General features: G+C 62.4%; 55 protein-coding genes, 3 tRNA genes and 2 riboswitches. Of the genes, 35 read left to right on the top strand and 23 right to left on the bottom strand.

Annotated elements, in window-relative coordinates:
* Window positions 1-312 precede the first annotated feature (312 nt).
* Window positions 313-1,746 (top strand): MATE family efflux transporter, encoded by a 1,434-nt coding sequence (locus tag F1542_RS11230; RefSeq protein WP_193733107.1) that lies wholly within the window; start codon window positions 313-315, stop codon window positions 1,744-1,746.
* Window positions 1,747-1,866: 120 nt separating this feature from the next.
* Here F1542_RS11230 and F1542_RS11225 read toward each other — a convergent pair whose 3' ends face one another.
* From F1542_RS11225 to F1542_RS11215, 3 genes are all read right to left on the bottom strand, one after another.
* A complete protein-coding gene (locus F1542_RS11225) occupies window positions 1,867-2,484 on the bottom strand; it encodes a dTDP-4-dehydrorhamnose 3,5-epimerase family protein (RefSeq protein WP_227672679.1) in 618 nt (205 codons plus the stop codon).
* 344 nt (window positions 2,485-2,828) lie between these two features.
* A tRNA-Ala gene (locus F1542_RS11220) sits at window positions 2,829-2,904 on the bottom strand.
* 98 nt (window positions 2,905-3,002) lie between these two features.
* Window positions 3,003-3,647 carry a nucleoside triphosphate pyrophosphatase gene (locus F1542_RS11215; protein WP_193733106.1) on the bottom strand — a complete coding sequence of 215 codons (645 nt, stop codon included), beginning with the start codon at window positions 3,645-3,647 and terminating at the stop codon, window positions 3,003-3,005.
* 406 nt (window positions 3,648-4,053) lie between these two features.
* On the opposite strand from F1542_RS11215, the gene hemE reads away from it, so the two are divergent.
* The 3 genes from hemE to hemJ are packed head-to-tail and all read left to right on the top strand — an operon-like array spanning window position 4,054 to window position 6,274.
* Window positions 4,054-5,115, top strand: a complete 1,062-nt coding sequence (gene hemE, locus F1542_RS11210) for a uroporphyrinogen decarboxylase (protein WP_193733105.1) — start codon at window positions 4,054-4,056, stop codon at window positions 5,113-5,115.
* 3 nt (window positions 5,116-5,118) lie between these two features.
* Entirely contained in the window at window positions 5,119-5,832 is a 714-nt protein-coding gene (locus F1542_RS11205) for an HAD family phosphatase (RefSeq protein ID WP_193733160.1), read from the top strand.
* Entirely contained in the window at window positions 5,825-6,274 is a 450-nt protein-coding gene (hemJ, locus tag F1542_RS11200) for a protoporphyrinogen oxidase HemJ (protein WP_193733104.1), read from the top strand. The genes F1542_RS11205 and hemJ overlap by 8 nt, the downstream gene beginning before the upstream one ends.
* A 25-nt stretch (window positions 6,275-6,299) precedes the next feature.
* On the opposite strand, the gene F1542_RS11195 is transcribed toward hemJ, so the two are convergent.
* Window positions 6,300-6,746: a YjjA family protein gene (locus tag F1542_RS11195; RefSeq protein ID WP_193733103.1), complete on the bottom strand. Its 447-nt coding sequence runs from the start codon at window positions 6,744-6,746 to the stop codon at window positions 6,300-6,302.
* A 102-nt stretch (window positions 6,747-6,848) separates the two neighbouring features.
* Complete coding sequence (locus F1542_RS11190) at window positions 6,849-7,256, bottom strand: YggT family protein (protein ID WP_193733102.1); 408 nt, start codon at window positions 7,254-7,256, stop codon at window positions 6,849-6,851.
* A gap of 57 nt (window positions 7,257-7,313) precedes the next feature.
* Between F1542_RS11190 and F1542_RS11185 the strand changes: the two genes are divergently transcribed.
* Window positions 7,314-7,389 (top strand) — tRNA-Ala (locus tag F1542_RS11185).
* 68 nt (window positions 7,390-7,457) lie between these two features.
* On the opposite strand, the gene F1542_RS11180 is transcribed toward F1542_RS11185, so the two are convergent.
* Window positions 7,458-7,793: a RidA family protein gene (locus tag F1542_RS11180; protein ID WP_227672678.1), complete on the bottom strand. Its 336-nt coding sequence runs from the start codon at window positions 7,791-7,793 to the stop codon at window positions 7,458-7,460.
* Window positions 7,794-7,892: 99 nt separating this feature from the next.
* Here F1542_RS11180 and F1542_RS11175 point away from each other — a divergent pair, with 99 nt between their 5' ends.
* The 16 genes from F1542_RS11175 to F1542_RS11100 all read left to right on the top strand — a co-directional run bounded on the left by F1542_RS11175 (window position 7,893) and on the right by F1542_RS11100 (window position 21,888).
* A complete protein-coding gene (locus F1542_RS11175; protein ID WP_193733100.1) occupies window positions 7,893-8,336 on the top strand; it encodes an HPr kinase/phosphorylase in 444 nt (147 codons plus the stop codon).
* A gap of 134 nt (window positions 8,337-8,470) precedes the next feature.
* Window positions 8,471-9,442, top strand: a complete 972-nt coding sequence (gene rapZ / locus F1542_RS11170; RefSeq protein ID WP_193733159.1) for an RNase adapter RapZ — start codon at window positions 8,471-8,473, stop codon at window positions 9,440-9,442.
* The gene (locus F1542_RS11165) at window positions 9,439-9,897 is read left to right on the top strand and encodes a PTS sugar transporter subunit IIA (protein ID WP_193733099.1); all 459 of its coding nucleotides are present in this window, start codon (window positions 9,439-9,441) and stop codon (window positions 9,895-9,897) included. The genes rapZ and F1542_RS11165 overlap by 4 nt, the downstream gene beginning before the upstream one ends.
* A complete protein-coding gene (locus F1542_RS11160; protein WP_408886253.1) occupies window positions 9,890-10,186 on the top strand; it encodes an HPr family phosphocarrier protein in 297 nt (98 codons plus the stop codon). The genes F1542_RS11165 and F1542_RS11160 overlap by 8 nt, the downstream gene beginning before the upstream one ends.
* Window positions 10,173-12,014 (top strand): phosphoenolpyruvate--protein phosphotransferase, encoded by a 1,842-nt coding sequence (gene ptsP, locus F1542_RS11155; RefSeq protein WP_193733098.1) that lies wholly within the window; start codon window positions 10,173-10,175, stop codon window positions 12,012-12,014. Before F1542_RS11160 ends, ptsP begins: the two co-directional genes overlap by 14 nt.
* Complete coding sequence (locus F1542_RS11150; RefSeq protein WP_193733097.1) at window positions 12,007-13,389, top strand: anthranilate synthase component I family protein; 1,383 nt, start codon at window positions 12,007-12,009, stop codon at window positions 13,387-13,389. Before ptsP ends, F1542_RS11150 begins: the two co-directional genes overlap by 8 nt.
* Complete coding sequence (locus tag F1542_RS11145; protein WP_193733096.1) at window positions 13,386-14,198, top strand: aminotransferase class IV; 813 nt, start codon at window positions 13,386-13,388, stop codon at window positions 14,196-14,198. The genes F1542_RS11150 and F1542_RS11145 overlap by 4 nt, the downstream gene beginning before the upstream one ends.
* A 113-nt stretch (window positions 14,199-14,311) precedes the next feature.
* A complete protein-coding gene (purH, locus tag F1542_RS11140; protein ID WP_193733095.1) occupies window positions 14,312-15,892 on the top strand; it encodes a bifunctional phosphoribosylaminoimidazolecarboxamide formyltransferase/IMP cyclohydrolase in 1,581 nt (526 codons plus the stop codon).
* A gap of 98 nt (window positions 15,893-15,990) precedes the next feature.
* Complete coding sequence (locus F1542_RS11135; RefSeq protein WP_193733094.1) at window positions 15,991-16,767, top strand: hypothetical protein; 777 nt, start codon at window positions 15,991-15,993, stop codon at window positions 16,765-16,767.
* A gap of 123 nt (window positions 16,768-16,890) precedes the next feature.
* Window positions 16,891-17,232: an AtpZ/AtpI family protein gene (locus F1542_RS11130; RefSeq protein ID WP_193733093.1), complete on the top strand. Its 342-nt coding sequence runs from the start codon at window positions 16,891-16,893 to the stop codon at window positions 17,230-17,232.
* Window positions 17,233-17,244: 12 nt separating this feature from the next.
* Window positions 17,245-17,994, top strand: coding sequence for a F0F1 ATP synthase subunit A (locus F1542_RS11125; protein WP_019090713.1), 750 nt, complete (start codon window positions 17,245-17,247; stop codon window positions 17,992-17,994).
* Window positions 17,995-18,055: 61 nt separating this feature from the next.
* On the top strand, window positions 18,056-18,280 hold the full coding sequence (locus tag F1542_RS11120; RefSeq protein ID WP_003616715.1) for an ATP synthase subunit C family protein: 225 nt from the start codon (window positions 18,056-18,058) through the stop codon (window positions 18,278-18,280).
* A 16-nt stretch (window positions 18,281-18,296) separates the two neighbouring features.
* Entirely contained in the window at window positions 18,297-18,911 is a 615-nt protein-coding gene (locus F1542_RS11115; RefSeq protein WP_193733092.1) for a hypothetical protein, read from the top strand.
* Window positions 18,912-18,941: 30 nt separating this feature from the next.
* Window positions 18,942-19,436, top strand: coding sequence for a F0F1 ATP synthase subunit B (locus F1542_RS11110; RefSeq protein ID WP_193733091.1), 495 nt, complete (start codon window positions 18,942-18,944; stop codon window positions 19,434-19,436).
* A gap of 21 nt (window positions 19,437-19,457) precedes the next feature.
* On the top strand, window positions 19,458-20,207 hold the full coding sequence (locus tag F1542_RS11105; protein WP_193733090.1) for a glycosyltransferase family 2 protein: 750 nt from the start codon (window positions 19,458-19,460) through the stop codon (window positions 20,205-20,207).
* Between the two features lie 13 nt (window positions 20,208-20,220).
* Window positions 20,221-21,888, top strand: a complete 1,668-nt coding sequence (locus tag F1542_RS11100) for a glycosyltransferase family 39 protein (RefSeq protein WP_193733089.1) — start codon at window positions 20,221-20,223, stop codon at window positions 21,886-21,888.
* Between the two features lie 326 nt (window positions 21,889-22,214).
* Here the strand turns inward: F1542_RS11100 and F1542_RS11095 are convergent, their stop codons facing one another.
* The 7 genes from F1542_RS11095 to gmk all read right to left on the bottom strand — a co-directional run bounded on the left by F1542_RS11095 (window position 22,215) and on the right by gmk (window position 28,444).
* Complete coding sequence (locus tag F1542_RS11095) at window positions 22,215-22,451, bottom strand: DUF3297 family protein (RefSeq protein WP_010509497.1); 237 nt, start codon at window positions 22,449-22,451, stop codon at window positions 22,215-22,217.
* Window positions 22,452-22,510: 59 nt separating this feature from the next.
* Window positions 22,511-23,137 (bottom strand): YigZ family protein, encoded by a 627-nt coding sequence (locus F1542_RS11090; RefSeq protein WP_193733088.1) that lies wholly within the window; start codon window positions 23,135-23,137, stop codon window positions 22,511-22,513.
* Window positions 23,134-24,540: a DNA repair protein RadA gene (gene radA / locus F1542_RS11085; RefSeq protein ID WP_193733087.1), complete on the bottom strand. Its 1,407-nt coding sequence runs from the start codon at window positions 24,538-24,540 to the stop codon at window positions 23,134-23,136. The genes F1542_RS11090 and radA overlap by 4 nt, the downstream gene beginning before the upstream one ends.
* Before the next feature lie 160 nt (window positions 24,541-24,700).
* Complete coding sequence (locus F1542_RS11080) at window positions 24,701-25,495, bottom strand: ABC transporter ATP-binding protein (RefSeq protein ID WP_193733086.1); 795 nt, start codon at window positions 25,493-25,495, stop codon at window positions 24,701-24,703.
* On the bottom strand, window positions 25,492-26,277 hold the full coding sequence (locus F1542_RS11075; protein WP_193733085.1) for an ABC transporter permease: 786 nt from the start codon (window positions 26,275-26,277) through the stop codon (window positions 25,492-25,494). The genes F1542_RS11080 and F1542_RS11075 overlap by 4 nt, the downstream gene beginning before the upstream one ends.
* A 129-nt stretch (window positions 26,278-26,406) precedes the next feature.
* Window positions 26,407-27,645 carry a multidrug effflux MFS transporter gene (locus F1542_RS11070; RefSeq protein ID WP_193733084.1) on the bottom strand — a complete coding sequence of 413 codons (1,239 nt, stop codon included), beginning with the start codon at window positions 27,643-27,645 and terminating at the stop codon, window positions 26,407-26,409.
* Between the two features lie 136 nt (window positions 27,646-27,781).
* Entirely contained in the window at window positions 27,782-28,444 is a 663-nt protein-coding gene (gene gmk, locus F1542_RS11065) for a guanylate kinase (RefSeq protein ID WP_193733083.1), read from the bottom strand.
* 84 nt (window positions 28,445-28,528) lie between these two features.
* Here gmk and F1542_RS11060 point away from each other — a divergent pair, with 84 nt between their 5' ends.
* From F1542_RS11060 to F1542_RS11040, 5 genes are all read left to right on the top strand, one after another.
* Window positions 28,529-29,371 carry an SDR family oxidoreductase gene (locus F1542_RS11060; RefSeq protein WP_193733082.1) on the top strand — a complete coding sequence of 281 codons (843 nt, stop codon included), beginning with the start codon at window positions 28,529-28,531 and terminating at the stop codon, window positions 29,369-29,371.
* Window positions 29,372-29,398: 27 nt separating this feature from the next.
* A complete protein-coding gene (locus F1542_RS11055) occupies window positions 29,399-32,692 on the top strand; it encodes an efflux RND transporter permease subunit (RefSeq protein ID WP_193733081.1) in 3,294 nt (1,097 codons plus the stop codon).
* A gap of 70 nt (window positions 32,693-32,762) precedes the next feature.
* Window positions 32,763-32,839, top strand: a tRNA-Arg gene (locus F1542_RS11050).
* A 208-nt stretch (window positions 32,840-33,047) separates the two neighbouring features.
* Window positions 33,048-34,262 (top strand): cytochrome b N-terminal domain-containing protein, encoded by a 1,215-nt coding sequence (locus F1542_RS11045; RefSeq protein ID WP_193733080.1) that lies wholly within the window; start codon window positions 33,048-33,050, stop codon window positions 34,260-34,262.
* 62 nt (window positions 34,263-34,324) lie between these two features.
* Window positions 34,325-34,421: riboswitch (TPP riboswitch) on the top strand.
* A gap of 75 nt (window positions 34,422-34,496) precedes the next feature.
* A complete protein-coding gene (locus tag F1542_RS11040; protein WP_193733157.1) occupies window positions 34,497-35,450 on the top strand; it encodes an ABC transporter substrate-binding protein in 954 nt (317 codons plus the stop codon).
* An 8-nt stretch (window positions 35,451-35,458) separates the two neighbouring features.
* On the opposite strand, the gene F1542_RS11035 is transcribed toward F1542_RS11040, so the two are convergent.
* Complete coding sequence (locus tag F1542_RS11035; protein WP_193733079.1) at window positions 35,459-35,974, bottom strand: DUF2721 domain-containing protein; 516 nt, start codon at window positions 35,972-35,974, stop codon at window positions 35,459-35,461.
* Between the two features lie 92 nt (window positions 35,975-36,066).
* Between F1542_RS11035 and F1542_RS11030 the strand changes: the two genes are divergently transcribed.
* From F1542_RS11030 to F1542_RS11020, 3 genes are all read left to right on the top strand, one after another.
* A complete protein-coding gene (locus tag F1542_RS11030; RefSeq protein WP_193733078.1) occupies window positions 36,067-36,312 on the top strand; it encodes a hypothetical protein in 246 nt (81 codons plus the stop codon).
* A 472-nt stretch (window positions 36,313-36,784) separates the two neighbouring features.
* Window positions 36,785-38,557 (top strand): porin, encoded by a 1,773-nt coding sequence (locus tag F1542_RS11025; RefSeq protein WP_193733077.1) that lies wholly within the window; start codon window positions 36,785-36,787, stop codon window positions 38,555-38,557.
* 212 nt (window positions 38,558-38,769) lie between these two features.
* Entirely contained in the window at window positions 38,770-39,855 is a 1,086-nt protein-coding gene (locus F1542_RS11020; protein WP_193733076.1) for an oxidoreductase, read from the top strand.
* 122 nt (window positions 39,856-39,977) lie between these two features.
* Here the strand turns inward: F1542_RS11020 and F1542_RS11015 are convergent, their stop codons facing one another.
* The 7 genes from F1542_RS11015 to F1542_RS10985 form a co-directional block, all read right to left on the bottom strand.
* Entirely contained in the window at window positions 39,978-42,572 is a 2,595-nt protein-coding gene (locus F1542_RS11015) for an MMPL family transporter (RefSeq protein ID WP_193733075.1), read from the bottom strand.
* A 140-nt stretch (window positions 42,573-42,712) separates the two neighbouring features.
* Window positions 42,713-43,723 carry a lysylphosphatidylglycerol synthase domain-containing protein gene (locus F1542_RS11010; RefSeq protein ID WP_193733074.1) on the bottom strand — a complete coding sequence of 337 codons (1,011 nt, stop codon included), beginning with the start codon at window positions 43,721-43,723 and terminating at the stop codon, window positions 42,713-42,715.
* Window positions 43,724-43,802: 79 nt separating this feature from the next.
* On the bottom strand, window positions 43,803-44,288 hold the full coding sequence (gene ribH / locus F1542_RS11005) for a 6,7-dimethyl-8-ribityllumazine synthase (protein WP_193733073.1): 486 nt from the start codon (window positions 44,286-44,288) through the stop codon (window positions 43,803-43,805).
* Between the two features lie 148 nt (window positions 44,289-44,436).
* Complete coding sequence (gene ribB / locus F1542_RS11000) at window positions 44,437-45,687, bottom strand: 3,4-dihydroxy-2-butanone-4-phosphate synthase (RefSeq protein ID WP_193733156.1); 1,251 nt, start codon at window positions 45,685-45,687, stop codon at window positions 44,437-44,439.
* Window positions 45,687-46,304: a riboflavin synthase gene (locus F1542_RS10995; protein WP_193733072.1), complete on the bottom strand. Its 618-nt coding sequence runs from the start codon at window positions 46,302-46,304 to the stop codon at window positions 45,687-45,689. The genes ribB and F1542_RS10995 overlap by 1 nt, the downstream gene beginning before the upstream one ends.
* A gap of 2 nt (window positions 46,305-46,306) precedes the next feature.
* Window positions 46,307-47,311, bottom strand: a complete 1,005-nt coding sequence (ribD, locus tag F1542_RS10990) for a bifunctional diaminohydroxyphosphoribosylaminopyrimidine deaminase/5-amino-6-(5-phosphoribosylamino)uracil reductase RibD (RefSeq protein WP_193733071.1) — start codon at window positions 47,309-47,311, stop codon at window positions 46,307-46,309.
* A gap of 129 nt (window positions 47,312-47,440) precedes the next feature.
* Window positions 47,441-47,605: riboswitch (FMN riboswitch) on the bottom strand.
* A gap of 107 nt (window positions 47,606-47,712) precedes the next feature.
* Complete coding sequence (locus F1542_RS10985) at window positions 47,713-48,603, bottom strand: aquaporin (RefSeq protein WP_193733070.1); 891 nt, start codon at window positions 48,601-48,603, stop codon at window positions 47,713-47,715.
* Window positions 48,604-48,946: 343 nt separating this feature from the next.
* Here F1542_RS10985 and F1542_RS10980 point away from each other — a divergent pair, with 343 nt between their 5' ends.
* Window positions 48,947-50,740 (top strand): hypothetical protein, encoded by a 1,794-nt coding sequence (locus F1542_RS10980; RefSeq protein ID WP_193733155.1) that lies wholly within the window; start codon window positions 48,947-48,949, stop codon window positions 50,738-50,740.
* Here the strand turns inward: F1542_RS10980 and F1542_RS10975 are convergent.
* Window positions 50,712-51,245, bottom strand: coding sequence for a hypothetical protein (locus tag F1542_RS10975; RefSeq protein ID WP_193733154.1), 534 nt, complete (start codon window positions 51,243-51,245; stop codon window positions 50,712-50,714). The two genes, F1542_RS10980 and F1542_RS10975, sit on opposite strands and share 29 nt — an antisense overlap.
* Before the next feature lie 292 nt (window positions 51,246-51,537).
* Between F1542_RS10975 and F1542_RS10970 the strand changes: the two genes are divergently transcribed.
* The gene (locus F1542_RS10970; RefSeq protein ID WP_010513711.1) at window positions 51,538-51,765 is read left to right on the top strand and encodes a DUF3126 family protein; all 228 of its coding nucleotides are present in this window, start codon (window positions 51,538-51,540) and stop codon (window positions 51,763-51,765) included.
* 51 nt (window positions 51,766-51,816) lie between these two features.
* On the opposite strand, the gene F1542_RS10965 is transcribed toward F1542_RS10970, so the two are convergent.
* Window positions 51,817-52,440, bottom strand: coding sequence for a DUF2939 domain-containing protein (locus F1542_RS10965; protein ID WP_193733069.1), 624 nt, complete (start codon window positions 52,438-52,440; stop codon window positions 51,817-51,819).
* 197 nt (window positions 52,441-52,637) lie between these two features.
* Here F1542_RS10965 and F1542_RS10960 point away from each other — a divergent pair, with 197 nt between their 5' ends.
* The 4 genes from F1542_RS10960 to pyk all read left to right on the top strand — a co-directional run.
* Window positions 52,638-53,462 (top strand): molybdopterin-synthase adenylyltransferase MoeB, encoded by an 825-nt coding sequence (locus F1542_RS10960; RefSeq protein ID WP_193733068.1) that lies wholly within the window; start codon window positions 52,638-52,640, stop codon window positions 53,460-53,462.
* Window positions 53,459-53,845, top strand: coding sequence for a DsrE family protein (locus tag F1542_RS10955; RefSeq protein ID WP_193733067.1), 387 nt, complete (start codon window positions 53,459-53,461; stop codon window positions 53,843-53,845). The genes F1542_RS10960 and F1542_RS10955 overlap by 4 nt, the downstream gene beginning before the upstream one ends.
* 15 nt (window positions 53,846-53,860) lie before the next feature.
* Complete coding sequence (locus F1542_RS10950; protein WP_193733066.1) at window positions 53,861-54,823, top strand: SH3 domain-containing protein; 963 nt, start codon at window positions 53,861-53,863, stop codon at window positions 54,821-54,823.
* 30 nt (window positions 54,824-54,853) lie between these two features.
* Window positions 54,854-56,226, top strand: a 1,373-nt coding sequence (gene pyk / locus F1542_RS10945; protein WP_193733065.1) for a pyruvate kinase, incomplete at its 3' end; no start/stop codon positions are given.

Genomic DNA, 56,226 nt, shown 5'->3' with positions numbered 1-56,226 from the left:
AGTGTTCTTTGTATTTATGGAAGCCTGATCGCTTCGTGTGATTCTGTATGCCATGCTTATTTTAACTGGTCAACATAAATATAAATAAAAATGAAATTTTACTTTTTTTTGCACTGCACAATCACTCTGTTTATTTTGCACCGCACAATGCGCTGACAATATAGACACGACATCACAAGATTTTTTCAGGCTACATGGAAAAGGCAGGCATGACATGGCTCTTGTGCCAGATTTCATTGGCCCGCATCATGCACCCAGAGATCGCGGCAGCTCTGGCCTGACCGTATGAACGCCAGCAGACAGGACACCCGAATGGGGGGACATACCGCAACCCGACCAAAAGCCGCCTTCTGCACGGGGCACATTGTCCGCCACGTCGTTGTCATGGCGGGGACCGGGGCCATCGGGCTCATGGCTGTCTTCATTGTTGACCTGCTGAACCTTTTCTACATCTCCTGGCTGGGGGATCCCGCACTGACCGCGGCCATCGGGTTTTCGGGCGTAATCAGCTATGTGCAGATTGCCGTGTCCATTGGCCTGTCCATCGGCATCGGGGCCATTACCGGGCGGCTGATCGGCGCGGGCAGGATGGAGCAGGCGCAGCGGGTCGCGTCCTCCTTCGGGATTTTCATGATCGGCGTGTGTCTGGTGATCGGTATGTTCACTGCATGGCTGGCGGCACCGCTGCTTGCGCTGCTGGGGGCAAAGGGGGAAGCAGCCCGTCAGGCCACCCTTTTCCTTGAAATCATCTCACCCGGCCTGCCGCTGATCGCGGCAGGCATGGGGTGTTCGGGCCTGCTGCGCGCCATCGGGGCGGCACGCATTTCCATGAACGTGACCCTGATGGGGGCCATGATCTCGGCCATTACCGATCCGCTGCTGATCGTGGTGATGGGGCTTGGACTGAAGGGGGCGGCGATCAGCACCATCCTGTCGCGCCTGGCTGTAGCGGTTGCGGGTTTCCTGTGCGCGCGCCGTCACGGATTGCTGGCGCTGCCGGTGCGCACCCATGTCATCACGGACACCCGGCTGGTGGCGCAGGTGGCCATGCCCGCCATCCTGACCAATCTGGCAACCCCCGTCGGCGGTGTGTTCGTCACCCATGCCATGGCCAGCTTTGGCCTGGCCGCCGTGGCGGGACAGGCGACGATTGACCGGATCGTGCCGGTGGCGTTCGCCTTCGTCTTTGCCCTGACGGGATCGGTGGGACCGATCATGTCGCAGAACCTGGGGGCCGGAAAGCTGGACCGGGTGCGCGCCACGCTGGTGGCGTCCCTGTGGCTGGTGGCGTTATGCGTGGCGATTACATGGATTGTCCTGTTCCTGACCCAGAACATGGTTGTGCGGGTCTTTTCGGCGCAGGGTACGGCAGCGATGCTGATCCACCTGTTCTGTAACTGGACCATTGCCGGTTATGTCTTTATCGGCATGCTGTTTGTCGCCAATTCCGCGTTCAACAATCTGGGCTTCCCACTTTATTCCACCCTGTTCAACTGGGGTCGGGCGACACTGGGCACCATTCCGTTTGTCTGGTTCGGAATGAAATTCGGTCCCGCGGGGGTGCAGGTGGGACAGGTGCTGGGGTGTGTCCTGTTCGGATCCTGCGCGGTCATGACCGCCTTTGGCGTGGTCCGTAGGCTGCATCCGGGTGACAGGGCAACGGAACAGGCCATGCCGGTTATCCCGCCCGCCCAGACGGGGGAAGCTGGCATGATCGAACTCGACGAACTTGATCATTCCACCTGACAAGCCGACATCCCCGGAACGATAAAGAAAAGAAGTTCTGGTGGAACTTTGTTCAAAAAGCTTCAGGGAACGCCGCCTTCCTGAAAAAAGGCGGTGCCCAAAAACTTTCATTTTTTATAATCAGGCATACTCAAACCAGTTGATCACACTGAAAAAAGGCGCTGCCAACAGGTCCCGCTGGGACAGGACAGCCTGCATGTCCGCCACGGGCCACCCGATCCCCAGTGCTTCATCATTCCAGCGCACGGTCCGTTCATACTGCCGTTGTGGAGGAATGGTGCAGTGGTAACGGATCGCCGTCCGGTCATCCAGCGTGCATGACCCGTGCAGGAATCCCGGCGGAATCCATAACTGTCGGCCATCTCCGGCACTCAGGGTTTCCGCGACCCATTGCCCGAAGGTAGGGGAGCCAGTGCGCACATCCACCACCACGCTCCACACCGCGCCACGTTCACACTGCAGGAGTCTGCCCTGCGGGGCGGGTTCTATCTGACAGGACAGACCCCTGACGTGATTCCTGTGATGCGACAGGAGGCAGGTCTTGTATGAGAAATCCCCTTCCATACCGATCCGGTGCAAAAGGGCGGCATCCGGATCGGCATGGTGACCTGATCGGGATGTCAGTACATACACTCCGCTAAGCGACAGTGCCGCCAGTTCAGCGTCCTGCCCCCCATACCCGGCGGACGCGACAGGCAGGACGGGATTCCTGTCCATCATCCACGGCGTGCCCGACATATGGACAGGCGGTCATGCCCCGATGCGGGCATGGATGGGTCATCATTTAAAATCTGCATCCGGATCTGCTTTTCATTCGGTCGGACGCATGCCGGACCGGTCACGCGTTTCATTCGTATGAAATGCAGTTTTAACGCAGCACGTGTTACGAACCGATTAAGGCAGATCGGAAACAGATTTTATGCATTGGTGCAAAAGCCGTTGATAAAAAAGTAATAAAATTTTTTGCGTGCCGCTTTTTTGAAAAAAGCTTCTTCAGGACATTTCAGTTCATAGACCTTTTATCAGCCTACTAGGTGACCTGTCGGATTTTATATTCAAGGGGGGTTACCAGATAAGGAATCTGGTGGAGCCAAGGGGAGTCGAACCCCTGACCTCCTGAATGCCATTCAGGCGCTCTCCCAACTGAGCTATGGCCCCACTGTCCTGACTGACCGGCCATTTTTCATGGCCCGCCGTGGTCTGGTTCGCGGGGTATAACCGTAAGATCCTGGCAATGCAACCCCCCGCAAACCAATTTATTGCATGATGATACGCTGTGCCCGCAACGCCTGCAGCAACGCCAGCAGGGGCAATCCCATGATGGCGGAATGTTCGCCTTTTATATGGGAAAACAGGTGAATGCCCATACCTTCCAGCCGGTAACACCCGACACAGGACAGAATCGCATTGCCCTCCATCGCCAGGTAACGCTCCAGAAAGGAATCGCTGAAGGCACGCATGTGCAGCACGGGGCAGGCAACGTGCCGCCAGACCTCGGCCCCGTCACGCAGCATCACCACCGCCGTATGCAGCATATGGGGCCTGCCGCGCAGCGTGCGTAACTGCTGTCGGGCGGCGTCCATGCTTTCCGGCTTGTCAAACCATGCCCCATCGCATGACAGCATCTGGTCCGCGCCAATCACGGCCGCGCCATTGTCCACGCTGATGGCGCGCGCCTTGGCCCGGGCCAGTTCGAGGGCTGTCTGGCCTGCTTCCATCCCGCAGGCGCGGGCACGGTCGCGAATGACATGTTCGTCCACATCCGCCGCACGGTAATCCGCCCGAATCCCCGCTGATTCCAGCAGACTCCGCCGCGCGGCAGAGCGGCTGGCCAGTACTATCGGCGGCGACTCCGCCTGTAATGGCGGCGGCTTTAGTACTAAATTCGAGTCGTCTGGCATCACCCTCTCCGTACTGTCGAAGTGAAACACGAAATTCGGTGCGTTCGAGTACTGGGGTACATGGGGACAGTACTCCAAACAATTCTGCGCCGTACCGAGTACCGTGGACAACGGGTACACCTCCGTTCGCGGTGGGTTGTACACAGGCCCATGTCGGTACAATCTGGATAACTCCCCACGGCCACGGGAATCCTTGGAGTCGGAAACTGTACACTCTGTGGGAAAAGTGGGGTACATTTTCGGAAACGTGGGTACCCCGTCATCCACAGCACTTAAAGCACATCAAAAAATTTCTTTCTCTTTTCTTTTATTGTTTTGAAAGAGGCGCGCGCGTCTCACCTGCCCGCTATCCGTCACGACGAAAGTACGAGATAGTCCGGCCACAACGAAACAGAACGACGGATCGATGACTGAAACACGCAAACCCCTGCTCGCCACCCTGTTGGGAGAGGCGACATGGCCACCTCCGGTATGGCTGATGCGGCAGGCGGGCCGGTTCCTGCCAGAATTCCGGGCACTGCGTGAAAAGGCGGATTTCATAACCCGTTGCATGACACCGGACATGGCGGTGGATATCACGCTGCAGCCCATCCGCCGTTTTGGCATGGATGGCGCGATCCTGTTTTCCGATATCCTCATCCTGCCATGGGCAATGGGGCAATCACTGGAATTCGTGCCGGGTCGTGGCCCCGTCCTCGGGGCGGTCCGTTCGATGGCCGACCTGGAGCGTCTGGACCCCACGCGGGTGAAAGAGGCAACGCAGCCGGTCATGGAAACGCTGTCCCGGCTGCGCAAAGCTGTTGACGGGCCGGAGGCGATCGGCCCCGCAAAACCGGGACAGGTCACGCTGATCGGCTTTGCCGGCGCCCCGTTCACGGTGGCGTGCTACATGGTGGAAGGCCATGGCTCGCGTGAGTTCGAGGAAACGCGCAGGCTGGCCTATACCGACCCGGCATTCTTTGACCGGCTGATCGACCTGCTGACCACATCCACGGCGGACATGCTGTGCGACCAGATCACGGCCGGGGCGGAAGCGGTCATGCTGTTCGACAGCTGGTCGGGGCTTCTGCCGCCGTCGCAGTTCCGCAAGCATGTCATCGAACCCGCGCGCCGGATTACCGAAATCATCAATGCACGCCACCCCGATGTGCCGGTAATCGGCTTTCCGCGCCTGGCCGGGCTTATGGCGATTGAATACGGCCACGTGACGGGCGTGAACGCGATGGCGCTCGATACCGGGGCCGACATGAAGGCCGTGGCGGAAAAGGTGCCGGATACGCTGGTGCTGCAGGGCAACCTGGACCCGATCCGCGTGCTGGCCGGGGGGGAAGGCATGCGCACCGAAGCCCGCGCCATCCGTGATGCGATGAAGGGACGCCCCCACGTGTTCAACCTTGGCCACGGGGTCATTCCGACAACACCCCCCGAACATGTGGGCGATCTGATCAAGACCATACGGGATGTATGAATGATGCTGCCTGCCGCCCTGCGTCCTGATGGCGCGCTCAAGCTGGTCATTTTTGACTGTGATGGTGTCCTGATCGACAGCGAAGGGCCGTCATGCCGCATGATTGCCCGCAACCTGCGCGAATATGGCCTTGCCATAAGCGATGAGGACGCGGTCCACCGTTTTGCGGGCCATGCCCTGACGGCGCTGAAGCATGAAATCGAGCAGGCGGAGGGCATTGCCCTACCCGATGACTGGCCTGCGCAGATGCAGCGCAATCTTGTCATTCTCATGCGGAGTGAGGCGGAAACCATAGACGGTGCTCCCGCCATGCTGCGTGGCGTGGCGGGCCTTGGGCTACCCTACCGTATCGGTTCCAATTCCTCGGTCATGGAAATGGAAGCGAAATTCGGCCGTACCGGTCTGGATGCCCTGATCGCGCCCGCGCATATCCATTCCGCGCGCGACATGGGCCAGCCCAAGCCGGACCCGGCAGTCTATCTGGCGGCGGCGAAGGCGCAGGGTGTTTCGCCTGAAAACTGCATCGTGCTGGAAGATACCGATACCGGTGCGCGCGCGGCGCAGGCGGCGGGCATGGGATGTGTGCTGCTGCGGCCGGCCGAACTGCCCGCGCCATCATGGCCGGGACTGCTGCGGATCACGCATCTGAATGAATTCGTGCCGCTGCTGCGGCGTATACTGGATAGCCAGAAACAGCAGGGTGTCGCGCATGATTGACGCGCTGGCTTCCATCATGCTGTGGCTGAAGGCATTCCACATCATGTCGTTCATCGCATGGATGGCGGGGCTGTTCTATCTGCCGCGGCTGTTTGTCTACCACTGCCAGGTGGCGGCGGGCACGGCTGAATCCGAACGCTTCAAGGTGATGGAATACAAGCTGCTGCGTTTCATCATGATGCCGGCCATGATCAGCACATTCCTGTTCGGGGGCCTGCTGTCGGCCATTCCCGGGCTGATCGACTGGCATTCGGGCTGGTGGATCACCAAGCTTGCCTGTGTGCTGGCAATGGCGGGATTTAACGGCGCATGCGGGCGCTGGCGGCGGGATTTTGCCAATGACCGCAATACGCGGCCCGAACGGTTCTATCGCATGGCGAATGAAGTGCCGACCGTTCTCATGATGATCATCGTGATCATGGTGGTTGTCCGCCCGTTCTGAACCGGGCGGACATCCGTTTGCCGGATCAGAGCAGGGACTTGCCCTGCTTCAGCACGGCGTTGCAGACCTTGGTCGTGACCTTCTGCTTCAGGTTGCCGCTGAGCGATGACAGAGAGAACGTATTGCCGTTGCCGGTATCAAGAATACCGTTCTGGCCGTTGGAATACTGGCTGCTGGAGGTATCAAGACCCGCCTTCTGCTTCAGTGATGACAGCAGGGTGGTGGGGCTGTTACCCTGCAGGTAGTTGTTCTGCACGCAGTAGCTCAGCAGGCCCGTGACGTTGGAAGGGGCCAGCGATGAGACAGACGGCACGTTCAGGCCGCTGCCCGAAAGCAGGCTGCTCGCCTTGCCCAGCCCACCCGAACCACCGGTCAGGTCACCGAAACCCTGTGCATGCGCGGGCGCGCCGGACAGTGCGGCAGCAAGTGGCAGGGCCGCGGCGAGAGCCAGGAAACGGTTCATTTTTTTCATGTGATGATAAACTCCTGAAATCCGGGCCGAAGGAAAACCAAGGCCTGTATGACCTGTTATATCCGTCTACGGCGCACAGGGGATAGCCCGTAGCCACGGCTTTTATGCAATACCGACCATGAGCATTCCGTAAATCTTGCCCATGACCGGCATCACCACGTACTGCAGCAGCAGCAGCAGGACGAGCGGGCTGAGGTCGATGTTGCCGATATTGGGCATGATGTTCCGGATGGGACGCAGGACCGGTTCGGTCATGCGGAACAGGAAGTTCGAGATATTCCAGACAATCTGGTTGCGCGGATCCAGGATGCCGAACCCAAGCAGGAAGCTGAACAGACAGGCCAGCATCACCACATAGTAATAAAGCTGTATGAGTTCAGCCAGCAGGTTAAAGATAATGGTGATCAACGGGCCAACCTTCATGGATGATGGGAACTGGAATTTAGTGTCCGTCACGCCCGCATACAACTGCCATGAACGCGGCGGGCAGGGAAAGAAAGCGATTGGCATACCAAAAATGGGCCTTGACTTGCGGCCTGCGCACGGTATGTATCGCGCGAGGATTGTGGGGCTGTAGCTCAGATGGGAGAGCGCCTCGTTCGCAATGAGGAGGTCAGGGGTTCGATTCCCCTCAGCTCCACCACCATCCTTCTTCCGATAAAAACCTGATCCGGTTGAACGCCAGTCCATGACTGGCGGCGTTTACGTTTCTCAATCGTCGGCAGGGGGCATGGCCACCAGTTCGATTTCAGCCAGTTGCCCCATATGTTCGAACTGTCTGACCAGTCGCAGCGTCGTTGCAGGACAGGTCCGGCCGAACAGGTCATTCAGCAGGGGAAAGCAGGCGCTGAAGCCATCGGTCTCACGCAGGGTAAAGGTGACGCGGGTCACGTTTTCCGCAGTCATGCCATGCTGGCCCAGCCGGGTCATGCCCGTGGCCAGTGCCTGCCTGATCTGGGGAAACAGCTCGGTCGGGAATTGCCCGGTCGTGGCATCGACGCCGGTCAGGCACCGGATATGTACTTCCGGCGAAGGGTGGAACGGCATGTTTTCTTCCATTGAGGCCAGAATCACAAAATGGTCATGTTTTGTCCATAAAAAATTTTCCATCCCCGAAATGACGACTTTCGGATAAACCTCCTTTCCATGAATGATCCGGTCCAGATCCATGCGTCCTGTGCGGCGCGGGGGGCGCAGGGTATCGTGCTGACCGGCCCGTCGGGGGCGGGAAAGTCCGACCTGCTGCTGCGCCTGATTGACGCAGGCTATGACCTGGTGGCCGATGACCGGGTCTGCCTGCACGAAGGCTGGGCCAGCGCGCCCGCAGCCCTGTCCGGACTGCTGGAGGTGCGCGGTATCGGGATCGTGCGCATGCGCTATCGGGCGCGCGTGCGTGTTGTGGCGGTTGCAAGGCTGGTTTCACCGGCTGACCATCCGCCGCGACTCCCCCCGCCGCCACACCGTGATAAGGTCGTGGGGCAGCCGGTGTTTTTCATTGATCCGGCATGGCCTTCCGCCGTTGCCCGGATCGGGCTGGTGCTGGACTGTGTTGCCGGTCGCAGGCAACTGCTTGATGAAAGGCAGATGTGATATCGTCACCACTTTCCATTGTCGCCCGTTCAGGGAACAATGGGTTCATGAAAAGGTTTCGATCCCGCCATGATACAGCGATCTGTCATTGGCCATGGGGCTGACAGAAGTCAGGGTTTTGTGTGACTGACACCATGCATGAAGATACGCCACTTCCCCGTCGTATCCTGCTTGTCACCGGGCTGTCCGGCGCGGGCAAGTCCTCGATTCTGCGCATTCTGGAGGATCTGGGGCACGAAGTGATCGATAATCCGCCGCTGGGCATGCTGGATGAAATCGTGGCCCGTGCCGAACGTCCCGTGGCGGTGGGGGTGGATTCCCGCACGCGCGGGTTCGATGCATCTGCCGTGCTGGCTGCGCTGGCGCGGCTGCGCGTCAACCCGGGCCTGAATGCTGAACTGATTTACGCAACGGCCGAGGAAAGCGTGCTGCTGCGTCGCTATACCGCCACCCGCAGGCGTCATCCGCAGGCCGTCCATGGCACCGTAAAGGAAGGGATCGAGGCCGAAATCGCCCTGACATCCCCCCTGCGTGAAGCGGCGGATGTGGTGATCGATACCTCCGACCTGCCACCGCCGGAACTGCGGCAGCTGGTCGAGGCCCGTTTCGGGGAATGGACGGCGGGGGGACTCGATGGCCTGACAGTCGCCCTCATGTCATTTGCCTTTCCGGCAGGCCTCCCGCGTGAAGCGGATATGGTGTTCGATGCCCGTTTCCTGACCAATCCCTATTATGATTCCACCCTGTCCGCCATGACCGGCCTGGATGCGGACGTGGCGGCCTATGTCGCCCGTGATCCAGATTATCAGGAATTCCTCGACCGTATCGTAGGGCTGCTGGAACTGGTGCTGCCGCGTTTTGTGCGCGAAGGAAAGAAATACGCCACCATCGCCATAGGCTGTTCGGGCGGGCGGCACCGTTCCGTCACACTGGTGGAGGCACTGGCCCGCAGGCTTGCGCAACGTGCGGACAATACCCATCCACATGATGCATGGCCTGTTGTTATCATGCATCGTGAACTGGCCCGTCAGGGCCGCAGCAGCTGGCGGTGGGCCAATCGGCCACGCGGGCTGTCGGAAACAACGGAGCAGACGGACCCGAAATGATCGGTCTTGTGTTCGTGATGCATGGTATCCTTGGTGAGACCCTGAAGGGGGAACTCGAACACGTGGTCGGCCCGCAGGCGCAGACCGCGGTGTTCAACGTGACCACCACCGCTGTGCCGGGCACATGCCGCGATGCCCTGCAACGGGCCATCGACTCGGTCGATAGCGGGCAGGGCGTCATCCTGCTGACCGACATGTTCGGCAGCACGCCATCGAATGTTGCGGTCTCCGTGCTGGAAAACGACCGGGTGGAAGTGCTGGCGGGGGTAAACATGCCCATGCTGGTCAAGCTGGCGCAGATACGCGGGCAGGCGGATATGCGCGAATGCCTCAACGGCGCGGAAGCGGCGGGCAGGCGTTACATATCCGTGGCGTCCCACCTGCCGGCGGCATGCCTGTCGGGTGTGGGGGAATGCGTGGGTGAGGCGGACAGCGTGGCAGGCCACGGTGGCTGAAACAGCGACACAGCCCGTGCCGCACCGGATGGATGCGGAGATCGTGAACCAGCGCGGGTTGCATGCCAGGGCTGCCGCAAAATTTGTGACGGTCGCGGAAAAATTCGATGCGGGTGTTGATGTAACCCATGCGGGCATGACGGTTTCGGGCCATTCCATCATGGGACTCATGATGCTGGGCGCGGGCAGGGGCGAGACGATCACCATCACCACCACCGGTCCCCAGGGGCCGCAGGCGCTTGCGGCGCTGGTGCGGCTGGTCGGGGCCGGGTTTGATGAAGGCGACTGAACGCCGTCCGCAGCAGCGTCCCCGCGCGGGAGAAATACGGCTGGAAGGCCAGCCTGTCTCCCCCGGTGTCGCGATCGGTTACGCCGCTGTCGCGCATGAACCGGTCCCCCCGCCAGTGGATATGGCGCGCCGGGACTGTAACCCGGCGCATGAACGTACCCGTCTGCATGATGCCATAAGCCGTTCCGTGGCCCAGCTTGGTCGGCTGCATGACCGTCTGGCCCTGCTGCCGGAAGACGGGCAGGTTGAAATTGGCTCCCTGCTGGAAGTCTATCGGCGCATGCTGGGACCTTCGCGCCTGCGCCGCGGGATCGAGGGGCGGCTGGAACACGGCATGCTGGCCGAAGCCGCCGTCATGCAGGAAACCGAGGCGCTGGCCGCCCACATGCTCGCACCGCCCGACCGTCCCGCGCCACAGGGCGAGGACGCGGTGGCGGCCCGCAGGCGGGCGGGCGAATTCCGTGAAATCGGGCGCAGGCTGGTCCGTAACCTTAGTGGCACGCCCTATCGTTCCTTTTCCGCCCTGCCGGACGGGGCCATTCTGGTCGCCGAGCAGTTGCGCCCCGCCGATGCCGCCCTGATCGATCCCTCCCGCATTGCCGCCGTCGTGACGGAAGAAGGCGGCAGTACCGGGCATACCGCCATCCTGCTGCGTGCGCTGGGCATTCCCGCCGTGCTGGCTGCCCACGGGTTGCTGGCGCAGGTGCGGCGGCGCACGCGCCTGGTGGTGGACGGGACAACGGGGCAGGTCATTATCCGCCCCTCCAGCCGCACGGCGGCGGCGGCACGGGTGGATGTCGCGGCCTATGCGCGTGAACGCCAGATGCTGGGCCGGCTGCGCCGGCTGCCCGCCCGCCTGTCCAGCGGGGAAGTGCTGACGCTGCAGGCCAACCTGGAAATCCCGGCCGAACTGCCGATGGTGGCGCAGTCGGGGGCGGCGGGCATTGGCCTGCTGCGCAGCGAATTCCTGTTTATGAATACCGATACCCTGCCTGATGAAGCGCGGCAGGAAGCCATCTACCTGCCCCTGATCGAGGCCATGGCGGGCGACCCGGTCACGATCCGCGTGGTGGACTGGGGCAGTGAAAAGAACAGCGATGCCCTGTCACGCGTCGTGGGTATTGGCAATGGGGGCGATGTCAATCCGGCGCTGGGCGTGCGGGGCATCCGGTTGCTGCTTCAGCATCGCGCCCTGCTGGAAACGCAGTTCGCCGCCATCCTGCGCGCGGCCCATGCGGGGCCGGTCCGGGTCCTGTTGCCCATGGTGTCCGGGGTGGGGGAAGTACGGGCCGCACGTGACATTTATACCCGCGTCGGGCGCAGGCTGCGGCGTAAAGGGATGGAAATACCCGACCCGTTACCGCCGCTTGGCATCATGATTGAAACGCCCGCCGCCGCCCTCATGGCCGATGTGCTGGCGCAGGAAGCCGAATTCCTGGCCATCGGTACCAATGACCTGACCATGTACGCCCTTGCCGCCGACCGGGCGGCAGCGGATGTGGCGGCCCTGTATGACCCGCTGCACCCGGCGGTGCTGCGGCTGGTGCGCATGACAGCGGATGCGGGGCTGCGCCAGCGCAGGCCGGTTTCCGTCTGTGGGGAACTGGCGTCCGACCCGCTGGCGGTGCCGTTGCTGGTGGGGCTGGGGGTGCGGTCCTTTTCCATGCATGCCTCCGCCGTGCCACGGGTGAAGCGGGCGATCCGGGCGGCCGCCATGGATGACTGCCGTCGCATGGCCTGCCGCGCGCTGGAAGCGACGGATGGGGATGAAGTCCGCACCATGCTGGCAACCTACACCCACGACCTGCGGCACCCCGGGGATGGCTAGGGACGGCGTAAGCCTGCCCCTGCCCTGGCGGGATGTGGACGCCATACTGGCGGCGTGGGGACACCTGCCATGGCTTGCCTGTCTGGATAGCGGGGGCACGGTTGGTGACCGGGCGCGCTGGGTCATCATCTGCCGTGACCCGGTGCATGTGGTGGTCCAGCGTGCAGGCCGATGCCGGCTGGATGGCGTGGCGGTGGACCGTGACCTGCTGGCGGTGCTGCGGGACGCTCTGCCGGTTGGTGGCTGTCCTGCTGGTCTGCCTTTTGCCGGTGGGGCGATCGGGTTTGCCGGTTACGGCGCAGGGCTGCGCGGGACGGGGATCATGACCCGGCATAAGGATGACCCGACGCAGCCGGAGGCTGCGTTCGGTATTTATGACCATGCCTTTGTCCTTGACCGTCTGCAGGGCCGGGCGTGGCTGGCGGGTCATGACCCTGTGGCCCTGCCTGCTGATCGGGTTGCCCGTCTGGTGGCGCAGTGGGAAGCGGTTGGTCCGGCAGGGGCGATCCCCGCATTGCCCGCCCTGCCTTTCAGGCCGGATCAGGATGGCGCGGCCTATTGCGCCGGTGTGGCGCAGGCGGTGGAACGGATCGCGGTGGGCGAGGTGTTTCAGGTCAACATGACCGGGCGCATGTATGCCGCCCGACCCGCCGGGCTTGGGCCGGTGGATGTCTATCGTGCGTTGCGGGCCGGGTCCCCCGCGCCGTTCGGGGCTTTCCTGTCATGTGATGGGGCATTTGCCCTGCTCAGTGCCTCGCCCGAGCGGTTCATCGCCCTTGGTCCCGATGGCACGGTGCGCACCCGGCCCATAAAGGGCACCGCCCCGCGCGGCCGGTCGGCGGCGGAAGATGCGCAACTGGCCCGTCACCTGCGCCATGATGCGAAGGAACGGGCCGAAAACCTGATGATCGTGGACCTCATGCGCAATGACATCGGCCGTGTGGCCCGTATCGGCAGCGTCAGCGTGCCCGAACTGTTTGGCGTGGAACGGTTTGCCCATGTCCACCATCTGGTGTCCGAGGTCACGGGGCAACTGCGTACGGGCTGTGATGCCTTCGACCTGCTGGCCGCCACACTGCCGCCGGGTTCGGTTACGGGCGCGCCCAAGCATCGCGCCATGCAGATCATTGATGAACTGGAGGCCTCCGCCCGTGGGGCCTATTGCGGCACGGTGGCATGGATCGGGTGCGATGGGGCCATGGACAGTTCCGTCATCATCCGCGCGTTGTCCATGACGCCGGAGTGCATCATCGCGGCGGCGGGCGGGGGCATCACCTTTGAATCCGACCCGATGCGTGAATATCGTGAAATGCAGCTGAAAATCGCGGCCCTGCTGGATATTTTCCATGACAGCCCGGATGGAGGATCTCCATGACCGTACCCGTTTCCCTGCCCATATGGCTCAATGGCCGGATCCTGCCCGCGGGCGGCGCATGCGTGGACACGGCGGACCGGGGCTTCCTGCTGGGCGATGGCCTGTTCGAGACCATGCGGGTTGCGGGCGGACAGGTCCGGCATTTCGATCGCCACATGAACCGTCTGGCGCAGGGGGCGGCGGCCATCAGGCTGCCATCCCCTGACCGGGCGGCCATTGCGGCGGGTATTGCGGCCCTGCTGGATGCCAGCGGGCTGCAAACGGGATCATTGCGCCTGACCTGCACCCGTGGGGTGGGACCACGCGGCCTGCTGCCGCCCGCACAGGTCTCGCCAACAGTGCTGCTGACCACTTCATCCGGCCTGCCGCCCGCAACCCCGGTGCGTCTGGTCACCGCATCCCACCGGCGTGATGAGTGCAGCATCCTGTCACGGATAAAAAGCCTGAATTACCTGCCATCCATTCTGGCGCGGATGGAGGCGGCGGAACAGGGTGCGGATGATGCCATCCTGCTCAACCATGCGGGTTTCGTGGCTGAAACCAGCGCCAGCACGCTGGTCGCCTGCCTTGACGGGCAGCCTGTCACCCCCCCGGTCAGCGATGGCGCATTGCCCGGAACGGCCCGTGGGGTGCTGGTGGATGCAGGGATCGTGCAAGTGGGGCGTATTTCACCCGCGCGGTTGCGTCAGGCGGCGGCGGTCTTCACCCTCAACAGCCTGTCCGTGCGGGAAGTCGTGGCATGGGACGGGGTTGCATTGCCACGCCGTCCCGACCTGCTGGCGACCCTCCGGGCGGCCTGTCAGGGCTGATTTCCGCCCAGAATGGAGCAGTTATGGCATTTCGCTTATTGCCCCGCATCACGCGGTTGGACTAATCCACCCGGATTGGCCCATTTCCAGCTTGCGTGAAAGGTCACCTGCTGATGACCCCCCCGAAGACCGTGCCGGTTCGGCGTGCCCTGATTTCCGTTTCCGACAAGAAGGGCCTGCTTGACCTTGCCCGCGCCCTTGTCGCCCATGGCGCGGAGATCCTCTCGACGGGTGGTTCCGCCCGTACCCTGCGCGAAGCCGGCATCCCGGTGCGTGATGTGTCCGAACATACCGGTTTTCCGGAAATCCTTGATGGGCGCGTCAAGACACTGGTGCCGCAGGTGCATGGTGGCATCCTTGGCCGGCGTGACCTGCCCACGCATGTCAGCCAGATGGAAGAACACAAGATCGCCCCGATCGACCTTGTGGCCGTCAACCTGTACCCGTTCGAGGCCACGGTGGCGTCCGGCGCGGGAGCGGAGGACTGCATCGAGAACATCGACATTGGCGGTCCGGCCCTGATCCGTGCGGCGGCCAAGAACCACGCCCATGTCGCCATCGTGACCGATCCGGCGCAGTATGGTGAAATCATCACCGCGCTGGAAAATGGTGGCACCACGCTGGCGCAGCGCAAGAAGCTTGCCGGTGCGGCCTATGCCCGCACGGCCGCCTATGACGCCGCCATTGCCGCATGGTTTGCAAAGCAGGAAGGCGAGGTGCTGCCCCCGCGCATGATCGTGGCGGGTGAGAAGCGCGAAAGCCTGCGCTATGGCGAAAACCCGCACCAGAAGGCGGCTTTCTACACCGATGGCTCCACCCGCCCCGGCGTGGCCACGGCAACGCAGGTGCAGGGCAAATCCCTGTCCTACAACAACATCAATGACACCGACGCGGCATTCGAGGCCGTGGCCGAATTTGACGCCCCGGCCGTCGTGATTGTCAAGCACGCCAACCCCTGTGGCGTGGCCGTGGCGGCGACGCAGGCCGAAGCATGGGACCAGGCGCTGCGCTGCGACCCGGTTTCGGCCTTTGGCGGGATCGTGGCACTCAACCGCACGCTGGAAGCCGAGGCGGCATCACGCATCGCCGCGATCTTCACGGAGGTGATCGTCGCCCCCGATGCCAGTGCCGAAGCGCGTGAGATCCTTGCGCGCAAGAAGAACCTGCGCCTGCTGCTGACCGGCGCCCTGCCTGACCCGGCGGCCGGTGGTGTGGTGGTGCGTTCGGTGGCGGGTGGCTTCCTGGCCCAGACACGCGATAACGGCCGCATCACGCCCGATGCGCTGAAGGTGGTGACGAAACGCGCGCCGACTCCGGCGGAAATGGCGGATCTGATCTTTGCCTTCCGTGTGGCCAAGCACGTCAAGTCGAACGCCATTGTCTATGCCAAGGACCAGAGCACGGTGGGAATTGGCGCGGGGCAGATGAGCCGCGTTGATTCCGCGCGCATCGCCGCCACCAAAAGCGCTGACGCCGCGAAGGCCGCGGGCATCGACCATCCGCTGACCCAGGGCAGTGTCGTGGCGTCGGATGCGTTCTTCCCCTTCGCGGACGGTCTGGAAGCCGCAATCGCCGCAGGGGCGACAGCCGTGATCCAGCCCGGTGGCTCCATCCGTGATGATGAGGTGATTGCCGCCGCCGATAAGGCCGGCATCGCCATGGTCTTCACAGGTATGCGCCATTTCCGGCACTGATCCTACAGCAAGGCCCCTTGCCTGTGCGCCGGGGATGGCATGAGATAGCACGCCCGGTGGACGACCGGGGTTAAGACAGACGAAAGACGGGTACCCGCATGGACATTCATCGACGTTCCTCCTGCCGCCTGCTTGCGGGCGTGCTTGTGGCTGGCAGTCTGGCGGCGGGCGGTGCCCATGCCGCCAGCAGGGGTGGCGCACAGCCCGCGCCGGCCGCGCCGGCCGCGGCGCAGGTAACCCCGGTGTTCGACATGACGCCGCTGCCGGTCACCACGGGGCAGCTTGTGCAGTATATCCTGACCCCGGCGGGCCAGGTGTCCGGCATGCTGCTGGGGGACGGGACACAGGTTTTCTTTTCCCACGATCTGGGGGAAGAACTGTCCACCATCGCCCGGCCGGGTGAACAGGTCAGCGTCAATGGCCTGAAGGGCATAAGCCAGCCGATCGTGCGTGCCTATGCCGTCAGCGGCCCGCGTGGGCGCCGTATCGCCGACGTGCATCCGCCCGCATCCGCCACGGCCCCGGTGATTGATTCCCCCAGCATCGGCCCCGACGTGCCGGTGGACGGGACCATCCTGGCCCCCCTGTATGACATGCAGGGCAAGGCGCAGGGTGTGATCATGCGTGACCATAGCGTCGTGTATGTGGGTGAAAAGAATGCAACCCGTCTTGTCGCGTGGCTCAAGCCGGGGGCGACGCTGCACGCCATCGGCACCGGTGTGACAGGGGATCATGGAACCGCCATCAACGCGCGTGAGATCGGGCCTGACGTCAACCAGGCCATCCATGTCGAACCCGCCGACGCCCCGCCGCCCGGCGCGTTTCCCGGCAGCGCCGGTTATGATGTCATTCCCGGTGGTTCTTCCGGCGAATAAGGGCATATTGAACCCCCACCGGGGAAAAAAGATGCAGGGATGGCACGTTTGTTTGCCACCCCTTGCTTGACAGGTTATTGCAGCATCGTTAGCTAGCGCCTGCACCCTTGGGAGGTGCGAGAAGTGGATAAGGATAACGACCCGTCCGACGAGTCCTTTGACCGGCGACTGGAAGCAGCCCGCGAGCGTATGAACCCGCCCGCGCCCGCTGCCCGCGACACCGGTGGGACGCTGTCCGATCTGGGCCTGGTGATCAGGTCGGGAACGGAACTTGTATCGGCGCTGGTGGTCGGGGTTGCGATTGGCTGGGGGCTTGACCACTGGCTGCATACGAAGCCCTGGTTCCTGATCGTCTTTTCGCTTCTGGGTGGTGTGGCAGGTGTGCTTAATGTCTGGCGTCTTGTCAGGCCCGATGCCATAAACACTGAGGCAAAGGGGCCGGACGACGGCTCTGGACGGATATAGGGAAGAACGAAGTTGGCGGCCGGATCATCCATCGACGCGCTCGGTCAGTTCGAGCTCCATCCAGTTTTGGGTGCACTTGGCGAATCCCTGCGGTTCAGCCAGTCCCCCATGATGATGATTGTTGCCGCCATTGTGGTTCTGGCATTCCTGTACGTGGGCATGCGTCCCGCGGCGGTGGTGCCGGGCCGGCTGCAGTCCGCAGCTGAAATGTGCTACGACTTCATCCATAACATGGCGGTTGATACGATTGGTCCGGAAGGCCGGGCCTTCTTCCCGTTCGTGTTCACGCTGTTCTTCTTCATCCTGGCTGGCAACTACCTTGGCCTGCTGCCTTTTTCCTTTGCCTTCACCAGCCATATCGCCGTGACGCTGGCGCTGGCGCTGATGGTGTTCTGCCTCTCGATCATCGTGTCGCTCAAGGTGCAGGGGGCGAAGTTCTTCGCCCATTTCATGCCCGCCGGCGCCCCCAAGGCACTGGCCCCGCTGCTGATCCCGATCGAGATCCTTTCCTTTCTTTCGCGTCCCGTGAGCCTGTCGATCCGTCTGTTTGCCAACATGGTCGCCGGTCACGTGATGTTCGACATGTTTGCCGCCTTCACGATCATGCTGGCCGGTCTGGGCTTCTTCGGTGACATCATCGCCGTTGGTCCCGTGGTCATCAATATCGCGCTGATGGCACTCGAATTGCTGGTCGGTGCCTTGCAGGCCTACGTGTTTGCAATCCTTACCTGCATCTATCTGAGGGAGGCGGTGGCCCACTAAAGGCCCCAACCCCGCTTCCATCTATTTCAATCCAGAACGTCTGAAACAAGGAAAACAAGACATGGATATCGCAGCAGCCCGTGAAATTGGTGCCGGTATCGCCGTTATCGCCCTCGCTGGCGTTGGCATTGGCCTGGGTAACATCTTCTCCACGCTGGTCAGCAGCATCGCGCGCAACCCGTCCGCGCGTCCGCACGTGTTCGGTCTCGGCATGCTGGGCTTCGCTCTGACGGAAGCCGTCGCCCTGTATGCGCTTCTGATCGCGTTCCTGATCCTGTTCGTCTGATACGCTGGAGGCGAACATGGCGCGCGCCGTGATGTATGACAACATCCGAAGGGCGGGGACAGTTCTGGCCTCGTCCGCGCTGGCTCTGCCGCTGATGGCCATGGTTGCCCCTGGCGCGCGCGCCGAGGGCATGCCCCAGCTTGATTTCGGCAATCCCTATGTCATCGGACAGGTGGTATGGGGCGCTGGCATTTTCCTGGTACTTTACCTTCTGCTGAGCCGTTCGGCCCTGCCGAAGGTGGAAAAGGTCCTGTCGCTGCGTCGCCAGACGATCGAGACGGATCTCGGGATTGCGCACAAGGCCAAGACCCGCGCTGATGAAGCAGTGGCCGACCTGCATGAAGCCCGCCGCAAGGCACTGGCTGATGCACAGGCCAATGTGGACAAGGTTGTCGAGGAGGCGCGTCTTGCCGCCGCCCGGCAGGCCGAGGAAATGAACGCGCGTCTGGCGACGGAAATCCAGGATGCCGAAACCCGCATTGCCCAGGCACGCGGGCAGGCGCTGGCATCCGTGCGCGAGATTTCGACAACGACGGCGGAAACGCTGATCCATCAGTTATCCGGCATTGCCGCCCCGGCCGATTTCGTGACGGCAAAGGTCGGTTCTGCTGCGGCAGCACGTGGTCTCTGACCCGCTGCCCAAGACAGACAGGTCATAATCATGTTTCATGATCCCCGTTTCTGGTCGGCTGTTGCCTTTGTCCTGTTTTTTGTCCTGTTCGGGCGTTCACTATGGAAACCCCTGGTGAGCGCGCTGGACGGACGGGCGGAGCGCATCCGTGCAGAGCTTGATGAAGCAGCGCGCCTGCGCCGTGAAGCCGAGCAGATGCTTGAGGACGCGACGCGTGACCGCGAAGCGGCATTGGCCGAAGCCAAGGAACTGGTTGAACATTCCCTGCGCGAAGCCGCCAATATCGCACTGAAGGCCCGCAAGGACGCCGAGGAAATCGCCGCACGGCGCGAACAGATGGCAAAGGACCGGATTGCTTCGGCAGAACGTTCCGCCCTGCGCGAAGTGCGTGAGACGGCTGTTGATATCGCCATTCAGGCCACGCGTGAAACGCTGGCTGCAAGCCTGCCCGCAGATACGGACGGCAAGATTATTGACAAGTCCATCGGTGACCTGCCGACGGCCCTGTCCCAGCGTGCTGCCTGATCATCATTGGTGACAACCGGCATGTCAGGTAATGGGGCGGACGACCGTCCCATTGTCTCCATTATCGCGGCAGTACTGAATGAAGGGCCGAATATTCGGCCTGTATGTCAGGAAATTTCCGATGTCCTTGGCCAGTTGCCCGGGGCTGAAGTCATTTTCGTTGATGATGGCAGCACAGACGATACGGTCGCACAGCTTGAAGCCGTAAGGCGTGACGGCATCCTGCCTGACCTGCGTATCCTTGGTCATGATACGGTTTACGGAAAATCCGCTGGCCTGCGCACCGGCATTGAAGCCGCGCGCGGTGAGTGGGTCATCCTGATGGATGGTGACGGACAGGATAATCCTGCTGATTTCGCCGCCATGCTGGAAATGTGCCGCATGGCAAAAGGGCGCGCGCCCCTGGTTGTGGGCGTGCGAACCAGACGGCGTGATACCATGTCGCGCAGGCTGGCCTCACGTTTTGCCAATGGCCTGCGCCGTCGCCTGCTTGATGATGGTTGCCCTGATACCGGGGCGTCGCTGAAGGCATTCCGGCGCGTGGATTTCCTTGGGCTGCCCCAGTTTGAGGGGCTGCACCGCTTCCTGCCGTCCCTTATGGGCAGGCGGGGCGTACCGCTGGCCTGTCTTTCGGTCGATCACCGTAACCGGCTGCATGGATCTTCCAAATATACCAATCTCAAACGGGCCATTGTCGGCATCCGGGACATATTGGGTGTAATGTGGCTTAACAACCGCGCCAGGATACCGAAACGCGTTACCGAACGCTGAAGGGACCGTGCCCATGACGCGTCTGACATTGCGTCACTATATCCTTGTGGCGCTGTCCGTATTTTTCCTGTTCCTGCCGGGGCGTGCGTCGCTTCCACCGCTGGACCGTGATGAACCGCGTTACATGGAAGCCACGGCACAGATGCTGCACAGCGGCAACTATGTCGATGTCCGGTTTCTGGATCAGCCCCGCTATCTCCAGCCTGCTGGCATATACTGGCTTGAAGCCACGGCTGTTCGCCTGACGGGCATGCAGGACGCGCATGCGGTCTGGCCCTATCGTATTCCTTCGCTTCTGGCGGTGACCGGTTCCGCAGTGCTGACCGCGTGGATTGGCGCGGCCCTGTTCGGCCCCATGTGTGGCCTGCTGGGGGCGGCACTGCTGGCGGTATCGGTGCTGATGACGGCCGAAGGCCGGATGGCCACCATTGATACGACCCTGCTGCTGTTTGTGCTGCTGGCACAATGCGGGCTGCTGCGGGCATATCTGGACCGTGAACGTGACCTTGCCACCCCGCTTGCCGCGGCCCTGTTGTACTGGACCGCGCTGGGGTGCGGGCTGATGCTCAAGGGGCCGGTTATCCTGATTCCGGGTTTTGGCACCCCCCTTGCGCTGGCGCTGGTGGAACGGCGTATTGACTGGTGGAAACGGCTGCGGCCGGCATGGGGCTGGCTGGTCATGCTGGCCATTGTGCTGCCATGGTGCATCGCCATCGGGGTTATCAGTCACGGCGATTTCTTTTCACGGGCGGTCGGGCGCAATTTTCTGGGCAAGGTCGCCAGCGGGCAGGAAACGCATGGCCTGCCGCCGGGCTATCATCTGATTGTCTTTGCCATTTCCTTCTGGCCCGGGTCGGTTTTTGCGGCCATGAGCCTGCCTTTTGTATGGGAACGCCGGTTTCAGCCGCATGTGCGTTATCTGCTGTGCTGGATCGTGCCGCACTGGATGGTGTTCGAGGCTATTGCGACCAAGCTGCCGCATTACGTGCTGCCGACCTATCCGGCCATTGCCATCCTGACAGCGGCGGCGATTGTTTCCTTTCCGACAGACTGGGAATGGCCACGGGCGATATGGGGGTGTAGCCTGATTGCGGCTTATGGGCTGATCTGGTTTACGGTCGGGTCGGTGCTTGCGTTTGCGGGGCCGGTGCTGCTGTGGCGCATGGAAGGCATGGTTTCCCCTGCTGCCATGCTGGTGCCTGCCGGTGCGCTGCCGCTGCTGGGCCTGTCGGGTTACCTGATCCTGCACCGTGATGCGCTGCGGGCGGCCATGGCGGCCGTAGCGGCTGCCGTCATCATCCATGTCGGGCTGTTCACGACCGTCATTCCCCGGTTGCAGACCATCTGGCTCAGTCCACGCCTTGCGGCGATGGTGGATGCACACCGTCCCTGCGCGCGGACTATCGTGGCCTCGACATCAGATTCGGAACCCAGCCTTGTATTCCTGTTGGGTCAGGATACGCGCCTGATCAATGCCACGGCCGCCGCAGATTTCCTGCAGCAGAACCCCAGATGCGGCATGGCGCTGGTAGGGGCGCAGGATCTGGGCGCTTTCAGTGCCCGCATCATGGAAAATGGTCTGGATGTGCACGAACTGGGACAGCAGACGGGATTGAATTACTCGACTGGCAAACATCTGGAAATCGGGCTGTATGCTGTCGTCCCATCGTCCACGCCATAAGCACTGATAAAAAATAATCATTTTTCAAAAAGATGGTGTTCTTCGAAGCTTTTTGAAAAAAGCTTCACCAAAAACTTTCTGATGATTCTTTCTTTCAGGGCATTATGCCCGGCAATGATGTCTCAAAGCCTGCGGCAGAACAGGAACGCTGTATTGCGACTGACGCCGATAATCTCTGGAGTACTTCATGCGCCTGCGACGAAGTACTCCAGAAGGAGATCTTGAGGCAGTAAGGGCCGGCCGGCTGCGATGATGTAATTTCATGCCGCATATCAAGCCGTTATCGGCTTACCTGTGCCAGCCCCCTGTTTCTTTTCAGGATAGGGTCAGGACTTGAACCAGACCTCGACCGGTCCCTTGACCTTCATGGCCATCGGGTTGCCGAAACGGTCGGTGCCGCGACCCACGGCCAGACGCACCCAGCCTTCGCTTATGCAGTATTCCTCGACATTATTTTTCTCGATGCCCTTGAAACGCACGCCAATGCCGCGATCAAGCAGGGACTCGTTGTAAAAGGGGCTGGCGGGATTGACGGACAGACGGTCCGGCGGGGTATCGGTCATGGTTGGTCTTTTTTCCGTATGGTGAACGTGAAACGCTGTCTGACATAGCGGCAATAGCGTTAGTCTCCAACACCCGGTGTCACGTCTTCCTCCACCACGCGGATGGTGGCCTGCCCACGGGTGATGTCGGTGATGCGGGTACGGACCTCCGCCTCGCGTATCGCGGGCAGGGCGATCTGCATGTCGACCCCTGCGGCCCCGAAGTCTTCGCTTTTGATCTGGCAGTCCATGCTTTCCAGCCGCGCACGCAGCAGGGCATGGTCGGAAAAACCGCAGCCAAATGTCAGGGACACCATTTCCACGATCGGGACGCGTTCCGCCGTGCGCAGGCATTCCGCAGCCGTGCCGCCATAGGCACGCACCAGACCACCAGCCCCCAGCTTGGTGCCACCAAACCACCGCGTGACCACGACCACGGTGCGATCGAAACCCTGCCCCTCGATCACCTGCAGAATGGGGCGACCCGCCGTGCCACCGGGTTCCCCCGCGTCATCACTGCGATAGGTCTGGCCGATCAGATAGGCCCAGCAGTTATGAGTGGCGTCAGGGTCACTGACGGATGCGATGAATTCCATGGCTTGCGCAGGGGTTGAAACGGGAGCAGCCTGTGCAAGGAAAATGCTTTTCTTTACCTCCCGCTCCAGCATCGCGGGTTCGCGCAGCATGAAGCGTTCGGGCGCACTCACGCCTCCGCCTCCTCCATTGCCCCGGTAAACAGGCTGACCAGATCGCCCAGATGGCCGATCTCCTGTATGCCCAGCCCATCGGGGGCCGTGGGCTTACGGTTGCCGCGTGCGATGCGGCGCGGCAGGAATGCATGCTCGAAACCCAGCTTATGGGCTTCCTTCAGCCGTGTGTCGGGTTGCGAGACCTGACGGATCTCGCCCGACAGGCCAACTTCGCCGAAATAGACCGAACCGGCACTGGTGGGCTGCCCGGTGGCGGCGGATACAAGGGCTGCGGCCACCGCCATGTCGGCCGCCGGTTCCCCCACCCGCAGGCCACCTGCGATATTGAGGTGTACATCCATGGCGTTGAGCTTGATGCCGCATCGCGCTTCCAGCACCGCCAGCAGCATGTTCAGCCGTCCGGTATCCCACCCCACGACCGCGCGCCGTGCGCCGCCATCACCCGCCTTGGGCGACAGCAGGGCCTGTACCTCCAGCAGGACGGGGCGCGTGCCTTCCATGCCCGCGAACACGGCGGACCCCGCGATATGTCCCCGCCGTTCAGCCAGAAACAGGGCAGAGGGATTGGGCACTTCCTCCAGTCCCTGATCGGTCATGGCGAACACGCCGATTTCGTCCGTCGCGCCAAAGCGGTTCTTGGCCGCGCGCAAAATCCGGAACTGATGGCCGCGATCGCCCTCGAAATACATGACCGCATCAACCATGTGTTCCAGCACACGGGGACCGGCCAGTGCTCCTTCCTTCGTCACGTGTCCCACCAGGATCAGGCTGAAGCCACGCTGCTTGGCCAGACGGATCAGTTCAAACGCGCAGGCGCGCACCTGGCTTACGGTGCCGGGTGCGCTTTCCACCGTTTCCATCCACATGGTCTGGATCGAATCGATCACGACCAGCGCCAGGTCCTTTTCCGCCTCCAGCGTTGCGACGATATCAGCCACGTTTATGGCGGCGGCCAGTTCCAGCGTGGGCGCTTCCAGCCCCAGCCTACGCGCGCGCAGGCGGATCTGGTCCACCGCTTCCTCGCCCGATATGTACATGACCTTGCGCCCCGCCCGCGCCAGCGCACAGGCCCCCTGCAGCAGCAGCGTCGATTTGCCGATACCCGGATCACCACCAACCAGCACGACGGATGCCGGAACCAGTCCGCCCCCCAGCACGCGGTCCAGTTCACCGATCCGGGTTTCAATGCGGGGTGGCGGTGGTGTGTCGCCCGCAAGACCGACAAGGTTGATGCGGGCACCCGTGCGCCTGCGGGCGTTGGTACCGCCGGTTGCCGTGGGTTCGACCGTTTCCTCGACAATGCTGTTCCATGCACCACAGGCGTCGCACCGGCCCGACCATTTGGGAAAGACCGCCCCGCAGGACTGACAGACAAAACGGTTAGCGGGCCGACGCGCCATGATGGCTCCTTGGACAAGAACAGATCGTGTATATCATATATGGAACGACCGGCCGCGAAAGTCAGAGGGCGTGTGAAAACCCCTTTGGAAAACATGAAAAAGTTTTTGGTGAAGCTTTTTCAGAAAGGCGGCACCCAAAAACTTTTATGTTTTTTATCAATTAGTTACGAACGTCTACCTTGATCGGCCCCTCGCGGCGGCCATGGGTAAACTGGTCCACCACCGGGTTGCCACTGCTGAACAACGTTGATGGCGCTCCCTGCCAGATCAGCCTGCCTTCATACAGCATGCCCACCCGGTCCCCGATCCGCTGGGCGGACGCCATGTCATGCGTAATGGCGATGGCGGTCGATCCCAGCTTGCGCACGCAATCGGCAATCAGCCCGTCAATCACCGCGCCCATGATGGGATCAAGCCCGGTTGTCGGTTCATCAAAGAACAGGATTTCAGGGCGGGCCGCAATGGCGCGTGCCAGCCCCACACGTTTCTGCATGCCGCCCGACAGTTCGGATGGCGACAGCGCGCCCACGGCAGGGTCCATGCCCACCTGTTCCAGCAGGGCGCCCGCGCGCATGCGGGCCTGTGCGCGGGTAATGCGCGGCCCATGGCCCGCGCGGGCGGCGGCAACAAGGCCGAAGGTCACGTTTTCCCACACGCTCAGGCTGTCAAACAGCGCGCCGTTCTGGAACAGCATGCCGATCCGCGCCATGTAGGGTTCGCGCTGCCGGGGCGAAAGGGTGGTGACATCGACGCCATCAATCTCGATGGACCCGGCGTCAGGCGTAATCAGGCCCAGGATGCAGCGCAGCAGCACCGACTTGCCGGTGCCCGAACCACCAATGACCACGAATGACGTGCCACCCATAACATCAAGGTCCACCCCATCCAGCACCACCTTGGGACCGAATGCCTTTTTCAGGCCGCGAATGCGGATCTTGGGGGTTGCGTCACTCATTGGGAAAAGAACACATCCGTCAGAAGGTAATCAAACGTCAGCAGCAGGATCGAGGCCGCGACCACGGCGGCCGTGGTGGCCGCCCCCACGCCTTCGGCCCCGCCACGGCTGTGATAGCCATGGTAGCAGCCCATGAGCGCGATCAGGAACCCGAATATGGCCGCCTTCACCAGCCCCACCGTCACGTCCATGACCTTGAGCGAGGCAATCGTGGCCGTGATATAGGCGGAAGCCGAAAAATCCAGCTTCATCACGCACACGGTAAACCCGCCCAGTACACCCAGTATGTCAGCCACCAGCACAAGGAACGGCAGCGCCAGCGTGCCCGCCACCAGCCGTGGCGTGACCAGGTACTTGATGGGGTTGGTGGACAGGGTGGACAGCGCGTCGATCTGGTCGGTCACGCGCATGGTGCCGATTTCGGCCGACATGGCGGCCCCGACCCGGCCTGCCACCATCAGTCCCGCCAGCACCGGCCCCAGTTCACGCGTGACCGCCAGGATGACAATCCCGGCAATGGCGTTCTGGGCATGGTACTGGGCAAAACCGGTATAGGACTGGAGTGCGATCACGCCGCCCGAAAACAGTGCGGTCAGCGCCACGACCGGCAGGGAAAAATAGCCGATTTCCACCAGCGTGCCCCACAGCGTGCGCCAGTAGAAAGGGGGGCGGACCATATGCGACAGGGCAACGGCGGCAAACAGCGCCACCCGCCCCGCCATGCGGACGATATCCAGAACGGCCCTGCCCAGCCCGGCAATGAAATCGAGAATGCCGTTCACAACGCCTCCCGCGCATGTGGGTGATCGCCATGCCGGACAACAGGTTCAGCAGACATGTTCCTGCCGTAGCGCGGCATGTCCCCCACGTCAAAGCGAAAGCGCGTACCCCCTGTCGTGCGTGCTGCACGATCAGGGCACGTGGGATGCATCCACCCGCCGGTTGCAGGCATGGCGCCACATGTTGCACGCCACCATGCAGCCCACGCCCCCCATGACCACCACCGCCAGCGGCGCGGGGGAATGGAAGGGCACATGCCCGAGGATGAAACCGCTGCCCGCCGCAAGGGAAAACTGGATGGTGCCCATCAACGCCGACGCACTGCCCGCCTGGTGGCCATGATGGGTAAAGGCCAGCACCGTGGCGTTTGGTCCCACAAACCCCAGACAGCCGGTAATGCAGCTGATCAGCACGCATACCAGGACAGGATGCGCGGGACCGGCAATGCCCGCAAGCGACAGCACCAGGCAGGCTACCGCCGCCACCACGCTGCACGCGATGCCGCCATCCAGCAGCCGTGACAGGTCGATCCGGTGGACCAGACTGCCGTTCAGCTGCGCGCAGGCAATGAATATCCCCGCATTCATGCCGAAAAATACCCCGAACTGGGTGGGTGTGAACCCAAGCAGGTGTTCAAACACCACGGGCGCGGAGGTGATGTAGGCGAACATGACGAACGAGGAAAAACTGTTGATCAGCGCGCTGGACATGAACACCGGTTCACGCACCAGACCGGCGTAACGGGTGATCGTGCCGGTCAGCGAAAAGGCGATGCGTTTTTCCACCGGCATGGTGTCGGGCATGGTCGCCAGCACCGTCAGCAGTCCCAGCACGCCATAAATGACCGCGATCAGGAAAATCCATCGCCAGTGCCCCATCATCAGCACCAGGCTGCCCAGTGAGGGTGCAAGGATGGGCATGACCCCGAACACCAGCATGAGCTGCGACATGATGCGCGCGCCTACGGCTCCTGTCGCCACGTCGCGCACGATGGCGCGCGGCAGGACCGCGCACGCCGCCCCACCCAGCGCCGAGACGAAACGGCACAGGCAGAACAGGTCGAAGCCCGTGGCCATGGCGCATCCGGCCGATCCCACCGTAAACAGCACCAGCCCCCCCAGCAGCGGCAGCCTGCGGCCCAGCCGGTCGGAAATCGGGCCAAGGCTGAACTGTCCTACCGCCAGTCCCGCGAACCATGCCGCCAGCGTGACCTGGCTGGCGCCTGCGTGTCCCCCCGCCAGTTCCGCGTCCATGATGGGAAAGGCGGGCAGATACATGTCGGTCGCCAGCGGACCGATGGCCGTAAGCAGCCCCAGCAGGGCAATCATCCAGAATGGCAGGACGGGGGCGGGCATACGGCGCGTGGGCATGGGAATCCGGGCGGTCAGGGCGGGGCGCGGCTGATGCCGCGCTAACCCGCATATCAATTCCCGGCGGCTTGTCCATCATCCATGGCGCATGAAACACATGCATCGGCCGATGGATGGCTGAGCGCCGGAGGTGACTTCAGACCCCGAAGCTGGCTACCAGGTCCGCCAGCCCCACCTGACGGTGGCGTTCCAGCCTGGCCGCCACCAGCACGGCACGGGCTTCGGCTATGGCCTGGTCAAGGTCGGAATTGATGATGACGTGATCGAATTCATTCCAGTGCGAGATTTCGTCGCGCGCGGCCTGCATGCGGCGTGCGATCTCGTCCGCCTCATCCGATGCGCGGCCATGCAGCCTGCGTTCCAGTTCCGCGATCGAAGGCGGCAGGACGAACAGGCTGATCACATCCCCCGGCAGGGCGGCGCGGATCTGGCGGTGTCCCTGCCAGTCGATATCGAACACCATGTCGCGCCCCTCCGCCAGGGCCTGCTCCACCGGCGCGCGCGGGGTGCCGTAGCCACGACCGAACACTGTCGCCCATTCCAGCATCTCACCCGCTTCGGCCATGCGGGTAAATTCTTCCATGCTGCGGAAATGATAATGAATTCCATCACTTTCGCCCGGGCGGGGCTGGCGGGTGGTAACGGACACGGAATGCAGCAGTTGGGGCTCCGACGCACGTAACGCATTCGCAATGGTTGACTTCCCCGCCCCTGATGGCGCTGAAATGACCAGACATACCCCACGGCGCCGGACCGGGGCGACTGCGGGTGTGCGGGTGGGGGTGGTTGTCTGGGTCATGCGGTTCTCCTTGGCGGTGTAAATGCGCGCCGGATGCGTAAACGGGGTAGCGCTGTTCTAACAGGGTGTATGTATTCTGCGAATATGAAACAGGATTCGATACTGATTACAGGTGCCTCGTCCGGAATTGGACGCGGGCTTGCTCTTGCCCTTGCACGACCGGGACGTACGTTGCATCTGGGTGGACGCAATGCCGGCAACCTGCGCGCCGTGGCGACAGACTGCATCGCACGCGGCGCGGATGCCCGCATACGGGTGCAGGATGTCCGTGAACAGGCGGGCATGGAAGAATGGATCACGACCGCAGGCCCGCTGGACCTGGTCTTTGCCTGCGCGGGGATTACCGCCTCCACCAGGGGGGGAGACGAAGCACCGCATGAACCCGATGCACAGGTCCGCCGCATGTTCGCGACCAACATGGATGGCGTGCTGAACACGGTGCTGCCCGCCATCCATGTCATGCGCGCGCAGCCCCGTGCATGTGACGGGGTGCGGGGGCGCATCTGCGCCATGTCGTCGGTGGCGGGGCTTGTCTCCTTCCCCGGTACGCCGTCCTATTGCGCGTCAAAGGCGGCTGTGGACCGTTTCATGGTGGCGACAGGGGCCAACATGAAACGCGCGGGCATTGTCATGTCCAGCGTATGCTGTGGCTTCGTCGCCACCCCCATGACCACGCAGAACAGTTTCCACATGCCCGGCCTGACCCAGACGGGTGATGCCGTGCGCGCCATCCTGTCGGGTGTTGCGGCAGGCAGGCGGCGTATTTCGTTCCCGCGGTGGCTGGTGGCGGGATCACGGTTCATGGACCTGCTGCCGATGCGGGTCGCGGAATACTATTATTATCGCCAGCCTGCGGGACAGGCGGGCACCATGGCGGAAACCGGGCTGGAAACAGACAGCCCCGCCGTTTGCAACAATCAGGAATAGCATGCATCCAGAACCGGGGAACAGGCAGTGAACCTGTGCCGTATTTTCATCCTGCGCCCGGTTGCGACCACCCTGCTGGCGGCGGCCATCGTCCTTTCCGGACTTTTTGCCTACCGGATCCTTCCGGTGGGCGACCTGCCGGATATCGCGGTACCCGTCATTTACGTCGTGGCCAGCCAGCCGGGGGCATCACCGCAGCAGATGGCCAGTTCCGTCACCACCCCGCTGGAACGCAGGCTGGGGCAGATCGCGGGTATCAGCGAGATCGAATCCGATTCCAGCCAGGACAGCGCCTTCATCCTGCTGACATTCGATGATTCGACCAATATAGATTCCGCCGCCAATGACGTGGAAGCCGCCCTGCGTGCGGCCCGCGCCGACATGCCCGCAACGCTGGAATCACAGCCGGAATACTGGAAGGCCAACCCTTCCGAAAACCCGATCATGATCCTTGCCCTGACATCGGACACGCAGCCGATGTCGGAACTGTATGATATCGCCAAGACACGCCTGCAGCCCCTGCTGTCACAGGTGCAGGGTGTGGGCTGGGTCGAACTCATGGGCAGTTCCGCGCCCGCGGTCAGGGTGGAAATCAATCCGTGGCCGCTGTTCAAATACGGGCTGGGGTTCGAGGACATCCGTTCCGCCCTGGCGTCGGCCAACGCCAATACCCCCAAGGGCGTGATCGAGAACGACACCACGCGCTACACCCTGGCCACCAATGACCAGGCCCGCAGTGCGGCGCAGTACCGTGACCTTGTCATCGGCTACCGTGACAGCCGCCCCGTGCGGCTGCAGGACGTGGCCTACGTGCATAACGGGGTGGAAAACGAACGCAAGGTCGGCTTCCTGAACGGGCGCAGGGCCGCCATGGCCATTATCCTCCCGCGGGCGGGCGCCAACGTCATTCGCGTAACCGATGAAATCAAGGCCCGTCTTCCCGCATTGCGTGCCGCCCTGCCGGCCGGGGTGACGCTGACCCCGGCCATGGACCGTTCCATCACCATCCGCGCGTCACTGGCCGATACGAAGTGGACGCTGCTGGCATCGGTGCTGCTGGTGGTGGCTGTCGTGCTGGTGTTCCTGCGCACGCCACGGTCCACGCTGATCCCGGCCATTACGGTGCCCATTTCGCTGGCAGGCACGCTGGCGATCATGTCGCTGTTCCATTTCTCGCTCGATATCCTGTCCCTCATGGCGCTGACCATTGCGACCGGATTCGTGGTGGATGATGCCATCGTGGTGCTGGAAAACATCGCCCGCCACATGGAAGCGGGCATGGGACGGATGGAGGCGTCGCTTAAGGGATCGCGTGAAATCGGGTTTACCGTCATGTCGATCACCATATCGCTGGTGGCGGTGTTCCTGCCGCTGCTGCTGCTGGGGGGAACGCCGGGCAAGGTCTTTTTCGAATTTTCCATGACGCTGGCCATTACTGTCACCGTCTCGCTGGTGCTTGCCCTCAGCCTGACGCCGATGATGTGCAGCCTGCTGCTGGAAGTCAGCCATGACACGCCCCTGCCCCCTGGCGCGCCGTGGTGGCGGCGCTGGCCGCGGGCCGTGGGTGACTGGCTGGAAGCGGGGTACCAGCACCTGCTGCGGTTTTACGAACGCACGCTGGATGTGGCGCTGCGCCACCACGTGCTGACCGCCGTGTCCCTGCCGCTGAGCCTTGCGATCATGATCGGGGTGATCGTACTCATGCCCAAGGGGATCCTGCCCAAGGAAGACGTGGCCATGGTCATGAGCTTCTTCCGCGCCGACCAGACCACGTCCTTTCCCGCCATGACACAAAAGATCCGCGCCATAAGCGACGCGATGACCGTCGACAGGGATGCGCAGGAAGTCATCGCCTTTTCCGGTGACACCAATATCGAAGGGCAGGCCTTTGCCCAGATGGTGGACCGCACGAAGCGCGATGATGGCCCCGATGAGATGATCGAACGCATCCATAAACGCCTGGCCAACATTCCGGGGCTTGATGTGTCCCTGTTTTCGGCTGGCGACATAAGTGGCGGTGGCGGACGGCAGAAGGAAGGCGCCTATCGCTATCTTCTGACCAGTGATGACGCGGATGCCCTTTATACATGGGTGCCTACCCTGACGGCGGCGCTGCGCACGGCCCCCGCCCTGCGCGATGTCACGACGGACGTGATGAACAATGGCGCTGCCATCCATGCCGACATCATCCGCGACCTTGCGGCGCGGTACCTGATTACGCCACAACTGGTCAGCAACACGCTGTATGACGCGTTTGGCCAGCGCATTGCCTCCAACATCTCCACATCGCTTGCCACCTACCATGTGGTGATGGAAGTGGCGGACCAGTACCGCACATCGCCCGACATCCTGCAGTCATTCCGCATTTCCACCGCCGGTGGCAGCCCCGGTGGCGGAACGGTGTCCAATACGGTCCGCGCCCGCATGGCCACCACCACGCAGGCCAGTACCAGCACGCAGTTGAGCCAGCAGTCCTTCCGCAACGAAATCGCCAACAGGCTGGCGGGCGGCACGGGTGCGTCAAACGGGTCCGCCGTGTCATCCAGCACCGAAACCATGCTGCCCCTTTCAAACGTGGCGCGGCTTGAACCACGCCCCACCGCCATTACCGTGTCGCACAAGGGCGGGTTCGTATCGGCGGCCATTTCCTTCAACCTTGCCCCCGGCATGGCGCTGAGTGACGCGGCGGCCACCATTGCCGACACCATGGTCCGGCTGCATATGCCACAGACCATCCATGGCGGCTTTACCGGGCAGGCAGCACAGTTCCAGTCCGCCATCATCAACGAAGTGCTGATCTTCATCGCGGCCCTTGTCACGATCTATGTGACGCTGGGCATCCTGTATGAAAGCTACATCCACCCGCTGACCATCATGTCCACCCTGCCTTCGGCCGGGGTGGGGGCGGTGCTGGCGCTGTGGGCGCTGGGGCAGGAGTTTTCGCTGATCACCATGATCGGGATGATCCTGCTGGTGGGAATCGTGAAGAAAAACGCCATCCTGATCGTGGATTTCGCGCTGCATGCCGAACGCGACCGGGGACTGGATGCCCGCCATGCCATTCGCGATGCGTGCATCCAGCGCTTCCGTCCCATCCTCATGACCACGCTGGCAGCGGCCCTTGGGGCCGTGCCGCTGATCACCAACGGTGGCTACGGCATGGAAATGCGCCGCCCGCTGGGCATTACGGTGGTGGGGGGCCTTATGATGAGCCAGCTGCTCACGCTTTACACCACGCCGGTCATCTACCTTTACATGGAACGTATCCGCATCTGGACCCGGCGGACCGTGGGCCGGCTGCTGTCGCGCACGAAGGGATGAAAAATTTTCGATAATTGAAAATTAAGGGGTTGCGGGGTCCGGCAGGGTCAGTTAAAAGCCGCCTCACAGCGCACCCGTAGCTCAACTGGATAGAGCACCAGACTACGAATCTGGGGGTTAGAGGTTCGAGTCCTTTCGGGTGCGCCACTTTTCCTTAAAATCAGGATTACTGTTGTGGCGCAGCCCTTTCTGGTCTGTGCCCGCGGGCGTTTCCGGCGACATGGCGGAACGTGTCGCTGCATGGCGACGCCATGGTATGAAATCGTTCCTGATTCAAAAAGATGAGGTGCCTGCCGTCCGTGTGGCTGCTACACCGTTACCTGATTTTTCTTTCGTCTGAATTCAGGAAACAAGAATGAGCGGGTCCAGCCTCCCCGAAAACATTCCCCCACATGCGCCATCCGAACGCTCTGGCGGCATCCTGTCCTGGATCGACCGCAGGCTTCCGATCGTAAGCGGCTTCCGGCAGGAATATATCGACTTCCGCATGCCCCGGAACTTGAATGCGCTGTGGAATTTCGGGGCGATCCTGACGGCGGTGCTGGTGCTGATGCTGGCCACGGGCATTTTCCTGGCCATGAACTATACCCCCACCTCCGCCGGGGCCTTCATGTCGGTGGAGATGATCGAACGCCAGCTGCCGGGTGGCTGGATGCTGCGCGCGATGCACATGACCGGCGCCAGCCTGTTCATGGCGGCCCTGTACATTCACCTGTTCCGGGGGCTGTATTACGGGTCATACAAGCAGCCGCGCGAAATTCTGTGGCTGACCGGTCTGGGGCTGCTGCTGATGGTCATGGTCACGGCATTCGCGGGCTATGTACTGCCATGGGGACAGATGTCGTACTGGGGGGCCGATGTCGCCGGCAAGGCGGTGGGCGCCGTGCCGGTCATTGGCGCAACACTTGAACACATCATGGAAGGCAGCGATCAGTTGGGGGATATCTTCATCCACCGCTTTTTCGTGCTGCACTTCCTCATGGCGTTCGCCATTGTGGCCGTCGTGGCCTTCCATGTGGCGGCGCTGCATGTCAGCGGGCCGAACAACCCCGATGGCAGGCCGGTGCCCGAACGCCAGACCGTGCCCTTTCATCCCTATTACACGACCAAGGACCTGACGGGCCTTGTGCTGTTCGCGCTGGTGTTCGTGGCCCTTGCGTTCCTGTGGCCCGATCTTTTGTCCGAGCCGGAAAACTACCGCCCCGCCAACCCCATGCACACGCCTGCCGATATCGAGCCAGAATGGTATTTCCTGCCCTTTTACGGCCTGCTGCAGTCCGTGCCGTCCAAATTTGGCGGCCTGCTGGCGGCGGCGGGGTCGATCCTGATCCTGTTTGCGGTGCCATGGCTGGACCGTTCGCCCGTCCGTTCGGCGCGTTTTCGCCCGGCCTGCAGGATCGGCATGGTGGGACTGGTCATCTCGTTCGTGCTGATGGGGCTGGTGGGCCGCCACCATGCCGAAGGCGGCTGGATGATCGCGGGCCGGATCGCGGCACTGTATTATTTCGGTTATTTCCTTGTGCTGCTGCCACTATGCGCACGCCGTGAACGCCAGCAGCCCGACGCCTGATACGTCATCGGACATGGTCCTGTATCCGTGACTTGACGGATGTAGGCCGTGCCCACACTCTTCCTGCCTTACCGGGGTGCCCATGATCCGTGGGCTGAGATCATACCCGTTGAACCTGATCTGGGTCATGCCAGCGAAGGGAGGCTGTCCCGACCGGGACATACGCACCCGTTCCCTGCCTGCCGTGGATCACGGATGTCAGGGAAAGGGAGCCTATCATCCATGCGAACCCTCATGTGCGCCCTCCGGGCAGCAGGTTTTCTGGCCTGCATGGTAATGGCCCCGCCTGCCCATGCCGCCAGCCAGCGGGTCACGGTCGTGCTGGACTGGTTCCTCAACGCCGATCACGCCGCCCTTCTGGCTGCCCAGTACAGCGGCGCGTTCGCCCGCCACGGACTGGATGTGAAGCTGGTCGCCCCGGCCGACCCCGGATCGCCCGCACGTCTGGTTGCGGCGGGGCAGGCGGACCTTGCCGTATCCTACCAGACGCAGCTTGGCATGCTGGCGGACCAGAATATTCCGCTGGTACGGGTGGGTACTCTGATCGATACCCCGCTGAATGTCCTGATCATGGGGGAAGGGGTTCACACCATCGCCGACCTGAAGGGCAGGACCATTGGCGTGTCCATGCCGGGTGTGGATGACGCGGCACTGGACGCCATGCTGCATTCGGCAGGGCTGGCAATGGGGGACGTGCATCAGGTCAATGTCAATTTCCAGCTGGAACAGGCGATCATAAGCCATGCCGTGGATGGCGTGATCGGGGCGGTGCGCACATATGAACTGATCGACCTGCAGCAGAAGGGTATAAAAGTTTCCGCGTTTTTCCCCGAGGAACACGGCGTGCCGATGTCGGATGAACTGATCTTCCTGGCCGGTCGCGACCATGCGCATGATGCGTGGATACGCCAGTTCATGGATGCGCTGGCGGAGGGGGCCAATACCCTCATCAACCATCCCGACACCATGCTGGCGCAGACGATCCATGACCACCCGGAATTCGATACGCCGCTGAACCGGGCGGCGTGGCAGGCCACCCTGCCGCGCATCTGCAAGCAGCCAGCGTTGCTGAACGTACCCCGCTATACCGCTTTTGCCACGTTCCTGCATGCCCATGGCATGATGACGCATGACATCCCGCTGGGACAATACGCCATCGATCCGTTCAACCAGACTGCGGCACCCTGACCGCCATATCAGTCAACGATATTGTTCAGCATGTCCTGCTTGTGCGGCAGGAAGGTCGTGACCCGCAGGCCATGCCACGCAACAAGGCTGTCACCAAGGAACATGGCCAGCGCGATGACAGTGCAGACCAGCGCATTGCCGAACATCAGCACCAGCCACCACGCAATGGATGCATCACGGACGCTGCCCATGAACAGCGCAAAGGCCGAACCACAGGCCGATGCCCCACCCACGCCCGCGAACAGGATGGACGCATCCAGCAGCAGGGTGCGGTAATGCAGATGCGTCAACCGGCGTAACAGCAACACGGAATCCGTGCTGTTTTTGTCATCAGCACTTTCCAGCTTGTCGCGAACCGTCTCGATATGGTCACTGACACGGGCCAGACGTGTATTGAACATGTTCAGCAATGTGCCGATACCCGACAGCATGAAAACCGGTGTCAGTGCGGTCTGGATCAGGTGGGCGACACCATCAACGGATGCATCGGGAACAAGGCCGGGGAAGGCAGACACGAAAGGCATATCCTTGGCTACGGGCAAAGCCTGCGTTTTTTGGGCTTATCCCCGCCCACGTCAAGGACAGAGTCGATATTGCGCGAACGTAAGGAGATTCCATGTCACATAATTACGCAACACCGCTGACACCGGAAAAACGGCTGGCCCGCGTCCTGGCGCGCATTCCGGCAGACTGGACGCTCAACCTTGACCGCCAGCCTTCACCCGCCGGTACCGGGCAGTGGCGTGCGCGCCTGGGCATGCCGGGACAGGATGCGCCGGAATGGACCACACCCCACGACACGATGATCGATGCACTGGAAGCCGCATGGCGGCAGGCCCGCACGACCCTGAATGCGGGATAGGGCATAAGGGATACAGTCAATAATTAACCAGTAGAATACAAACACAGCTTTGTGATGATATATTCTGTATTCCTGAATGCGCATAACGTACTTGTGTTGGTTTTTACTGGGCACGGGTCAGAAAAAACATAAGCACACGATTGTTTGATGCATCTTTAAAAATGTTACGGTATCGATTTTTTATCCGTCCGGCTGTCCCTGCCGTACTGTGATATCGTACGCTTTCGGTCGGGAAACGCACATGTGTTCCCTACTGACCATATTTTGAACATTGTATGAAAAAGAAGGAAGGTTTGCCAACGAATCCATTCGGATACGGGAATGCATGTCCTGCTTTTATCCCTCATGGGGGGAAGAGTCCCTGTGTTATTACAGGCATTTCATGTAGCTGGACGGCACCTGTTGCGCCTGCAGGGGGCCATTGACCCGCAGGGTTTTATACAACAGGAATGCTGGCAGGGAGTTTAATACTATGTCGGCAGGAAAATTGGCGCGTATTGGCGCGGTAGTTGTTATGGCAAGCGGGAGCGCGTCCCTTGCCTGCCCCGAAGATGCGTGGGCTGACGATTATAGTGAACTTCTCGACATCCTGAAGGCAAAGGGCAGCCTGACGCAGGGCGAGTACAAGGGGCTTCTGGCCCATCACATGCAGCATGTGCGCGAAGCGGCATCCGCCAGCCGCACGACGCAGTATATGCCTGCACAGCGTCATATGGCCGTTCCCACATCCACCCACAGTCAGGTGCGTACCGCCATGGGCCATCCGGTCCAGCCCCCCGGCCAGATTGATATTGGCGGTGGTGGCATGGACCCCGACTATGTGCTGGCGCAGGCGCAGCAGGCGGCGGCCAACGCGCAGGCCAGCGCGGCATCGGCTGAATCGACATGGCTGGCGACCCAGCATTCCATGGGCCTTGGTAGTGGCGACTCGTTTGTTCGCATGGCGAAATATGAGCCAGGCAAAGGCCTGACCTTCAAGGCAGGTCCGATCAACATCAACCTGTCGGGTTTCATAAACGGGTTCTATACCTATAACAGCCCGGCGGGCGGCATGCCGGTTGCCGGTGGCGTCTCGACCGGGGCCAGCGGGTTCGATTCCTCGGCGCTGCGTAACGGCCTGCTGCCTGCGGGCCTGATCCTCAAGCTCTCGACCACGCAGAACGGTATCGACCTTGCCGCCGTCATGGGCATGTATCCCGGCATTGACAACGCCAAGAACGGCGCCTTCAACGCCAATACCGGCGGTAGCCCGGTAGGCCTTGGCACCGCCGGCATCGATTTTCGTCAGGTTTACGTGACGGCGGGCAACAAGAAATGGGGCACGTTCAAGATCGGTCGTGATCTTGGCATCTTTGGCGGTGACGCCATCCTCGATGACGCGACCCTGCTGAGTGTCGGTTCCACCGGCAGCAACTCGGCCCCGGGCAATACCTCGCTGGGCCGTATCGGCGTTGGTTACGTGTATGCCGACTGGATCCCGCAGATTTCGTATCAGTCGCCCACTATCAAGGGCTTCCAGGGCACGATCGGTATCCTGCAGCCGCTGGATGAATTCGATTTCTCCGGTGATGATCCCAACGGTACCGCCTATTCTGCCGGGTCCACCCAGCACAGTTCGCCCATGATCCAGGGAAAGGTGACATACGACTTCAAGATCGGTGGCCTGAGCGCACGCATCTGGGCCAGCTTCCTGACCCAGCACCAGCAGGATCTGACGGTAAGCAAGACAACAACAGTCACGACCCAATTGCTTGAGGCGGATGGCATTACGAAATTTCCGTACACCAGCACAAGCACTGCGGATGTTTCCGTTATTCCCGGCCAGAAGCATGGCGTCACGGCGGAAGCGGGCGAAATTGGCACGAAGCTGACCTATGGCCCGGCACAGTTCGTGGGTTACTACTACCGTGGCAGCGGGCTGGGCACGACCGGCCTGTTCTTTGACGGCGTGGCCGCCAATGGACGCAAGCGTTCGTCGGAAGGCTACTATGTCCAGATGATGTATAACTTCACCAAGAAGTTCAAACTGGTCGGAAGCTATGGTGTCAGTAACCTCTACCTTGCCCCGGGTGAAAGCAATCCCGACCTTGTCCGCCGCAATGAATCCGAAGTGGGTGCGGCCTACTATAAAATGACGGACTGGCTGAACCTTGTGGCCGAATATGCCCATACCAGTTCGGCTGCCCACGGCCCTTACAAGGAAAGCGACAACAGTGCATCGGGCGGTATGATCCTGCTGTTCTGATGCTACGGGCGGCATGGAGCAAAAGCTGCCCATGAAGCACATGACTGATTTTAAAAAAGTTTTTGGTGAAGCTTTTTTCAAAAAGCTTTAAAGAACACCGCCTTTTTGAAAAAAGGCGGCACCCAAAAACTTTTATCAGCAGGCTGTTTTGATACTCTGCCCTCCATGTGCTGGTTTCCAGCATCATGGGAAACCATAGGGAAGGCAGACGCATGTCCACATCACCACGCTGGCCCTTACGGGTCGGCCTTGTCGGCTATGGCTTTGCCGGGCGTATTTTTCACGCCCCCCTGATCAATGCTACACCGGGGCTTGAACTGGTCGCTGTCTGTTCGCGGCAACGCGACGCGGTGCTGCATGACTGGCCCAAGGTGACGGTCACGCCAGCCCCCGATGCCCTGTTCGCCCTGCCTGATCTGGACATGGTGGTTATCGCCACGCCGAATGCGACCCATGCCGACCTTGCCATCACGGCGTTACGGGCCGGGTTGCATGTGGTGGTGGACAAGCCGTTCACCATAACGCTGGAACAGGCGCGCAGGGTCGCACAGGTTGCCCGTGAACAGGGGCGGTTCCTGTCCGTTTTCCAGAACCGGCGCTGGGACAGCGATTTCCTTGGCATCCGCAACCTGATCGCGACCGGGCAGGTCGGACGGGTAACCGAACTGGAATCGCGCATGGACCGCTTCCGTCCGCAGGTGCGTGACCGCTGGCGCGAAACGGATGCAGCGGGCGGTGGTCTGTGGTTTGACCTTGGCCCGCATCTGGCCGATCAGGCCCTGCAACTGTTTGGCCTGCCGGATCATGTGCAGGCCAGTCTGGCCCATCAGCGCGACAATGCCTGCGGCGATGACTGGGCGCAGGTACTGCTGACCTATGGGGAAAGACGGGTCAGCCTGCATTGCAGCCTGCTGTCGGCATGGGCCGGTCCACGTTTTGTCGTGCATGGGACAGGTGGCACGATCGTGAAACGTCAGGCCGACCAGCAGGAAAACCAGCTTCGGGCCGGCATGCGTCCCGGTGATCCGGGCTGGGGCGATGACCCTGACGACATGCTTGTGTTTGACGGTGCCGCTGCACCCTGTGCGCTACCTGCACCGCCCGGTGACCAGCGGATCTATTATGCCATGCTGCGCGATGCGATCATGGGCCGGGGCCATAATCCCGTACCCCCTATACAGGCCGTGGCGTTGATGGCGGTCCTGGAAACCTGCGTCCTGTCCAGCCATCGCCGGATGGCCCTTCCCCTACCCCTGACGGAACAGGAAAGACAGGACTGGCTACAGGCAGGGCTGTAGGAAACTGCGCCTGGAACTGTTCATGATCCGCAGGGTGCCGGAAGCCGCCCTGATCGGGGCATGTATAAAAAAAGGCCGCATCCTTTCGGGTGCGGCCTTTTTGTGTTCCCGGCAGGACGGGATCATTCCTCGTCGATCGGGCGCTTGGGCAGGAGCGCTGGCACGAAGATCAGCGTCGCCACCAGCGTGCACGCCAGCGACAGCAGCAGCAGCCGGCCCATGCTGGCCGTGCCCGGATGGTGGGACGCCGCCAGCGAACCGAAGGCCGTGCCGGTCGTCAGCGCGGAAAACAGCACTGCGCGTGCCGTCGGGCTGGACAGGGGCAGCCTGATCCCCGCGCGCCAGTTCATGACGAAATAGATGTTGAACGACACGCCAACCCCCAGCAGCAGGGGCAGGGCGATGATGTTGGCGAAGTTCAGCTGTTCGGGCACCACGATGATCAGGATGACCGTCATCAGCGCCGAAAGCAGCAGCGGCGCCAGCACCAGCGCCGTATCCAGCAGCTTGCGCAGGGCGACGGCAAGGATAATGGCAATCATCACGATGGCGGCGGCAGCAGCCGTGACAAAGGCATGTACCATGGTCGCCGCACTCTGCACGATGTCGATGGCGGAACCCGCCGCCATCGGGGCGACCTTCTGGATTTCATCCACATAGGTGTGCAGTGCCCGGTTGCCCTTCATCTCCTTGGTCGGATGAACCTCGACCAGTGCGCGGCCATCAGGCAGCAGATAGTCATGCGCCAGCTGCGCGGGCACATCGGAAATCGTAACCGGCTTCACCTGCAGCATGTCGCGCAGCATGTTCAGCTGCATGGGCAGGAAGCGCACCAGTGCCTCATTGGTGGCCAGCACGCGCTGGTCGTCCGCCTGTGACAGATGGGCCAGTGCGGACTGGATGCGGCGCAGCGGGTCATTGGCGGGCAGTTTGTCCATCACGCCGCCAAGGGCCGCCGCCGTCTTGGCCGCCGCCGTCCGCAGGTCGTCCGCATTCGGCGCGGGTTTGGGGTTGGGGACCAGCAGGGTCGGCAGCATGATGTTCGCGGCATCCTGGATCAGGGGCAGCTTGGTCTTCTGGTCCGTAGGCACGAGAGACCCAAGCCATAGTGCGTCATGCACCATCGGCAGGTCCGACAGCTTGTCGGACATGGCGGCCGCCTGGTCCAGGTTCGGCATCAGCACATCCACCGTATAGGGCGAATACTGCGGTTCCGACATCAGCATGCCCAGCGTGACCATGCCTTCCGATTTGGGGTTCTTGGTATGCAGCGGGTCGGCGTCGAATGTCAGGCGGGGCACAAGGGCTACGCCCACCAGCGCGATCACCACGAAGGCGCCCAGGATCGGCTTGCGGTGATGGCGGATTGCAACGTCAATCGGGCGGGCAAAGGCGAACCCGATCTTGCCATGGCCCGAAGTCGGGCGGAACAGCCGCAGCAGTGCCGGCAGTAGCGTCAGCGTGCAGATGAAGGCGAACAGCATGCCGAAACCGGCAATCAGGCCAAGCTGGGCCACGCCGACAAAGGCGGTGGGGGTAAAGGCAAGGAACCCGGCCGATGTCGCCATGGCGGCCACAAGGATCTGGTGCCCGGTTTCATTGCCGGTCTGCTCAAGCGCGTCCAGCAGTCCCGGTGACGTGCCATCAGGCAGCGCCTGCGCACGGAACCGGACCGAGAACTGGATGGCGAAATCCACCGCGATGCCAACGAACAGGATGGCGAACGCGACCGAAATCAGGTTCAGCTTGCCTACCACGAGTGCTGCGAACCCGGTGGTCAGCAGCAGCCCGGACACCAGTGTTATGATGATCGGCACGATGATGCGCCACGTATGCACCGCCAGGATCAGCCATAGCGTGACCAGTACCAGCGACCCCAGCAATCCGGCGACCATGCCTTCGGCCACGGTGGCGAATTCCTCATCCGCGATCTGGGTATCGCCGGTAATGTGGACATGCGCCCGGCCGCTCTTGACAAAGGGCAGGGCATTGGCGGCATCACGGATGGCGTCCGACGCGGCGCCACCGGGCTGGAAGGAATCATAATCCAGCTTGGGCTGGGTCACGACAAACTGGTACTTGCCACCAAGATCAGCCAGGTCACCCGCCAGCAGGCGTTCCCATGACAGGGGTTCGGGCGTGTCCGATACCGAATGCTGCAGCGTCGTGGCGAAACCGTCCAGCGCCGCATGGAAGGGACCAAGATCGGCCTGCCCCTGGCTTATGCCCAGCGCAATCAGGTTCAGCGCGTTGAACAGGCCGCGCCCCGACGGGTCGGCGGCCAGTTCGCTCAGGAACGGCTGCGCGGTGATGGTGGTGTTGAGCACCCGCTCCAGTGCCTTGGGGTTAAGGAACATAAGGCCGTTGCGCACCAGATAGGGATCGGTCTGGGGCGTGGTGACGTAATTGAAATGGGCATGGTCGTCATGCAGCTTTGCCGCCAGCGCCAGCGCGGTCTGTTGTGCCTCTTCGGGCAGGGCCGCGTCGATCACGGCGACAAGCTGGTCCTGTTTCTGTGGAAACAGCCGTCCCATCTCGTCCGAGCGCTTTTTCCAGTCCAGCGAGGATGAGAACATTGTCCCCGTATCCGTGGTCACGCCCAACAGCGCGTAACTGGCATAGGTCGCCCCCGCGATCAGGCAGGCGAATGCCAGTACCACCGCAATGGCACGACGGGAACAGAAAGCGACAAGGCGCCCAAGCGGTACCGATAGCATGACGAGTATTCAGCCCTTCAGAAACCTACGTCGTGCCGCATGAAGCGCGGCAGTCGGTGAAGAGGCCCGGTTTGGCCCATGATGTGGTCCCGATGCAAGGTGGTTCTTTGTCACACGATGTACCGCGCCATACCCGGACATCATGACTGACCGGGCAGGTGCATCTCCCGCGGGGGGGACGGGGCGGGGCGGATCCAGCGTATTTCCATTACCTGCCATGCCATGAGCGATGGCAGGCCCCATGCAATCTCCCGCAGGCGCTTGATGAGCGACAGCGCGATCCCGACCTGTGGCGACAGCCCGAACAGGCTGCCGATGATGATATATCCCCCCTCCGACACGCCCAGCGCACCGGGTACGGCAAAACCGGCCGACTTCGCGGCCTGCCCCACGCTTTCGATCACAAAGCTGTCAGCCAGTGAAAGGGGGTGCCCCATGGCGGTCAGGACAAGAAACACCTCGAACGTGCCAAGCGACCAGCCAAGCAGTTGCAGGCTCCCCGCGCGCAGCGAATTTTCACGTGTGCGGTAAAGGGCGATGATTTCGGCATGCAGCCCACGGATGTCGTCCATCCCGTCCCATCCCAGATGGGCGGCGATGCGCACCAGCAGCTTTTCCACAAGGGAAATGGCGCCCAGGTACTGGCTGCCGAAGAACACCGCACCCAGTGCTACGGCCGCCCCGGCACTTTCCATCAGTTCGTCCGTCACATGCGAACGGTTGACCAGGCAGAACAGCAGCCCAAGCCCGATCAGCGTGAAGGTGACCTGACTGAGCAGTTCAATGGTCAGGTCACAGATCGTGGCGGCGGCGGCGCGCCTGATGCCAAGGTTTTCCCGCCGGGCCATGAGGCGGGTGGTAATGACCTCGCCCCCAACCTGCGCCACCGGCAGCAGGTTGTTGATCCCTTCACGCGCGCAGCGCAGGGCGAAAAAATCGGTAAAGGACAGGCGGGGGCGGCCGCTCTGGGCCAGCAGGCGCCATGCCTGCGCCGAAACACAGACCTGGCTTGCGTGGAAAATGATGATGGCAGGAATGCTCCACCCCCCGGCCGCGATCAGCCGGATGATGTCATGCAGGCCAAAACGCCCCAGCATCCATATCGTCAGACCGATACCGAATGCCCCGGCAATGAAGGTAAGCTGCCGCATTCGCCATCCCTGTCCATGTTCCCCCAAACAGGACCATTAAAAGGCTGTTTTCAGCCATTTAATGGACTGCCAGCATATCTTAGCAGCCTCTGATTTTCTGAAGCAATGCGATACTTTCAACACAGGCGGCCACGGCTTCGCGACCCTTGTTGTGTACATCGTCACGCGAACGGACCACCGCCTGTTCGTCCGTGTAGGTGGTCAGTACGCCAAACGCGATTGGCACTTCCGTGTTCAGCGCCGCCTGCTGCAGGCCCACGGCAGCACCCAGGCTTATGAATTCGAAATGCGCCGTATCGCCCTTGATCACGCAGCCAAGGCAGACCACGCCATCGTACCGGCCGGTGCGTGCCAGCGTCTGTGCCAGCAGCGGCAGTTCGTACGCCCCCGGCGCATACATGACATCTTCATTACGCATGGAAATGTCATGTTCCCCCAGCCATGCCAGCGCGCCATCACGCAGGCCATGGGTCACGTTTTCATTGAAGCGGCTGACCACAATGGCGACGCGCGGCGGGCGGGCGAATTCAAGCGTGGCGGGGGCGGAGGGGATGTTGGTGCTCATATCCGGGAGTTTTCCGTTTTTTGTTGTAGAAGGGGATCTGGAACAACGTTTTGATAAAAAATGACAAGAGTTTCTGGGTGCCGCCTTTTTTCAAAAAGGCGGCATTCTTCGAAGCTTTTTGGGAAAAAAGCTTCACCAAAGACTTTTGTCAGTGGGCGTCCGCTGTTGCGGGTTCGCACAGGGCATGCCCCATCCGGGTACGCTTGGCTTCCAGATAGGCCCGGTTGAAGGGATTGGGTTCCACCGCAAGGGGGATGCGTTCACGCACGTCAAAGCCATGACGTTCCAGCGCATGTACCTTGTCGGGGTTGTTGGTCAGCAGGTCGAGCCGGTTCACCCCCAGCGCGCGCAGGATGTCAGATGCCGCCTGCCAGTCACGCGCATCGGTCTGGAATCCCAGCCGGTGGTTGGCGTCCACCGTATCCAGTCCTTCATCCTGTAGCGCATAGGCGCGGATCTTGTTGGCCAGGCCGATGCCGCGCCCTTCATGACCGCGCACATAGACCAGCACACCGGATTCCGCGCGCCCGATCTGTTCCAGCGCGCCCTGCAGCTGCGCGCCGCAGTCGCACCGCAGCGATCCCAGCGCATCGCCCGTCACGCATTCCGAATGCAGGCGCACCAGTGGTACGGTGCCCGCGCGGTCAGGCTGGCCCTTGACCATGGCGACATGTTCGGTGCCATCGGGCGCGCGAAAGGCGTGGATCATCATGTCCGGCCCGCCAAAGCGGCTGGGCAGGTGGGCGCGGGCGACCTGCTCGATGGCGGGTTTTGCCTCTGGCGTGGCGCCGATCGGGTTGGCTTCCAGCCATTTCGCCAGTTCAGCGATGGACAGGATCTGCAGCCCATGGCGTTTGGCATACGGACGCAGGTCGTCCATGCGGGCCATGGTGCCGTCCTCGTTCATGATCTCGCAGATCACGGCAGCCGGGATCAGCCCCGCCATGCGGGCGAGGTCGACCGAGGCCTCGGTATGGCCGGGGCGTGCCACCGTGCCGCCGGGCACCGCGCGCAGCGGGAAGATATGACCGGGTGAGACCAGATCCCCGGGCTTCGCATCGGGCGCTGCCGCCACCAGCACGGTTTCGGCGCGGTCGGCGGCCGAAATGCCGGTGGTGACGCCCTCACGCGCCTCGATGGACACGGTAAACGCCGTGCCGCGCGGACAGGTGTTCACCTGTGTCATCATGGGCAGGTTGAGCTGCGCAATGCGTTCGGGCGACATGGGCATGCACACCAGTCCACGCGCATGGGTGACCATGAAGTTCATGGCCTGTGGCGTGACCAGTTCGGCGGCCATGACCAGGTCGCCTTCGTTCTCGCGGTCCTCATCATCCACAAGGATGATCATCCCGCCCCGGCGGATGGTGGCAACGGCCTGTGCCAGTGCCGGGGGCATCAACGATACTGACATACGCTCTCCACATATTTTGCGATGACATCGACTTCGATATTCACGGGGGCCCCGGCCTTCAGGGTGCCAAGGGTGGTGTGGTCCCATGTGTGGGGGATGATCATCAGGGCGATGCGGAATTCATCCGCACCACAGCCATCTTCCCCCGGTGCGCCGACTTCGTTCAGCGTCAGGCTGATGCCGTCGATCGTGATCGACCCCTTTTCCACCAGGTAGCGGCGCAGGCGGGCAGGCACGATAAAGGTGATGTGTCGGGCCTCGCCTGCCTGTTTTACCGCCGCAAGCCGTCCGGTTCCGTCCACATGCCCCTGCACGATATGACCCGACAGGCGGGTGGTGGGCGTGACGGCGCGTTCAAGGTTGACGGTATGCCCGGTGGCAAGCCGTCCCAGCGCCGTGCGGTCCAGCGATTCCGAACTGATGAAGAACGTGGCCGTTCCCGCCGCATCAAATGATGTGACCGTCAGGCACACGCCATTGACGGCAATGCTCTCACCCAGTGTCAGGTCGGGAATGCCGGTGGCCACGGTTATGTCCAGGTCCCGGTCCAGCCGACGCGCGGCGGTGATGCGGCCCTGGTGTTCAATAATGCCGGAAAACATGATTACTCCTTCACGGCGGCCAGTTCGGGGAACAGGCGTAGCGGCGTCACATCCCCCTCCCGCACGCGTATGCTGTACTGGTCCGTGCCATCAGGGCGGGCGGTGATGGCCAGCCAGTCGTGCCACAGGTCACGGGTCTCGATTTCCGCCAGCAGCCGGGGGCCGGCTTCCACCATCGCCCATGTCACGCCCGCCATGCCCAGCATGTCGGGCAGGGCGTTGATGTCGGTGCACACCTGCACCGCAAAGCCGCGTGCGCGCGCGGCCTGCAGGTATGCCTCGTCCACTTCCCCCGTCCGGGTGCAGATGGCCAGGACACGTGGCGCGCGACCGGGGTGATCGGCCACCCGGCGCACGTCCAGGCCCGGCCTGTCGGCGCGGATGGTGTCCCCTGTGGTAATCACCGCATCCGTGGCGCGGCGCAGGTGGTGGGCAAGGTCAAGCGACGCAGCGGAGGTAAAGGTGGTGCGCCCTGCCGGCGGCAGCATGGACCCCGTGGCGTCCAGCGCCTGCTTGACCGTGATCCACGGCTGTCCCGTGCGCATGAAATGGGCGAAGGGGGCCAGAAGGCTGCGGCACATGGCCTGTATTTCGGCCTGCGGCCCGGTGGGGTGGAGAACATGCACGCGGCAGTCATGCTGGCGCAGGTAGTCCGCCCCGCCGCCTTCGACATGGGGGTTGGGATCGCGCACGCCAATCCAGACATCACGCACCGGCGTCGCCAGCAGCGCCTGTGAACACGGGCCGGTGCGGCCGGTATGGTTGCATGGTTCCAGTGTCACGACCGCCGTGTGGGCGCGATCCAGCAACCCGCGTTCGCGGCACTGGTTTATGGCCTGTATTTCGGCATGGGGGGTGCCAGCGCGGTGGTGGCCGCCAACGGCCAGGATCGTGCCGGCGGCGTCCAGCAGGGCGCAGCCCACCGGCGGGTTGGGGGTGGTCGCCCCTACATGGCGCGCGGCTTCATCCACCGCCGCACGAAAGGCGTGCGCGATCGTGGCTGGCATGTCGGGGCCTGAAGGGGGTGTGACACCCTGTGGCAACGCGTCCAAAACACAGTACTCCATCCATCCGGACGGACCCAGGGCGCGTAAAACCATCCACCTGCCTTCACGGATGGAAGGCAGGACCATAGTTTCCGTTCTCTCTCATCCGGACTGTAACCGTCGGTTCCGGAATTGCACCGGATCTGCTTGACCCCGCCCGCATGTGCTGCGGCCGGGCGCTCGCGGACTTATGTGCCCCTGTTACAGGGAACAAACACCGCCGGTGGGGAATTTCGCCCCGCCCTGAGAACGCCTGCGGACCGGGCTTGCCGCCCGATTCGCCATTCAGTGGAATAATCTTGGGAATGATTTTAACGAATTGCAAGTGCCACGTTGGCTAACCACTATAATTTGTCGTGATTTCAGTCCTTCTCCCCGGCATGGCGACCGGGATGCAGAAGGGAGGGAATGCGGCCATGATGGCCGAAATTGACCAGCCGCGCCTCCTCCACCTCGATCCGGCCCAGCAGGCGGGAGCGGATCAGCCATATCGCCAGCGCAGCCCCCATGAAGGGTCCCAGCGCATAGATCCAGAACGACTCCCACTGTCCCGCGACCATGGCCGGGCCGAAGCTGCGTGCAAGATTGGAACTGTTGCCCGACAGCCATGCGGACACCGGGTTGCACACAAGGAAGAACAGTCCCCCCGCCCACGGCGTCACCCATTTCAGCACGGGATGGCCCGCAAGATAGCACAGCATCAGCACCAGCAGTGCCGTCAGTACGATTTCGGTCACCAGCGGCCACATGATGGCGACCCCTGAAAAGGGCACGGTCGCGGCATAGGCAGAAGCCTGCACCATCCGCCCCCATACGGGCAGGACATGCCCCAGGGCCGCAAGCAGCAGGGTTGCGACGTATGCCCCCATCATCTGGGCTGCCACATACCCGCACAGGTCCACAATCCCCAGCCGTCCCGCAAGGCTGAACGCCAGCGAGACGGAGGGACTGACATGCGCCCCGCTGACCCGCCCGAACGGGGTGAACGCCGCAACCGTGCCCGACAGCCCGAAGAACAGCCCGCACAGCGCCGTCTGCACGATCGGGTGGGGGGCAAGCATTCGGCCAATGGCGGTATAGGGTGTGGTCAGTACCGTGACGGACACGATCCCGCAGATCATAAGCGCTACTGTCGCCACCAGTTCGCAGCCATACAGTTTCCAGTGAAAGGGATGATCGGGGTGCGGCGCCCCGGCGAGTGGCCGGTCCTCAATGGGGTGGGAACCGGGCAGCCGGGCTGCGGTCATGTCCATTACTCCTTCATTCAAGCATGTAGAGGTCTTGAGTTAAGGGGAGGAATGGTGTGAAATAAACGAAATCATGCGAATATATGCCGTGCATGAGAATAGTTAATGCATAGCAGTTGAACGTTTTTTCTATATAGGGTGTCGAGCCATTCCTCTATTCCATCCGGCATGTGGCGGATAAGGAAGGGATCGGTTTTTATCTGCCGTGTCCGTTTGTTACTGTATTCATCATCAGTACATGCAGCGGGTGCGTACAGATTTTTTTATTAACCGCATGTTCAGGGGCAGACGCGCCAGACTGATGGATTACTGTTGGAAAGTGGATCGTTTTTCCTGTCGTCCTGACGGAATGCGGCGCCCGCGCCTGTTGCTCGGCGGGTTGATGGTCATGCTGGGTGGCATGGCCGTGGCCGATGATGCGCGTGCGGACGACATGGCGGAAATCCGTGCCCTTCATGCCGAAATGCGGCGGCTGGAAGCCAAGGTCGAACAGCTGGAATCCCGTCACGGCATGACGCATGGCAGCCAGCATGTCCTGGCCGGGCGCACGCTGCGGTCCGGCGGCCACCCGTCGGGCGGGGGGACATCGGGCGGCAGCACGATGGGACAGATCACGGCCATGCCCGACCTGTCGCGCCTGACCATTGGTGGTCCGACCCTGTCGGATGACGCGCAGGCGCAGGCTGCGGCTGAAAACACCATGACGGAATCCATCGTCCCCGCGCAGCCCAGGCTTGACCTTGATTCCTCCAGCCCGCTGGCCATTACCCAGACGGGCGTGGACAGCCTGCCGCCCATTTTCCGCATTGGCGGGGTGTCGGTGCGTCTGGGTGGCTTCATTGACTTTTCGAACATCTACCGCAGCAAGAACCTGACCAGCGGTCCCGCCACAAGCTGGGGCAGCTTCCCCTATGCCAACAGCCCCAATGCGCATACGGGGGAATATCGTCCCTCCGCGCAGCTGACGCGTCTGAGCGTGCTGCTGCAGGGATCTCCCACCAAGGACGAGACCCTGTCAGGCTATATTGAAACCGATTTCGGTGGGGCCGCGGGCACGGCCAACAGTTACCAGACCAACAGCTACACGCCGCGAATCCGTCAGGCGTACATGACCTACAGCAACACGAAATGGGGCTTCCACGTGCTGGCGGGGCAGGCATGGAGCCTGACCACCGGCTATACGCAGGGCCTGCTGTCGCGTCATGAACAGCTGCCGCCCGTGGTCGATAACAACCAGATACCGGGCATCGTGTTCACCCGCGTGCCGCAGATCCGCTTCATCAAGGATTTCGGGCGCAAATGGTGGCTGGGGCTGTCGCTGGAAGCGCCGCAGGTGGCCTATGCCGCCAATGGCGGCAGCCACGCCATGCTGACGGGGGCAAGCGATGATACGATCGCATCATCCGGCACGACCCTGCTGTACAGCAACGCAGGCTCCGGCATGCTCAACCCCAATGCCAAATACAGTATGGATGTCGCCCCTGATATCGTGCTGAAAGGCGCGCTGGACACCAAGCCCGCCCATTACGAAATCTATGGCCTTGCGCGCTGGTTCAAGGCCATGGCGCAGGCCCCGAATGGCCCGATCCGTGAACGGGTGTCCTTCGCCGGTGGCGTTGGTGGTGACGTGACGGTGCATGTCATTCCCCGCTACCTGCAGTTTACCGGTAACGTGCTGGCGGGCGAGGGGATCGGCCGCTATGGCCCCGGCATGCTGCCTGATGCCACGTTCAAGGCCAATGGCACGCCCGCGCCAATTCCCGAAATCATCGGCAGCATGGGGCTGATCGGCCATCCGACCCCCAACCTGCTGGTCTATCTGTATGGTGGCGTGGAAAGTGCCGGGCGGCGCACCTATAACGCGAATGGCTACCAGTATGGCTATGGGGTGAATGACCTCGCGCTGAGCAGCTGCAACGTGGAACAGATCAGCGGTGGCAGCTGTGACGCCCAGACCCATACCCTGGCCGACCTGACGGTGGGCGGCTGGTGGCATGTGCTGCAGGGGGGGTATGGCGCGGTGATGAGCGGTGTGCAGTACACCTATCTGCGCAAATTGGCCTATAAAGGTGGTGACGGGGCATCCCCCACCACCGGTGGCAACACCATTTACGTCACGTTCCGCTATTTGCCTTTCCAGTAGCCGTCGTACTGGCTGACAGCGCCGCAAGGCAGTCATTGACCTGATGGGTCAGGTGAATGTCATGTTCGGCGCTGATGGCGCGCATGCTGTCATGGGCCCAGCGTGCGGGCATGCCATGGGGCGTGCACAGCGCTCCCGCGCCTAGCAGTGGCCCGTTGCCGGGGTCCAGCACCGACAGGACAGCATGCGGATTACGTGGCAGCGCCTGCCGCAGGGCCGTGCGCAGCTGGCGCGCTGTCGCGTCATCCGTATGGGCGATCAGGTCGGGCACAAGTTCAATCCATCCATCCCACCCCGCTGCCACGGCCCGGCGCAGGCGGGGCCATGCCCGGTGCGTGTCCAGTGTCCTGACGGTGGCTTCCGCGCCATCTTCATGGATCTGGCGTGACAGGGTGCGCGCGTTCAGGTCCATGCCGGTTTCGGTTGCGGAGGGACCGGACTGCGGCAGGCTGGCTGCAAGCGCTGTCAGCCCGATGGGGGGAGCAAGCAGGGCCACAAGCAGCATCAGCCGGGGAAAAGATCGTAGGCACATGGTCTTTGTTCTCCCTTCTTACTGGTGTTGCGCTATGGTCAGGAAACAGGGGAATCGTGGCGGGGACGCGGCGATGCCGGGGAAAATCATGGGCATGCGGTTGCAGGGGCGGACACATATGCCTATAGCCTGCGGCGATGCCCGCACATGTCACGGGGCAGCCGCGCGATCCTGACCGGACCTGCCACGCGCGTTGACTACCGGGCCATATCCGGCCCCGATCCTGTTTCTGGCGGGTCCTGCCATTTTGGAGAACATACGTTTCATGGCTGCCATGTCCTCTTCCGAAATTTCGCGTCTTCAGGTCTGCCTGCGTCGTCTGCTGGGTTCACCGGGGCTGACGGTCAATGCGCCGCCGCGTGCCGGTCTGTCCGTTGAACTGGCGGTCAATGGTGAAGTGGTGGGTACCGTCCACCGTGACGAGGACGAAGGTGAAGTGTCCTATGCTGTCCACATGACCGTGCTGGAAGAAGACCTGCCCGCGCCGAAGTAATCCTGTTTCTGGCCACATGGCGGGCGGGAACGCCCGCCCGTTACAGCCGTATCAGGGCTGTGTGACCGGCTGGGGCACGGGCCCGGCCGAAGCTTCGACCAGTGGCGCGTGCCGGGGGGCAGGCAGGTCTATGTGATGGATCTTCCACTGGAAGGCATGGATGCGCATCTGCAGGCGCAGTGGCGTTTCATTTTCATGCCCGGGCATGATGACGCTTGCCTCGAACACGCCCGGATGGGTGAAATGCATATGTACATGCCGCATCAGGCCAAACAGTGTCTGTGGCGTGCTGGGCTGTTCCTGCGGCATCAGGTGATCCACCAGCATGCCCAGCTTGTCAGGGCGCACTTCCTCATCAATGGCGTTCGACACGGCGGAGGACGCGAAGGATGCGCCGAATTCCGGCAGTTCGTCGTCCGCATGCGGGGGGCCAATCAGGCTATCGACCGCCTGTGTCTTCAGCCCGTTGCGCACCGATTCCCATTTGAGACAGGTGTTCAGGCTGCCCATGTCATGCGTGCGGATGGCCGAAGTGATGGACCACAGCGTGAAAAATGGCGACGCCGCATAGAGTGAGGTCGCTGCCGCCAGCGTGCCGACGCAGACCCATCGCGCCTGCTGGCGGCGCAGGGCGGCAACGCTGTCGGGAATTTCCATGCGGGAAAGATAAGACATTGATTTATACTCCCCCCATATGGTTTCGCGGCTTTCCTAGACTATACTGGAAACATATCCGGCATGCATTGGTTTCATGATTGGCTGAAGAAATTATCACGTAATCGTGATCGTATGCCCGTCGCTTCCGGCTGCATCACGCAACGGACGCGGTATATCGGCCATGGTTGCGTGACAGGCCGGGGCAGGAGGCAGGGATGAATTTTTCAGAGGACGAGATCCAGCGCTACGCGCGCCACATCCTGCTGCCCGAAGTTGGCGGAACGGGGCAGGAAGCCCTGAAAAAGGCCAGTGTTCTGATTGTTGGCGCGGGCGGACTCGGTTCACCCGTTGCCCTGTATCTTGCGGCAGCGGGGGTGGGACGCATCGGGCTGGTTGATGATGACGTGGTCGAACTGTCCAACCTGCAGCGGCAGGTCGCGCATGTGACCGACCGGATCGGTCAGCCGAAAGTCGAGTCGGCCGCCCACGCCATGCATGCGATCAATCCGGGAACACGGGTGGATTGTCATAACGTCCGGCTGACCGCCGCCAACGCGCGCACGCTGGTGCGTGACTATGACCTTGTCTGTGATGGCTGCGACAATTTCGCCACCCGCTACCTGGTGGCCGATGCCTGCGCGCTGGAGGGACGGACCCTGATTTCCGCCGCCGTGCTGCGGTTTGAGGGGCAGTTGTCCACCTTCCGCCCCGGTGGCCCGTGCTATCGCTGCCTGTATCCCGAAGCACCACCCGCGGGCACGGTGCCATCCTGCGCCGAAGCGGGTGTGTTCGGCGCGGTGACGGGCGTGATGGGCACGTTGCAGGCGACCGAGGCGCTGAAGGAAATCCTCGGTATCGGTGAAAGTCTTGCCGGGCGGCTGCTGGTATGGGACGCGCTGGCCATGCGCTTCCACACCATTACCCTGCCGACTGATCCCGACTGCGCATTATGTGGCGCACACCCCACCATCCATGATCTGTCCGCCCATCGTGACGCCGCCCCCATGGCCTGTGGCGTGCCCGAAGGAACGGCATCATGATGGGGGACGACGGAGCCATGGCCATCCTGTTATATGATGGGGCGTACGCCCGTGCGCATTATGCCTTCGTGCTGGCGGCGGGGGCGCTGGCCATTGGCCGGCCCGTCATCGTGTTTGCGGCGGGACGTGGGGTGCATGCGCTGGCGCGTGACTGGAGCGGGCTGCATGATGCGGGTGACGACGCATTGGTGCGCGCGCGTGGGGTCGCGGGCATGGATACGTTACGTGATGCGGCGATTGAACTGGATGCGACATTTATGGCCTGTGAAGCGGCGCTGAAACTGTGCGATCTTCCTGCGGACCGTCTGCTGCCCTGCGTGCAGGTGGCGGGTGTCCCGACTTTCCTTGAAGCCGCCCGGGGGCGGCAGATCATAACCCTGTAAGGACAAGAGAACACGATGGCGCAGTGCGTGCGGCATGAATTCCTTGCGCGACCGGCCCGCGTGCCGTCCCGCACCCCCGTGCGGCGGGGATATCTGGCAGCCTGTGCGGCCGTGCTGGTCATGGGTGGTGGGCATATGGACCGTGCCGTGGCACAGGCCACGACGCACCATCATGCCCACCATGCCAAAACCGCCGAGGCCACGTCCGCCCATGCCCATGCGGGCAAGGAAAAGAAAACCCATGCGGCCGGGGCGCATCACCATCATCACGCAGCCGCTGCCGCCGGTGCGGCGGCGGGGGTTGCGGCCGGGACAGCAGGGGCTGCCGCGGTTGCCGGCAGCGCCCCGCCGCCGCCCGCGCATGCGGCCCCGCCGCCGGATGCGCCCGCGGCCCTTGCCCCGGTGGACAATACGAAGGGCAGCGTGACCGGCCTGCCGCTGCCGCGCTTCGCCGCCTTCCGCGCGGATGAGGTCAACCTGCGCACCGGGCCGGGCCAGCGCTATCCCATTGACTGGGTGTACCACCGCCGCGGCCTGCCGGTGAAGATCGAGCGCGAATTCGATGTCTGGCGCCTGGTGGAGGATTCGGACGGCCAGAAGGGCTGGGTCCATCAGGCAACCCTGGTGGGAACGCGCACGTTTGTCATTCCGGGACTGCCCCCACAGGGCGATGCCCAGCAGGCAGGACAGCCTGCCGCCAAGGAAACCGACGTGATCGGCCGGGCGGATACCCGTATTGTCGGTCATGTGGCGGACGCGGCTGACGCGGCGGATATCAGGGGGGCTGTCATGCTGCGTTCGGACGCCAGCACGACATCGCCCGTCGTGGCCGTGCTGCGTCCCGGCGTGGTAGGCACGCTGCGGCAGTGCCAGGCGGGTACGTCATGGTGCAAGGTATCGGTCAAGCAGTACAGCGGATGGCTGGAACGCAGCGCCGTGTGGGGGCTGTTGCCGCAGGAGGTCATATCCCCTTCCTGACGGTTGATCGTAAACGGGCTGGAGAAGAAAATGCCGGATAAACCCTATCGCGCCATGCGCCGGACCAAGATTGTCTCGACACTGGGGCCGGCCACCACGGACCACGCGACCATTCGCGCGCTGGCGGTGGCGGGGGTTGATGTGTTCCGGCTGAATTTTTCCCATGGCACCCATGCCGACCACGCCGCCCGTCATGCCGTGATCCGCAATGTGGAGGCCGAACTGGGGCGCCCGATTGGCATTCTGGCCGATGTGCAGGGGCCAAAACTGCGCGTGGGCAATTTTTCCAATGGAAAGGTGCAGTTGAGCGCGGGCGCACGCTTCCGGCTGGATCTTGATCCCACGCCGGGGAACGAGACACGGGTCTGCCTGCCGCATCCCGAAATCATCACCGCCGCCGCCGTGGGCAGCACGCTGCTGCTGGATGATGGCAGGCTGGCGCTGCGGATATTTGACCGGGGCGATGACTTCCTTCTTACCGAGGTGGTGCTTGGTGGTCCGCTGTCGGATCACAAGGGGGTCAATGTGCCCGATGTGGTCCTGCCCATCCCCGCGCTGACAGACAAGGACCGGGCTGACATGGCCTTCGCGCTGGACCTTGGCATCGAATATGTCGGCCTGTCCTTCGTGCAGCGTCCCGAGGACGTGCGTGAGGCCCGGAAACTGGCGGCGGGCCGGGCATGGATCATGACCAAGCTGGAAAAGCCGCAGGCGATGGACAACCTGCATGAAATCGTCGCCCTGTCGGACGCGGTGATGGTGGCGCGTGGCGACCTGGGGGTCGAACTGCCGCCCGAACGCGTGCCGCTGGCGCAGAAACGCATCATCCGCATTGCCCGGCAGCTTGGTCGCCCGGTCGTGGTGGCGACCCAGATGCTGGAAAGCATGGTCCATGCCCCGACGCCCACCCGGGCGGAGGCATCGGACGTGGCGACGGCGGTGTTTGACGGGGCGGACGCCGTCATGCTGTCGGCTGAAACGGCGGTAGGGTCATACCCGCGTGAAGCGGTCGCCATCATGGACCGGATCGTGCGCCGGGTGGAGGAGGACGAGGTCTGGCGTCGCCAGATGGAAACATCCAGCCCTGATCCGGAACATGACGTGCCCGGCGCCATTGCCGCCGCCGCGCGCCAGATTTCATCCACCCTTGATGCCGCAGCCGTGGTGGCCTTTACCCTGTCGGGTCGCACCGCGCTGCGTATTGCGCGTGAACGGCCCACCTGCACCATCCTTGGCCTGACCCCGACCGATGACATTGCCCGCAGGCTGGCGGTTGCATGGGGCGTGCAGGCGGTATCCGTGGGACAGGAAACGCCGGTCCATAATATCGAAAGCGTGGTGGACCAGGCGCTGTCAGTGACAAAGGGTGATGGCTATGGCGCGGTGGGGGATGCGGTGGTGAT

This window comes from Komagataeibacter sp. FXV3 (assembly GCF_015155755.1).
Lineage (GTDB): Bacteria > Pseudomonadota > Alphaproteobacteria > Acetobacterales > Acetobacteraceae > Komagataeibacter.
Note: the sequence above shows the minus strand (reverse complement) of the source record. Positions and strands in the feature narration are given on the sequence as shown.

What these genes read in the sequence shown, in the direction of transcription:
- F1542_RS11230 (WP_193733107.1), top strand. Translation starts at nt 313, where the DNA reads ATGGGGGGACATACCGCAACCCGACCAAAAGCCGCCTTCTGCACGGGG.
- F1542_RS11225 (WP_227672679.1), bottom strand. Translation starts at nt 2,484, where the DNA reads ATGTCGGGCACGCCGTGGATGATGGACAGGAATCCCGTCCTGCCTGTC.
- F1542_RS11215 (WP_193733106.1), bottom strand. Translation starts at nt 3,647, where the DNA reads ATGCCAGACGACTCGAATTTAGTACTAAAGCCGCCGCCATTACAGGCG.
- hemE (WP_193733105.1), top strand. Translation starts at nt 4,054, where the DNA reads ATGACTGAAACACGCAAACCCCTGCTCGCCACCCTGTTGGGAGAGGCG.
- F1542_RS11205 (WP_193733160.1), top strand. Translation starts at nt 5,119, where the DNA reads ATGCTGCCTGCCGCCCTGCGTCCTGATGGCGCGCTCAAGCTGGTCATT.
- hemJ (WP_193733104.1), top strand. Translation starts at nt 5,825, where the DNA reads ATGATTGACGCGCTGGCTTCCATCATGCTGTGGCTGAAGGCATTCCAC.
- F1542_RS11195 (WP_193733103.1), bottom strand. Translation starts at nt 6,746, where the DNA reads ATGAAAAAAATGAACCGTTTCCTGGCTCTCGCCGCGGCCCTGCCACTT.
- F1542_RS11190 (WP_193733102.1), bottom strand. Translation starts at nt 7,256, where the DNA reads ATGCCAATCGCTTTCTTTCCCTGCCCGCCGCGTTCATGGCAGTTGTAT.
- F1542_RS11180 (WP_227672678.1), bottom strand. Translation starts at nt 7,793, where the DNA reads ATGCCGTTCCACCCTTCGCCGGAAGTACATATCCGGTGCCTGACCGGC.
- F1542_RS11175 (WP_193733100.1), top strand. Translation starts at nt 7,893, where the DNA reads ATGAATGATCCGGTCCAGATCCATGCGTCCTGTGCGGCGCGGGGGGCG.
- rapZ (WP_193733159.1), top strand. Translation starts at nt 8,471, where the DNA reads ATGCATGAAGATACGCCACTTCCCCGTCGTATCCTGCTTGTCACCGGG.
- F1542_RS11165 (WP_193733099.1), top strand. Translation starts at nt 9,439, where the DNA reads ATGATCGGTCTTGTGTTCGTGATGCATGGTATCCTTGGTGAGACCCTG.
- ptsP (WP_193733098.1), top strand. Translation starts at nt 10,173, where the DNA reads ATGAAGGCGACTGAACGCCGTCCGCAGCAGCGTCCCCGCGCGGGAGAA.
- F1542_RS11150 (WP_193733097.1), top strand. Translation starts at nt 12,007, where the DNA reads ATGGCTAGGGACGGCGTAAGCCTGCCCCTGCCCTGGCGGGATGTGGAC.
- F1542_RS11145 (WP_193733096.1), top strand. Translation starts at nt 13,386, where the DNA reads ATGACCGTACCCGTTTCCCTGCCCATATGGCTCAATGGCCGGATCCTG.
- purH (WP_193733095.1), top strand. Translation starts at nt 14,312, where the DNA reads ATGACCCCCCCGAAGACCGTGCCGGTTCGGCGTGCCCTGATTTCCGTT.
- F1542_RS11135 (WP_193733094.1), top strand. Translation starts at nt 15,991, where the DNA reads ATGGACATTCATCGACGTTCCTCCTGCCGCCTGCTTGCGGGCGTGCTT.
- F1542_RS11120 (WP_003616715.1), top strand. Translation starts at nt 18,056, where the DNA reads ATGGATATCGCAGCAGCCCGTGAAATTGGTGCCGGTATCGCCGTTATC.
- F1542_RS11115 (WP_193733092.1), top strand. Translation starts at nt 18,297, where the DNA reads ATGGCGCGCGCCGTGATGTATGACAACATCCGAAGGGCGGGGACAGTT.
- F1542_RS11110 (WP_193733091.1), top strand. Translation starts at nt 18,942, where the DNA reads ATGTTTCATGATCCCCGTTTCTGGTCGGCTGTTGCCTTTGTCCTGTTT.
- F1542_RS11105 (WP_193733090.1), top strand. Translation starts at nt 19,458, where the DNA reads ATGTCAGGTAATGGGGCGGACGACCGTCCCATTGTCTCCATTATCGCG.
- F1542_RS11100 (WP_193733089.1), top strand. Translation starts at nt 20,221, where the DNA reads ATGACGCGTCTGACATTGCGTCACTATATCCTTGTGGCGCTGTCCGTA.
- F1542_RS11095 (WP_010509497.1), bottom strand. Translation starts at nt 22,451, where the DNA reads ATGACCGATACCCCGCCGGACCGTCTGTCCGTCAATCCCGCCAGCCCC.
- radA (WP_193733087.1), bottom strand. Translation starts at nt 24,540, where the DNA reads ATGGCGCGTCGGCCCGCTAACCGTTTTGTCTGTCAGTCCTGCGGGGCG.
- F1542_RS11080 (WP_193733086.1), bottom strand. Translation starts at nt 25,495, where the DNA reads ATGAGTGACGCAACCCCCAAGATCCGCATTCGCGGCCTGAAAAAGGCA.
- F1542_RS11070 (WP_193733084.1), bottom strand. Translation starts at nt 27,645, where the DNA reads ATGCCCACGCGCCGTATGCCCGCCCCCGTCCTGCCATTCTGGATGATT.
- gmk (WP_193733083.1), bottom strand. Translation starts at nt 28,444, where the DNA reads ATGACCCAGACAACCACCCCCACCCGCACACCCGCAGTCGCCCCGGTC.
- F1542_RS11060 (WP_193733082.1), top strand. Translation starts at nt 28,529, where the DNA reads ATGAAACAGGATTCGATACTGATTACAGGTGCCTCGTCCGGAATTGGA.
- F1542_RS11045 (WP_193733080.1), top strand. Translation starts at nt 33,048, where the DNA reads ATGAGCGGGTCCAGCCTCCCCGAAAACATTCCCCCACATGCGCCATCC.
- F1542_RS11040 (WP_193733157.1), top strand. Translation starts at nt 34,497, where the DNA reads ATGTGCGCCCTCCGGGCAGCAGGTTTTCTGGCCTGCATGGTAATGGCC.
- F1542_RS11035 (WP_193733079.1), bottom strand. Translation starts at nt 35,974, where the DNA reads ATGCCTTTCGTGTCTGCCTTCCCCGGCCTTGTTCCCGATGCATCCGTT.
- F1542_RS11030 (WP_193733078.1), top strand. Translation starts at nt 36,067, where the DNA reads ATGTCACATAATTACGCAACACCGCTGACACCGGAAAAACGGCTGGCC.
- F1542_RS11025 (WP_193733077.1), top strand. Translation starts at nt 36,785, where the DNA reads ATGTCGGCAGGAAAATTGGCGCGTATTGGCGCGGTAGTTGTTATGGCA.
- F1542_RS11020 (WP_193733076.1), top strand. Translation starts at nt 38,770, where the DNA reads ATGTCCACATCACCACGCTGGCCCTTACGGGTCGGCCTTGTCGGCTAT.
- F1542_RS11015 (WP_193733075.1), bottom strand. Translation starts at nt 42,572, where the DNA reads ATGCTATCGGTACCGCTTGGGCGCCTTGTCGCTTTCTGTTCCCGTCGT.
- F1542_RS11010 (WP_193733074.1), bottom strand. Translation starts at nt 43,723, where the DNA reads ATGCGGCAGCTTACCTTCATTGCCGGGGCATTCGGTATCGGTCTGACG.
- ribH (WP_193733073.1), bottom strand. Translation starts at nt 44,288, where the DNA reads ATGAGCACCAACATCCCCTCCGCCCCCGCCACGCTTGAATTCGCCCGC.
- ribB (WP_193733156.1), bottom strand. Translation starts at nt 45,687, where the DNA reads ATGCCCCCGGCACTGGCACAGGCCGTTGCCACCATCCGCCGGGGCGGG.
- F1542_RS10995 (WP_193733072.1), bottom strand. Translation starts at nt 46,304, where the DNA reads ATGTTTTCCGGCATTATTGAACACCAGGGCCGCATCACCGCCGCGCGT.
- ribD (WP_193733071.1), bottom strand. Translation starts at nt 47,311, where the DNA reads ATGCCAGCCACGATCGCGCACGCCTTTCGTGCGGCGGTGGATGAAGCC.
- F1542_RS10985 (WP_193733070.1), bottom strand. Translation starts at nt 48,603, where the DNA reads ATGGACATGACCGCAGCCCGGCTGCCCGGTTCCCACCCCATTGAGGAC.
- F1542_RS10980 (WP_193733155.1), top strand. Translation starts at nt 48,947, where the DNA reads ATGCGGCGCCCGCGCCTGTTGCTCGGCGGGTTGATGGTCATGCTGGGT.
- F1542_RS10975 (WP_193733154.1), bottom strand. Translation starts at nt 51,245, where the DNA reads ATGCTGCTTGTGGCCCTGCTTGCTCCCCCCATCGGGCTGACAGCGCTT.
- F1542_RS10970 (WP_010513711.1), top strand. Translation starts at nt 51,538, where the DNA reads ATGGCTGCCATGTCCTCTTCCGAAATTTCGCGTCTTCAGGTCTGCCTG.
- F1542_RS10965 (WP_193733069.1), bottom strand. Translation starts at nt 52,440, where the DNA reads ATGTCTTATCTTTCCCGCATGGAAATTCCCGACAGCGTTGCCGCCCTG.
- F1542_RS10960 (WP_193733068.1), top strand. Translation starts at nt 52,638, where the DNA reads ATGAATTTTTCAGAGGACGAGATCCAGCGCTACGCGCGCCACATCCTG.
- F1542_RS10955 (WP_193733067.1), top strand. Translation starts at nt 53,459, where the DNA reads ATGATGGGGGACGACGGAGCCATGGCCATCCTGTTATATGATGGGGCG.
- F1542_RS10950 (WP_193733066.1), top strand. Translation starts at nt 53,861, where the DNA reads ATGGCGCAGTGCGTGCGGCATGAATTCCTTGCGCGACCGGCCCGCGTG.